Here is a 56,991-nt window from a genome sequence, read left to right as displayed (position 1 = left end):
CGGCTGGACACGATCAACGGGATGGAGCCGGAGGAGGCCCGGCGTCGTCCGGAGTTCTACAAGCTCACCCCGCTCTACCCGCAGGAGCGCCTGCGGCTGGAGACCGAGCCGCACATCCTGACCACCCGGGTCATCGACCTGGTCATGCCGATCGGCAAGGGCCAGCGGGCACTCATCCAGTCTCCGCCCAAGGCGGGTAAGACGATGGTGCTGCAGGCGATCGCGAACGCGATCACCCGCAACAACCCGGAGTGCCACCTGATGGTGGTGCTGGTGGACGAGCGGCCTGAAGAGGTCACCGACATGCAGCGGTCGATCAAGGGCGAGGTCATCGCGGCCACGTTCGACCGTCCGCCGCAGGACCACACCACGGTGGCGGAGTTGGCCATCGAGCGGGCCAAGCGCCTCGTCGAGCTTGGGCACGACGTCGTCGTGCTGCTCGACTCGGTGACCCGGCTCGGTCGGTCGTACAACCTGGCGGCACCGGCCAGCGGCCGGATCATGTCGGGTGGTATCGACTCCACCGCGCTCTACCCGCCGAAGCGCTTCCTCGGCGCGGCCCGCAACATCGAGAACGGCGGGTCGCTGACCATCATCGCCACGGCGCTGGTGGAGACCGGGTCCATGGCGGACACGGTCATCTTCGAGGAGTTCAAGGGCACCGGCAACGCCGAGTTGAAGCTGGACCGGAAGATCGCCGACAAGCGGACCTTCCCGGCCATCGACATCAACCCGTCCGGTACGCGTAAGGAAGAGGTCCTGCTCGCACCGGAAGAGCTGGCCATCATCCACAAGCTCCGGAAGGTGCTGCACTCGCTGGACTCGCAGGCCGCGATGGATCTCCTGCTGGACCGGCTCAAGCAGTCCCGCACGAACATCGAGTTCCTGATGCAGATCGCGAAGTCGACGCCGGGGGAGTAACCATCCCCGGGTGACGACGAAGGGGCACGGCCATCGCGGCCGTGCCCCTTCGTCATGTACCTCGTCGCCTTTGCCCGGGAGGGGGTGGCCGGCCCGGCACCTGCGATCGGTGGGAGCCGCAACGGGCTGGCGACGACGCCAACGGAACCGATGCCCGAGCGGTGAGTTGTTGGAATTTTCCTTCGGTTCAGTCGACAGGTATTGAAACTTCTATTCATATCCGGGTTGACTGTCGTCCATGCGTACCCGCAGACGATCCGCCCGCCGCACCGGCGTCCTGCTGCTGACGCCGCTGCTCGCCCTGGCCCTGTCGCCGCCGGCCACCGCCGCGCCCACCATCGACCTGCCCACCGTGGCCTCATCGTCAGTGGCCTCACCCACCATCGCCGAGGACGCGCCGCCCGCGTCCTCCCGCCCGGCCGGCTCGGTCAGCCTGGCCGCCGCCCCGACAGTCGCGACCGCCCCGACCGCCGACGCTGGCGGTGTGGAGCCGGCCGGCGGGCTGGAGACCACGAAGGCCACCCGGCCGGTCGCGCCGGGGGTCCAGCTGACGTCCTTCGACAGGTACGACGCCGAGGGCTGGCTGCGCGCCGACGCGCTCACCACCGACCTGGCCGGCGGCTCCACCGTCGACTACGTCAACTCCGGCGCGGTCAGCCGAGCCGAGCCGCTGCGAAAGGCGGTGGACCAGTCGCACGCGGTCGCCGCGGTCAACGGTGACTTCTTCGACATCAACAACTCCGGCGCAGCCCAGGGCGTCGGCGTCCGGAACGGCGAGCTGATCCAGTCGGGGGTCAGCGGTCACCGCAACGCGGTGGCGGTCACCACCAACGGGCTCGGACGGGTGATCGAGGTGAACTTCGACGGCAGCGCCACACTGCCCACCGGGGCGGTCCCGCTGACCCAGTTCAACAACATGGTGCAGGCCGACGGCATCGGCGCCTTCACCGAGCTGTGGGGGACGTACTCCCGGCAGCGTGCCGTGGAGGGCGCGGCCCGGGTGGTCGAGGTCACAGTGACCGGCGGTCGGGTGGCCGCGGTGGGAAGCGTGGCCGGTAGCGGCCCGATCGTCGCAGGCAGCACCGTGCTGCTTGGCCGAGACCTCGGCGCGGACGCGCTGGCCGCCCTGCGCCCCGGTGACCCGGTGGCGGTGGCCTGGCGGCCGAAGCCTTCCGACGGCAGCACCCTGCACGCGGCGGTCGGGGGCGGCAACGTCCTGGTCCGCGACGGCGTCGTGCAGAGCATCGCCGACCCGACCCTCGCCCCCCGCACCGCCGTCGGGTTCAGCTCTGACGGTCGAAAGATGATCATGCTGACGGTGGACGGCCGCCAGGTCGACAGCCGCGGGGTGACGCAGACCGAGATGGGCCGGATGATGGCCGAGCTGGGCGCCCACCACGCGCTCAACCTGGATGGTGGCGGATCGTCCACACTGCTGGCCCGGGAGCCGGGCGCACCCGCAGTGCAGCTGGAGAACGGCCCCTCCGACGGCAGCGAGCGGGCCGTGCCCAACGGCCTGGCCATCTATGCCCCGAAGGGGAGCGGGCGACTCACCGGCTACTGGGTCGAGACGGCCAGCGACCCCACCGCCGCCCCCGGCGTATCACCGGTGCGAGGTGGGCGGCCCGACCGGGTCTTCCCGGGGCTGACCCGCACCCTCACCGCATCCGGCTACGACGAGACGTACGGCCCGGCGGCCGGCGCCCCCACCTGGCGGGCGACTCCGGCGGTACGCGGCCGGGTCGGCCGTGACGGCGTGTTCCGCGCCGCCGTACCGGGGGCCAGCACGGTCATCGCCGCACGGGGGCACGTCACCGGCTCGCTGAACCTCACGGTGCTCGGCCCGCTGGTCCGGATCGGCACCACCGCGCCGCGGGTCGGGCTGACCGGCCGGGACGGTAACGCGGTGGTCGGTGTGGTCGGGTACGACGCCGAAGGCAACACCGCACCGATCGAGCCGGCCGACCTCACAGTCGACTACGACCGGGACCTGCTGCGGATCACCCCCACCGGGGACGGCAACCTGTCCATCGCCGCGTTGCGGGACACCGGCTCGGGCCTGGTGACCGTTCACGTCGGACGCACGAGCGCTGTCCTGCCGGTCACCGTCGGGCTGACCGACGTGCCGGTCGCCGGCTTCGACGACGCCGCGACCTGGCGGTTCAGCCAGGCCCGCGCCAGCGGTTCGGTCGCGCCGGCGCCCGGGCACACCGGCACCGGCCTCCGAATGTCGTACGACTTCAGCCAGTCCACCGGCACGCGGGCCGCGTACGCCGACCCGCCCGCCTGGATCGAGGTGCCCGGTCAGCCGCAGGCCTTCGGGATGTGGATCCACGGCAACGGCACCGGGGAGTGGCCCAGCCTGCACCTGCACGACGCCCAGGACACCCAACACGTGCTGCGTGGCCCGCTGATCACCTGGACCGGCTGGCGGTACGTGGAGTTCGCGGTGCCGGCCGGGGTGCAGTACCCGGTGCGGGTACGCCGTTTCTACGTGGCCGAGACGAACGCCGCGGCGCAGTACACCAGCGAGGTGATCATCGACGACCTGGTGGCGAAGGTGCCCCCGACGGTCGACGTGCCGGAGGTGGCCCCGCGTACCGATCGGGTGGTGGTCCGCGACGGCACTGTGGACGGCGCGCCGTGGCGGTTCGCGGTGCTCTCCGACGCCCAGTTCGTCGCCGCCGACCCGGACAGCGACCTGGTCGCCCAGGCCCGGCGGACGTTGCGCGAGGTGCGGGCGGCCCGGCCGGACTTCCTCCTGATCAACGGCGACTTCGTGGACACCGCCTACCCGGCCGACTTCGCGCTGGCCCGGCGGATCCTCGACGAGGAGTTGGGCGACGCGCTGCCCTGGTACTACGTGCCCGGCAACCACGAGATCATGGGCGCCCCGATCAGCAACTTTGCGGCCGTGTTCGGTGCCACCTCCCGGGTGTTCGACCACAACGGCACCCGGTTCGTCACGTTGAACTCGTCCACCGGGACGCTGCGCGGCGGAGGCTTCGACCAGGTACGGATGCTCCGCGAGACGCTGGACGCGGCGGCCACCGACCGGCGCGTGGGTTCGGTCGTCGTCCTGCACCACCACCCGCTGCGCGACCCCAGCCCGGCGCAGGCCAGCCAGCTCGGCGACCGCAAGGAGGCGGCGCTGCTGGAGCAGTGGCTGGCCGACTTCCAGCACCGCACCGGCAAGGGCGCGCTGTTCGTGGGCGGGCACGTCGGCACCTTCCACGCCGACCGGGTGGACGGGGTGCCGTACGTGATCAACGGCAACGCGGGCAAGACGCCGTCCACCCCTGCCGACCAGGGCGGCTTCACCGGCTGGACGGAGTTCGGCGTGGACCCGGTGACCGCGGCCGAGGCCGACCGGGCCCGTCGTAACCCGCTCGCCGAGGGCCCGCGCTGGGTGGACGCGGAGTTCCACGCGCACGCCGACCGCCTCACGGTGGCCGCCCCGGCCAGCGTCACGGTCGGCACCCCCGCGGCGGTCACCGCCACGCTGACCCAGCCCGGCGGGCGTACGGTCCCGGTGGCCGCACCGGTCAGCGCCGACTGGTCGGCCTCGCCGGGAGTGCACGTCGGCTCGGCGGCCGGGGTGCGCCCCTGGCACACCGCCCGATTCGATCCGGCCACCGGCACCCTGACGGCACTGCGGCCCGGCGCGCCGATACGCCTGACGGTCGAGGTCAACGGCGCCCGTGCCGAGGCCACCATCACCGTCACCGGGTGAACTGTCCGGACGGGCCCCCACGCGAGGGGCCCGTCCGGACACCTCAGAAGTCGCCGTCGGCCACCTGAAAGACGGTGAGACCGAGGGATCGCCACATCTGGACCACCTGGACGCGGTCGTCGAAGACACCCGCCACCCGGTAACGGTCCCGGATCTCCCGGTCGTAGATCTCCCGCTTGACGATCGAGTCCTTCCGGGAGTCGCCGACGGCCCGCAGGTGCAGGCCCAGGTAGGGCACTCGTACGTGCCGGGCCAGCCACGCCTCGGTGGCCGCGCGGGCGGAGGCGTCCCGCCCGGAGCAGAAGACCACCGCGTACCCGGCGGCGTGCATCGCCCGGACCGCCGCGATCACCGCCGTGTTCGGCTCGTCCTGGCCCACCCGGGTCATGTCGTACGGGCTGCGGGAGACGGCCAGCGCGACGGTGCCGTCGATGTCCACCAGGACGATCTCCGGTGGCTCGGTCGACGGCGGGTGCACCACGGCGGGGCGTCCGGTACGGGCCTGCGGCACCGGCAACGGCAACTCCCGACCCTCCAGGTACCGCTCGTGCAGCCGGCGGATCGCGTCCGCGCCGACCTGGTCGGCGGCCGGCCGGGCGGCGTCGCGGCGCAGACACTCGTCCAGCGGCACGTCGGTGAAGTCGTGCACCTCGAAGTCCGCGCCGTGGCGGGCGGCCAACTCGGCCCAGTCACGCAGCGTCCGTGAGCGCAGGTTGGTGTCGTCCACGCAGACGTCCGCGCGGGCCCGCAGCAACGCCTCGACCTGGGCCCGTTGGACGACGGTCACCTGGGCCTCGGCCCACTGGGTGAAGAGCCGCTCGCCGTGCAGCATCCGGCGCAGGTCGTCCCGGTTGACCCGGACCACTGAGGGCTGGAGCGTGCGGGCGAACGTCGTCTTGCCCGAGGCGGGCAGTCCCCGGGTGGCGATCAGGCGGGTCAACGACGCACCTCCGGCTCGACGGGCGTACCCCGGCCGGGGTACCTGGCGGCGATCCGCCGGGTGCGCGAATGCCCCGTTGGCCGGCGGGAATGCGGACGGGTAGGCACGTGTTGACGATGCCGGACGAGGTGTGCGGCCCGACTACCGGGTCGGCTCAGGCCCATGGCACACTGGTCAATCGGCCACCGGTTCCGGTTCACGCCCGAGCCCGTCGCGTACGGCGCGACGAGCGATGACGGCGACCCGGCGACCACCAACGAGAGGACCGAGGCGAGATGAAGGCAAACATCCACCCGGAGTACGTGACCACCGAGGTCAGCTGCTCCTGTGGCAACACGTTCACGACCCGCAGCACCGCCAAGGGCGGGGCGATCCACGCCGAGACCTGCAGCGCCTGCCACCCGTTCTACACCGGTAAGCAGCGCGTTCTCGACACCGCCGGCCGGGTCGCGAAGTTCCAGCAGAAGTACGCCAAGGTTCAGGCCAAGAAGGCCAAGTAACTCCTCGTTCGGCGCCCGCGTCCGGTTTTTCGCCGGATGCGGGCGCCGTCCGCATTTTCCTCCGTTTTCGCCCGGCCGCTGGCCCCCCGGCCCCGGCCCGGGTCGTCGCGCACCGTCGAAGGAGCATCCGCAGCATGAGCAGCGAGCGTCTGGCCGGCCTTCTCGACGAGTACGCGGAGCTGGAGAAGCGGTTGGCCGATCCGGCCATCCACGCCGACCAGGCCACCGCGCGCAGGGTCGGCCGCCGGTACGCCGAGCTCGTGCCGCTGCACAAGGCCGCCGACGAGTTGGAGCAGGCCCGCGCCGATCTGGTCGCGGCTCGCGAGCTGGCCGCCGAGGACCCGTCCTTCGCGGCTGAGGCGGACGCCATCGCCGGCTCCCTGCCGGTGCTGGAGGAGCGGCTCGCCGAGCTGCTCATTCCGCGCGACCCGCACGACGCCAAGGACGTGATCGTCGAGATCAAGGCCGGTGAGGGCGGTGAGGAGTCGGCGCTGTTCGCCGGTGACCTGCTGCGGATGTACACCCGGTACGCCGAGCGGCACGGCTGGGTCACCGAGGTGATCGACGCACAGGATTCCGACCTCGGCGGGGTCAAGGACGTCTCCCTGGCGATCAAGACCAAGGGTGTGCCGGACGGCGGCAACGGCGTCTGGTCGCGGCTCAAGTGGGAGGGCGGCGTGCACCGGGTGCAGCGTGTCCCGGTGACCGAGTCGCAGGGCCGGATCCACACCAGCGCCGCCGGGGTCCTGGTGCTGCCGGAGGCCGAGGACGTCGACGTCACGATCGACCAGAACGAACTGCGCATCGACGTGTTCCGCTCGTCCGGTCCGGGTGGCCAGTCGGTGAACACCACCGACTCGGCGGTGCGGATCACCCACCTGCCGACCGGCATCGTCGTCTCCTGCCAGAACGAGAAGTCCCAGTTGCAGAACCGGGAGCAGGCGATGCGGATCCTGCGGGCCCGGCTGCTCGCGGCCGCCCAGGAGCAGGCCGACGCCGCCGCCTCGGACGCGCGCAAGGCGCAGGTGCGCACCGTGGACCGCTCGGAGCGGATCCGCACCTACAACTTCCCGCAGAACCGGATCACCGATCACCGGATCGGCTACACCGCGTACAACCTGGATCTGGCACTCGGCGGCGAGCTGGACGGGGTGCTGGACGCCCTCACCGAGGCCGACCGCGCCGCCCGGCTCGCCGGCGACACCGAACTGACCCGCCGCTGACCGCGGCGTCGAGCCGCAGCGCGTCTCGATGCCAGCCCGGAGGGTCAGCTCGCGCGGGGGCGGGTCTTGGCGCGGAGCATTTCGCGGTCGGCCTGCTCGAACGCGACGCTGAGCGCGTCGCGTAGCCCGCTGCCACCGGAGACCTCGGCGAAGCCGATGCTGACCCCGACCGGGGTGCCGGGGACCAACGACTCCCAGTCCTCCAGGCGGACCGCGGCCTCGATCCGGCGCGCCACCTCGGCGGCCTCGGTCATGCCGGTGTCCGGCAGCACCACCACGAATTCGTCACCGCCGTAGCGGGCCACGAAGTCGCCCCGACGCATCACCCGGTTGATCACACCGGCGATGCGTTGCAGCACCAGGTCGCCCGAGTGGTGCCCGTGCCGGGTGTTGACCGCCTTGAAGCCGTCCAGGTCGCAGACGCCGATCACCACCCGATCGCCGCGGGTGACCACGGCCGTGATGTAGCGCTCCAACCGGCGGCGGTTGGGCAGCCCGGTGAGCGGGTCGGTCAACGCCTCGCCCTCGAAGCGTGCCGCCTCGCGGCGCATCTCCTCGTGGTCGATGCGGGCGGCGATGCCGTCGATGTAGACGTCGCGCAGCCGGTCGTTGCGTTGCGCGGCGAGCCGGAACGCCAATCGGTCGGCCCGGTGCGCCGCCAGGTGGTCCCCGGCGCGGGTCAACGCGATGCTGCGCAGCCGGGCCGGCTCGGCCGCCCCGAGCGTCTCGTTGGAGACCTGGACGGTGTCCAGTCGGGCGACCGCCTCGATCGGCCGACCGTCGGCGACGGCGAGGCACACCTGCCCGAGCTGACGCAGGTCACGGGCGCGGGCGCTGTCCCCGCCGTGGGTGATCAACCGGGCCGGCTCGGGGCCTTCGGTCGCCACCTGGTCGCCGAGCGCGGCCTGTCGGGCCGCCGCGTAGCCGTACGCGGCGAGGCTGCTCGGGCGTAGCTGGCTGGCCCGGCCGGCTCGGACGAAGCGGGTGAGGTCGGCGGCCACGTCCCGGAGCACCCGCAGACAACCGTCGCTGTCGCCGTTGTGGTCCAGGGCCACGGCGTTGCGCAGCCGGATGCCCGGCGCGGCGAACGTCTCCTCCGGGATCCCGGCGGTCAGCCCGAGCTGCCGGGCCCGCTCGATGGCCCCCAGGGCGTACCCGTGGAAGCTGAGGTAGCTGTAGGCCATGGCCAGGTCGTGCCAGCCCCAGGCGGTGTCCCGGTCCGGGTCGGCGACGGCGCCCAGCGCCCGGGCCGCCCGGACGAGGTGCATGACACAGCGGTCCAGTGCGCCCTGGTGGTGCGCGGCGAGCGCGGCCAGCGCATTGAGGTGACCGTGCAGATAGGGCTCGGCGAGGTCGCGGACCGCCGCCGACGCCTCCTCGATGGCCCGGGTGAACTCCGCTGTCCGACCGAGATTGATCAGCGCGGAGAGGCGCTGCACCATCGCGTCCGCTCGCGCTGCCGGGTCGTTGGTGGTGCGGATCACACGCTCCAGCAGGACGTACGCCTCCGCGGAGCGGCTGGCCTCCTGCAACGCCCGGGCGTGCGTCAGGGCGTCAACCTGGTCATCGACCCGGTCGAGCCAGCCCACCCGCCAACCTCCTGTCGTGCGCGCCTGGGCGCACCTGTTCGTCACGCCGCCCGCGACGCTTCATGATTATGTCGTGAGTACTTTGCCGCAACACCCCCCCGAAGGGACAGGCCCCACCCGGCCGTCCGCCGCGGTGACCCGAGCGGCCCGCGCGCTCGCCGCCGCCGGGGTCGGCTCCGCCCGGGTGGAGGCCGAGTTGCTGGCGGCGTACGTGCTCGGGGTTCCCCGGGGTCGGTTGGCTCTCGCCGACGACCTCAACGACGACCAGCTGGTGCGGCTCGACGAGTTGACGCGCCGCCGCGCCGCGCGCGAGCCGTTGCAGCACCTGACCGGTCGGGCCGGGTTCCGGCACCTGGAGCTGTCGGTCGGCCCGGGTGTCTTCGTGCCCCGGCCGGAGACCGAGCTGTTGGCCGGCTGGGGTGTCGAGCAGGCGCAGGGCCGGCCCGACCCGGTGGTGGTGGACCTGTGCAGCGGCTCGGGCGCGATCGCCCTGGCGTTGGCTCAGGAGCTGCCGGGAGCGCGGGTGATCGCGGTGGAGCGGTCCCCGGCGGCGCTGGCCTGGTTGCGGCGCAACGCGGCGGAGCGCGCCGCGGCGGGAGACCGGCCGATCGAGGTCGTCGAGGCCGATGTGACAGCGCCGGACCTGCTGGCCGAGCTGGTGGGCCGGGTGGACGTGCTGCTGTGCAACCCGCCGTACGTGCCGGACGACGTGGTGGTCCCGCCGGAGGTGGCCGGGCACGACCCGGCGGAGGCGGTCTTCGGCGGCGCGGACGGTCTGGTGGTGATCCGGCCGGTCGTCGCCCGGGCGGCGGTGCTGTTGCGCCCGGGGGGCGTGTTCGGCGTCGAGCACGATGACACCCACGGCGCGGCGGTGCCCGAGCTGCTCGCCCGGGACCGCGGCTTCACCGCCGTGGCGGAGCATCTGGACCTCACCGGGCGTCCCCGCTACGCGACCGCGTCCCGACGGGCGGACGGCCAGCACGCCCCGATCGGGGCGGCGTGGCAGACTGACTCCTCGTGATGCTCTACGACTGCCGGTCGCCCGCCGATCGGGACCGCGGCATCGCTGCGGCGATCGAGGCGGTCAAGAACGGCGAGCTGGTCGTTCTTCCGACGGACACCGTGTATGGGATCGGCGCGGACGCGTTCACCCCGTACGCGGTGAAGGCGCTGCTCGATGCCAAGGGCCGGGGCCGGCAGATGCCGCCGCCGGTGCTGATCGGCTCGCGGCACACCCTGGACGGGTTGGTCTTCTCGCTGCCCACTGCCGCACGGGACCTCGTGGAGGCGTTCTGGCCGGGTGCCCTGACGATCGTGGTCGAGCACTCGCCGAGCCTGCAGTGGGACCTGGGCGACAAGACCGGCACGGTGGCGGTGCGGATGCCGCTGCACCCGGTGGCGTTGGAGGTGCTGCGCGAGACCGGCCCGATGGCGGTCTCGTCGGCCAACAAGACCGGCCAGCCGGCCGCGGTCACCGCCGACGAGGCGCGTGACCAGCTCAGCTACTCGGTGCGGGCCTATCTGGAGGCCGGCCCCTGCCCGGACCCGGTGCCCAGCACGATCGTGGATCTGACCGGTGAGGTGCCGCAGCTGCTGCGGGCCGGGGCGATCCCGCTGGAGAAGCTGCGTGACGTGGTTCCGGATCTCGTCGACGGTCGGGCGGTCTGAGTGCCCCCGTTCACTGTTCTGCACGTCTGCATGGGCAACATCTGCCGCTCGCCGATGGCGGAGCGGCTGCTCGCCCTGGCGGTGCGGGAGCGGCTGACCCGGCGTTCGCAGGACCCGGCCCAGGCCGAGGAGTTGGTGCACAGCCACAGCGCCGGCACGGGTGGCTGGCACGCTGGCGAGGAGATGAACCCGCCGGCGGCACGGCAGGTCACCGGCCGTGGTGGGGACGTGGCCGGGTTCGCCGCGCGCAAGCTGCGCTCGGACCACATCGACGCCGCCGACCTGGTCCTGACCGCCACCGCCGACCAGCAGGAGTACGTGGTGGCGCTTCGTCCGGACGCGGCGGCCCGCACGTTCGTGCTGGGCGAGTTCGGCCGGCTGCTGGCCGCGGTGGACGCCGCCGCGCTGCCGCCGGGTGACGCCACCCCGGAGGCCGTGTACGCCCGGGGGGTGGCGCTGGTGGCGGCGGCGCACGACGCGCGGCTGGGCGCCTCGGCGCTGGCCACCGATGATCTGGACGACCCGTGGGGTCGTGGCGACCAGTGCTTCAGCCGGGTCGCCGACGAGATCGAGGAGACGGTCCACCCGCTGGCCGGCGCGCTGCTGCCCTGAGCGTGGTGCGAGTTTCCTCCGGGTTTGGGGAAAACCCAGGGCTAAAGGGGCGTTCCGGGTCATTCTGAACGGGTCCTAGCGTGACCGGCTCCTGCGGGGAGAGCTGATGATCCGGGCCCAACTCGACAAACTGCTGACCGTGGTGATCGCCGGAGTGCTGGCCGGTCTGGTGCTGGCCGCCGCCGCCCTACCCGCGGCCCTGGTCCTCGGGATCGGCTTCAGCGCCCTGTCGACGCCGTACTCGGAGCTGCCGAACACACTCCGGACGCCGCCCACCGCGCAGCGCTCCAACCTCTACGCCAACGACGGCACCACCGTGATCACCTCCTTCTACCAGGAGGACCGCGTGGACGTGCCGCTGCACGAGGTGGCTCCCGTGATGCGCCAGGCGATCGTGGCCGCCGAGGACGTCCGGTTCTACCAGCACAGCGGGGTCGACCTGCGGGGCGTGGTGCGCGCGTTCACAGTCAACAAGCGCGACGGCCGGACCCGGCAGGGCGCCTCCACGCTGACCATGCAGTACGTCCGCAACGTGCTCAGCAACGATCCCCGACTGACAGAGGCGCAGCGGGACGCCGCCACCGAACTAACCACCGTCCGCAAGCTCCAGGAGATGCGGTACGCGCTGGCGTTGGAGCGGGAACTCGACAAGGACGAGATCCTGACCCGCTACCTCAACATCGCCTACTTCGGTGCCGGGGCGTACGGCATCGCGGCGGCCAGCAAGCGGTACTTCTCCCGCTCCCCGGCCGAGCTGACCCTGGCCCAGGCGGCACTGCTCGCCGGTCTGGTGCGTTCGCCGGACAGCGACGATCCGATCAACGGCGACGCCGACAGCGCGGTGGCCCGCCGGTCGTACGTGTTGGAGCGGCTGGTGGAGTCGGGGCAGGTGCCGGCGGACGCGGCGGCGGCGGCGCGCGCCGAACCGCTGCAACTGCGGCCCAGCGAGACCCCGAACGACTGCACGGGCGTGCCCGACGCCCACAACGACTGGGGCTTCTTCTGCGACTGGTTCACCCGCTGGTGGAGCAGCCAGTCCGCGTTCGGGGCGACCGCCGACGAGCGGCAGCGCACGCTGCGCCGGGGCGGCTTCTCCATCGTGTCGTCGCTGGACCCGGGGGTACAGCGGGCCACCACCGAGCAGGTGCGGAAGATCTATCCGACGACCAGGGCCGAGGCGGTGCCCACCGCAGTGGTGCAACCGGGCACCGGGCGGGTGCTGGCGATGTCGGTGAACCGCGCCTACAGCGTGGCGGACAACCCGGTCGGGCAGAAGAACCGCCCGAACACCGTCAACCAGTTGATCGCCGGCGGCGGCGCGATCGAGGGGTACCAGGGCGGCTCGACGTTCAAGCTCTTCACCCTGCTGGCCGCGCTGGAGTCCGGCCTGCCGCTGTCGACCGACTTCGTGGCGCCGACCCAGTTGCTCACCCGCTTCCCGGTGACCGGGGGAGCGAGCTGCGACGGACGGTGGTGCCCGGCGAACTCCAGCCCGTCGTCGATGGACGGGCCCCGCACCATGTGGAGCGCGTTCGGTCGCTCGGTGAACACGTACTTCGCCTGGCTCACCGAGAAGGTCGGCGCCGACCGGGTGGTGGAGATGGCCGAGCGGCTCGGCATCGTGCTGCGGGCCGAGTCCGACGCCAAGCTGGCCCGCTACGGCGCGAAGGACTGGGGCCCGTTCACCCTGGGCGTGGCAGCGACCACCCCGTTGGACCTGGCCAGCGCGTACGCCACGGTGGCGGCCGAGGGGACCTGGTGTGCGCCGCTGCCGGTGGTCTCGATCACCGACTCGGGCGGCCGGCCGGTCGACGCCGCCAAGCCGGACTGCCGACAGGTGCTCGACCCCGACGTGGCGCGGGCGGCCACCGACGCGGCCCGCTGTCCGGTCGGCGACCAGTCGATGTACGGACGCTGCGACGGCGCCACCGCACCCGGGTTGCGGGCGAAGCTCGGCCGTCCGGTGGCGGGCAAGACCGGCAGTTCGGAACGGTACGAGACGGAGACGGTGGTGGCGTTCACGCCGCAGCTCGCTGTCGCCTCGATGGCCGCGAACCCGGACGATCCGCGGGACGCGGTCGGTCAGGCGGTGCAGGCCCAGATGGTGAACGCGGTCGGCGAGGTGCTCGCCTTCGCCCTGCGCGACCAACCGGTCCGCGACTTCGTCCCGCCGAGCGAACGAACCGCCTTCCAAACCCAACCCCAAGCCGGCAACTGACCCACGGCGGTCAGCGGGGTTGTTCGGCGTTGCGGGCTATGTTGCGGGCCATTCCGCCGAAGACCACCGCGTGGAACGGGGCCACCGACTTCCAGTAGGCGTGCCCCGGCAGGCCGCGCGGCAGGAAGACGGCGCGTTGCTGGTAGCGGCTGCGGCCGTCGTCGGCCGGCAGTACCCGCATTTCCAGCCAGGCCCGGCCGGGTAGCCGCATCTCGGCGCGCAGTCGCAGCAACTCGCCCGGGACGATCTCCTCGACCCGCCAGAAGTCCAGCGCCTCGCCGACCTGGAGGCGGTGCGGGTCGCGTCGGCCCCGGCGCAGCCCGACCCCGCCGACCAGCCGGTCCAGCCAGCCGCGGATCGACCAGGCGAGGGGGAACGAGTACCAGCCGTGTTCGCCGCCGACGCCCTCGACGACCCGCCAGAGCGCCGCGGGTGGCGCGTCCACCGTCCGCTCCCGGACGTCGGTGTAGGCGGTGCCACCGGACCACACCGGGTCGGTGGGCAGCGGCTCGGCGGGTGCGTCCGGGCCGCTCGCGGTCGACCAGCGGGTCTCCACCTGGGCGTCGCGCACCTTGGTCAGCGCCAGCGCCACCGCGTCGTCGAAGCCGGTCAGCCCACCCGGCGGGTCCGGGACGTAGCGGGCGATGTCGTGTTCGTCCGCTACCGCCTCCTGGATCAGGCTCTCCACCAGCGGGCGGGCGATCTTGTTCGGCACCGGGGTGATCAGACCGACCCAGTGCGAGGAGAGCGACGGGGTGAGCACCCGGACCGGCACGATGATCCGCCGGCGCAGCCCGGCCACCCGGGCGTAGCGCTGCATCATCTCGCTGAAGGTGAGCACGTCCGGTCCGCCGATGTCGAAGCCCCGGTTGACCTCCTCCGGCAGGGCGGTGCAGCCGACCAGGTAGCTCAGCACGTCGCGGACCGCGATCGGCTGGATCCGGTTGCCTACCCAGCGTGGCGTGATCATGGCCGGTAGCCGCTCGGTCAGGTACCGCAGCATCTCGAACGACGCCGAGCCGGACCCGATGATCACCGCGGCGCGGAGCACCGCCGTTGGCACCCCGCTGCCCAGCAGGATCCGGCCCACCTCGGCCCGGGAGCGCAGGTGCGGCGAGGGGACCGCGTCGGTCGCCGGCAACGGACCGCCCAGGTAGACGATCCGCCGTACGCCGGCCGCGCGCGCCGCCGCCGCGAAGTTGGTCGCCGCCGTTCGGTCGACCGCCTCGAAGTCGGACCGGCCCAACGAGTGCACCAGGAAGTACGCGACGTCCACGTCGGCGAATGCGGCGGCCAGCGTCTCCGGTCGGCTCAGGTCTCCTTCGACGATTTCGGCCGCCGAGGCCCAGGGCACGTCGCGCAGCCGCACCGCCTTGCGGGCGAGGCAACGCACGGTGTGCCCGTCGGCGAGCAGCAGCGGCGTCAGCCGCCCGCCGATGTAGCCGGTCGCTCCGGTGACGAGGCATCTCACAGGTCCCAGTCTGGGGCCACCTAGACTCGTTTGCTGTGGAGACCGAGACGAGCACCTTCTGGGGGCCTGATTTCGCGCAGCTCAGGGCCACCGACCCGGAGATCGCCGGGGTGGTCCTCGGCGAGTTGGACCGGTTGCGCGGCGGGTTGCAGCTCATCGCCAGCGAGAACCTGACCTCGCCGGCGGTGCTGGCCGCGCTCGGTTCGACGCTGACCAACAAGTACGCCGAGGGTTACCCGGGTCGGCGCTACTACGGCGGCTGCGCCGAGGTGGACCGGGCCGAGGAGATCGGCATCGCCCGGGCCAAGGAGCTCTTCGGGGCCGAGCACGCCAACCTCCAGCCGCACTCCGGGGCGAGCGCCAACCTGGCCGCGTACGCCGCGTTGGTGCAGCCGGGGGACACGGTGCTGGCGATGGACCTGCCGCACGGCGGGCACCTCACCCACGGCAGCCGGGTGAACTTCTCCGGCAAGTGGTTCCACCCGGTCGGCTACCCGGTACGGCCGGACACCGAGCAGATCGACTACGACGAGGTACGGGATCTGGCGCGCGCGCACCGACCCAAGATGATCATCTGTGGGGCCACCGCGTACCCGCGCCTGATCGACTTCGCGCGGTTCCGGGAGATCGCCGACGAGGTCGGCGCGTACCTGATGGTGGACGCGGCGCACTTCATCGGCCTGGTCGCCGGTCGGGCCATCCCGTCCCCGGTGCCGTACGCCGATGTCGTCTGCGCCACCACCCACAAGGTGCTGCGCGGGCCGCGCGGCGGCATGATCCTGTGCCGCGAGTCGCTGGCCCAGCGGATCGACAAGGCCGTCTTCCCGTTCACCCAGGGCGGCCCGCTGATGCACGCGGTCGCCGCCAAGGCGGTCGCGCTGCGCGAGGCCGCCCAGCCGGAGTTCCAGACGTACGCCCGGCAGGTGGTCAGCAACGCCCAGGCGCTCGCCGCCGGGCTGGCCGACGAGGGGATGCGCCCGGTCTCCGGTGGCACCGATACCCACCTCGCCCTGATCGACCTGCGGGAGCTGGGGGTGACCGGCGCCGAGGCCGAGCGTCGCTGCGACGCCGCGTCGATCACCCTGAACAAGAACGCCATCCCGTACGACCCGCAGCCGCCGATGGTGGCCTCCGGCATCCGGGTGGGCACGCCGAGTGTCACCACGCAGGGGATGCGCGAGGGGGAGCTGCGCCAGGTGGCGACGCTGATCGCCCGTGCGGTGCGCACCGATCCCGGTGCTCCGGGCGGGGCCGACGAGTTGACCCGGCTCGGTGCCGAGGTGTCCGAGCTGGTCGCGGCGTTCCCGGCGTACCCCCGTGGCTGAGCCCGGGGTGGTCGAGCCGGACACCGACCGGCGGTGGCGGCTGCGGCACCTGCCGGTGCTGTTGGGCGCGTCGGCGGCGCTCGCCGCGGTCGCCGCGGTGGTGGGCGGGGTGACCGGTGGCGTGACGGCCGCGCTCGGCGCGGCGGTCGGCGTGGGCGTCACGGTGCTCAGCTACACCCTCACCACCGTGGTGCTGGCCCGGGCCGACCAGGTCAACCCGCAGTTGCTGCTGCCGCTCGGGGTGGGCCTGTACGTGCTGAAGTTCAGCCTGCTGGGCGTGGTGCTGGTGGCGGTGGCGTCGACCGGTTGGCCCGGTTTGATCCCTCTCTGCCTCGGCATCGTCGCCGGGGTGGCAGTGTGGACAGCGGTGCACCTCTGGTGGCTGAGCACGGTGCACGCTCGCCGGCCGCGCGGCTGACCTGGCGGTCGTCCCAACCAGCGGACGCGCCGCAATGTGTCGGCCTCCGGTCATTTTCCGACGGGCGGAAGGGGAGTAGCGTGCCCACAGACGACGGCGCCCACGAGAAGCCCACACAACGACGGTTGTGCGGGGGGTGAGGCACAGCCTCGTCTTCCCGGCTGATATCGTTCGCCCCGTCATGGCTGGTGACCAAACCCCCCGTCCCGCCGGTGAACCGGACGATTATCCGTCCGGCGCCGGTCAGGGTTGGACCGCGCTCAGCTACCTCATCGGAGGAATGCTCGTGTGGGGTTTCATCGGCTGGCTGGTCGACCAGTGGCTCGATACCGGTGGCGTCGCCACCGGGATCGGCGTCGTGCTCGGCGTGACCGGGGGGATCATCCTCGTCGTCCGTCGGCTCGGCACGCCTACTTAGGAAGGGACACGGTGTTCGGACAGGCGAACGTTCTGGCAGCGGGCCAGGCGGCATTCCCACCCAGTGTGGACGACTTCTACCTGCCCGCGATCGTGCCCTGGGGTGTGGAGAACGCCCCGTGGTTCACCAAGTTCACGCTGATGATCTGGGTCGCGGTCGGCTTTCTGATCATCTTCTTCCTGGCGACCTATCGGAACCCGAAGTTGGTGCCGACCAAGAAGCAGTGGTTCGCCGAGTCGATCTACGGCTTCGTCCGGAACAACATCTCGGTCGACATGATCGGTCACCAGGGCGTGCGTTTCGCTCCCTACTTCACGACGCTGTTCTGCTTCGTGTTGGTGACGAACGCGTTCGCGATCATTCCGCTCTTCCAGATCTCGCCGAACTCGCACATCGCCTTCCCGGCGATCCTCGCGGTGATCAGCTACGTGCTGTTCAACTACATCGGCATCCGGCACCACGGCTTCGGCAAATACTTCAAGCACGCCCTGATCCCGCCGGCACCGTGGTACATCCTGCCGCTGCTGATCCCGATCGAGGCGTTCTCGACCTTCATCATCCGGCCGTTCTCGCTGGCCGTTCGTCTCTTCGCGAACATGTTCGCCGGCCACATGCTCCTGCTGGTCTTCACGCTCGGCGGCTTCGCGATGCTCAACGCCAACGCCTGGCTGGCGCCGATCTCGGTGGTCTCCTGGGTGATGACCGTGGCGCTGACCCTCCTCGAGGCGCTGGTCATCGTCCTGCAGGCATACGTCTTCACCGTGCTGAGCGCCAGCTACATCCAGGGTGCGCTCGCCGAAGAGCACTGATCCACGCACCAACCGTTGTCGTCCCGCGTGAGAGTCACGCGTGATAACCAGGAGGAACCACACCAATGGACGCTAGCGTTCTCGCCGAGGTCACCGGTAGCACCGCTGCCATCGGCTACGGTCTCGCCGCCATCGGCCCGGGCATCGGCGTTGGCCTGGTCTTCGCCGCCTACATCCAGTCGACCGCCCGGCAGCCCGAGTCGTCGCGCATGACCCTGCCGTACGTCTGGATCGGCTTCGCCGTCATCGAGGCGCTCGCGCTGTTCGGCATCGCCTTCGGCTTCATCTGGGCCGGCTGATCCCGCCCCTTCCGACCGGGAGGTCACCCATGTTGTTCCTCCTCGCCGCCGAGGGTGGTGAGTCAGACCACAACCCGATCATTCCGATCTGGCAGGAGATCGTGGTCGGCACGGTCGCCTTCGCCGTGCTCTGCTTCGTGCTGATGAAGTTCGTCTTCCCGCGCATGGAGCAGACGTTCCAGGCTCGGGTCGACGCGATCGAGGGCGGCATCAAGCGCGCCGAGGCCGCCCAGGCCGAGGCGAACCAGCTGCTCGAGCAGTACCGTGCCCAGCTCGCTGAGGCCCGGACCGACGCCGCCAAGATCCGTGACGACGCGCGGGCCGACGCCGAGGGCATCCGCCAGGACATCCTCGCCAAGGCGCGGGAAGAGTCCGACCGGGTCATCCAGGCGGGCAAGGACGCGCTCGCCGCCGAGCGGGCCACCATCGTGCGCGAGCTGCGCGCGGAGGTCGGCACCATCGCGGTGGACCTGGCCAGCAAGATCGTTGGCGAGTCGCTGGCCGACGAGGCGCGGCGTAAGGGCACCGTCGACCGGTTCCTGAGCGGTCTCGAGAGCACGGGGGCCCGCTGATGCAGGCCGCCAGCCGGGAGTCGTACAAGGCCGGGGCCGAGCGCCTCGACGCGTACGTCCGCGGCACCGACGCGGTCACGGTGGCACACACCGCCAACGACCTGCTCGCCGTTGCCGGGCTGCTGCGGCGCGAGCCGCGGCTGCGCCGGGCCCTCTCGGACCCGGCCCGGTCCGGCGCTGACCGCGCCGAACTGCTCGGCGGGATGCTGCGCGGCAAGATCGGTGACGGCGCGCTCGACCTGCTCGCCGCGCTGGTCTCCGGCCGTTGGTCGGCGCCGTCGGAGTTGCTCGACGGCGTCGAGCGGCTCGGCGTGGAGGCGGCACTGGCCAGCACCGAGGCCTCCGGCGATCTCGGCGAGGTCGAGGACGAGTTGTTCCGCTTCGGGCAGGTCGTCGCCGGCCAGCCCGAGCTCTCGGCGGTGCTGTCCAACCCCGCGGTCCCGGTGGACCGGCGGGGGGTCCTGGTCGGCGAGCTGCTCTCCGGCAAGGCCCACCTGGCCACCGTCCGCCTCATCGAGGTGGCGCTTGCCGGCTTCGGGGGGCGTTCCTTCAGCGGATCGCTGACCCGGCTCGTGGAACTCGCCGCCGAACGGCGGGACCGTCAGGTGGCGTACGTCACCGTGGCGGCCCCGTTGAGTGACGAGGAGGAGCGCCGGCTGGGTGTGAGCCTCGCCGCGATATACGGTCGAGAGGTCTCCGTCAAGCAGACGGTCGACCCCCACGTCCTGGGTGGCGTGAGCGTGCGGGTCGGCTCCGACCTGTACGACGGCACCGTCCTGCGCCGCCTCAACGAGACCCGCAACGCGCTCGCGAAGCGCTGATCGGCTTCGCCGCCCCGCGGCTGAGCGGCTCCGCCGCCCAGCGTCGGGGTGGCTGGACCGCTCAGCGCCCGGATTGACAGACGCCATTCGGACCGGTCGGTACTAGGTATCCCGGGCCCCTGAATTTTAAGGAAGCAGAGGATGGCCGAGCTGACCATCTCGACGGAGGAGATCCGCGGCGCCCTGGAGCGCTACGTCTCTTCCTACTCGTCCGACGTCTCCCGCGAGGAGGTCGGCACCGTCGCCGACACCGGTGACGGTATCGCCCACGTCGAGGGCCTGCCCTCGACCATGACCAACGAGCTCCTGGAGTTCGAGGACGGCACGCTCGGCGTGGCGTTGAACCTCGACGTACGGGAGATCGGTGTCGTCGTTCTCGGTGACTCCGCCAAGCTGGAGGAGGGGCAGCGCGTCAAGCGCACCGAGCGGGTTCTCTCCGTTCCGGTCGGCGACGCCTTCCTCGGCCGCGTGGTGAACGCGCTCGGTGAGCCGATCGACGCGCTCGGCGACATCGCCAACGAGGGCTTCCGCGAGCTGGAGCTGCAGGCTCCGAACGTGATGTCCCGGCAGTCCGTCGACGAGCCGCTGCAGACCGGCATCAAGGCCATCGACGCGATGACCCCGATCGGTCGGGGTCAGCGGCAGCTGATCATCGGTGACCGGAAGACCGGTAAGACGACCGTCGCCCTGGACGCCATCCTCAACCAGCGGGACAACTGGCGCACCGGCGACCCGAAGAAGCAGGTTCGCTGCATCTACGTCGCCATCGGCCAGAAGGCCTCCACGATCGCCTCCATCAAGGGGCAGCTCGAGGAGGCGGGCGCGATGGAGTACACCACCATCGTCGCCTCGCCGGCCTCCGACCCGGCTGGCTTCAAGTACCTCGCCCCGTACACCGGCTCGTCCATCGGGCAGCACTGGATGTACGGCGGCAAGCACGTCCTGATCGTCTTCGACGACCTGAGCAAGCAGGCCGAGGCGTACCGCGCCGTGTCGCTGCTGCTGCGTCGCCCGCCGGGCCGTGAGGCGTACCCGGGTGACGTCTTCTACCTGCACTCCCGCCTGCTGGAGCGCTGCGCGAAGCTCTCCGACGAGCTGGGTGGCGGCTCGATGACCGGTCTGCCGATCATCGAGACGAAGGCCAACGACATCTCGGCCTTCATCCCGACCAACGTCATCTCGATCACCGACGGCCAGATCTTCCTGGAGACCGACCTGTTCAACCAGGGCGTCCGTCCGGCGATCAACGTTGGTACCTCGGTCTCCCGGGTCGGTGGCGCCGCGCAGGTGAAGCCGATGAAGAAGGTCGCCGGTTCGCTGCGGCTCAACCTGGCCCAGTACCGCGAGCTGGAGGCGTTCGCCGCCTTCGCCTCCGACCTGGACCGGGCCTCCCGGGCTCAGCTGGACCGCGGTTCGCGCCTGGTGGAGCTGCTCAAGCAGCCGAACTACTCGCCGTTCCCGGTGCAGGAGCAGGTCGTCTCGGTCTGGGCCGGCACCGAGGGCAAGCTGGACGACATTCCGGTGGGCGAGGTCCGGCGCTTCGAGTCGGAGTTCCTCCAGTACCTGCGGCACAAGCACCAGGGTGTGCTGGCCGGCATCGCCGACAACCAGTGGAACGATGACATCATCGGCTCGCTGGACAGCGCGATCGCCGAGTTCAAGCAGGTCTTCCTCGGCAAGGAGGACGAGCGCAAGGTCAACGACGCGCCGGCCGCGCCGCTTGAGGGCGACGAGAACCGCGAGACGGTGACCCGCTTCCGCGACGGCGCGACCGACCGCCCGGCCGAGAGCTGATCCCGTGGCGGCCCAGGTACGCGTTCTTCGTCAACGGATCCGCTCGGCGAAGTCGATGAAGAAGATCACCAAGGCGATGGAGCTCGTGGCGACGAGCCGGATCGCCAAGGCTCAGGCCCGGGTGCAGGCGTCCCTGCCGTACGCCCAGGCCATCACCGGTGTGCTCACGGCGCTGGCGTCCAACGCGCGGATCGACCACCCGCTGCTCACCCCGCGTGAGCGGGTGCGGCGGGCCGGCGTCCTGTTGGTCACCAGCGACCGTGGCCTGGCCGGCGGTTACAGCTCCAACGCGATCAGGATGGCGGAGTCGCTGATCGCGCGGCTCAAGGCGGACGGCAAGGAGCCGGTGCTCTACGTCATCGGGCGTAAGGGCGTCGGGTTCTACCGGTTCCGCGAGCGGCCGATCGAGGCGAACTGGACCGGCTTCAGCGAGCAGCCGTCGTTCGAGGACGCCCGTACCGTTGGTGAGACGCTGATCAAGGCGTTCACCGCCGGTGCGGACGACGTCGACGGCGGTGCCGGAGCGGACGGGGTGCTCGGCGTCGACGAGTTGCACATCGTCTACACCGAGTTCCACTCGCTCATGACGCAGAGCCCGGTCACCAAGGTCATCGGTCCGATGCAGGTGGAGGACCGGCCGCGCTCCGAGGGGTTGCTGCCGGCGTACGAGTTCGAGCCGGAGGCGGAGGCGCTGCTCGACGCGCTCCTGCCGAGGTACATCAACACGCGGATCTACGCGGCGTTGATCGAGTCGGCGGCGAGTGAGTCGGCGTCGCGTCGGCGGGCGATGAAGAGCGCCACCGACAACGCCGAAGAGATGATCGAGAAGTACACGCGCGAGATGAACTCGGCTCGCCAGGCCGGGATCACCCAGGAGATCAGCGAGATCGTCGGCGGCGCCAACGCGCTGGCCGCGTCGGGAAGTGAAGTGTGATGACTGCACCAGTAGAGACCAAGACGGCCACGGGTCGCGTGGTCCGGGTCATCGGCCCGGTCGTCGACGCCGAATTCCCGCGCGACGCCATGCCGCCCCTGTTCAACGCCTTGAACGTGAAGGTGAACCTGTCCGGCGGTGAGAAGACGCTGACCCTGGAGGTTGCCCAGCACCTGGGTGACAACCTGGTCCGTGCCATCTCGATGCAGCCGACCGACGGCCTGGTCCGTGGCGCCGAGGTGCGCGACCGCGGCGAGCCGATCACGGTGCCGGTGGGCGACGCGGTCAAGGGCAAGGTGTTCAACGCGATCGGCGAGGTGCTCAACCTCGCCGAGGGCGAGACGTTCGAGGCCGACGACCGGTGGGGCATCCACCGCAAGGCCCCGGCCTTCGCGGACCTTGAGCCGAAGACCGAGATGCTGGAGACCGGCATCAAGGTCATCGACCTGCTCGCCCCGTACGTCAAGGGCGGCAAGATCGGCCTGTTCGGCGGCGCGGGCGTGGGCAAGACGGTGCTCATCCAGGAGATGATCACGCGGGTCGCCCGCAACTTCGGTGGTACCTCGGTCTTCGCCGGCGTGGGTGAGCGCACCCGTGAGGGCAACGACCTCATCGCCGAGATGACCGAGTCCGGCGTCATCGACAAGACCGCGCTGGTCTACGGCCAGATGGACGAGCCGCCGGGCACCCGGCTGCGGGTGGCGCTCTCCGCGCTGACCATGGCCGAGTACTTCCGGGACGTGAAGAAGCAGGAGGTGCTGCTCTTCATCGACAACATCTTCCGCTTCACGCAGGCCGGTTCGGAGGTGTCCACCCTGCTCGGCCGTATGCCGAGCGCCGTGGGTTACCAGCCGACCCTGGCCGACGAGATGGGCGAGCTCCAGGAGCGGATCACCTCCGTCCGGGGCCAGGCCATCACGTCCATGCAGGCGATCTACGTGCCGGCGGACGACTACACCGACCCCGCCCCGGCCACCACGTTCGCCCACCTGGACGCGACCACCAACCTGGAGCGGTCGATCTCCGACAAGGGCATCTACCCGGCCGTGGACCCGCTGGCGTCCTCGTCCCGGATCCTCGCCCCGGAGTTCGTCGGCAACGAGCACTTCCAGGTTGCCACCGAGGTGAAGCGGATCCTGCAGCGTTACCGCGACCTGCAGGACATCATCGCCATCCTCGGCATCGAGGAGCTCTCCGAGGAAGACAAGATCACCGTGCAGCGCGCGCGGCGGATCGAGCGCTTCCTCTCGCAGAACACCTACGCGGCGGAGCAGTTCACCGGCGTGCCGGGCTCGACGGTCCCGATCAAGGAGACCATCGAGGCGTTCCGCAAGATCAGCGAGGGTGAGTACGATCACTTCCCCGAGCAGGCGTTCTTCATGTGCGGCGGTCTCGAGGACCTGGAGCGCAAGGCTGAGGAGCTGATGAAGAGCTGACCCAGCTCTCGTCCGACCCGTAGCAAAAAGACTGCCCCGGCAATGCCGGGGCAGTCTTTTGTTCATGTTCGCGTCCTACCATCGTCGCGGTCCGTTACTCGTGGTCGTCACTCCGGAGGGTCCCGAGCTACGGTTCGTTCCGCGCTCACGTGAACGAGCGTTGATCTTTGCAACCTTTCGACGACGTGCGCCCGTCTTCTTCGTCGTGGGCGTAACGAACGGAGCTGCTCGTGGGTAAGGCCGGCAAGAGTGGCCGCAAGCCGTCCATCTGGCGAGGCGTGCCGCGGTGGGCCAGGATCTGCACGGTGTTCGGCACCGTGCTGACCGTGCTCAGCGGCGCCGTGCTGGTCGGCACCGAGGTGCTCATGGCCCGCTACGAGGGGTCCGTCGGCAAGGCCGACCTCTTCGGCGACCAGGCGGCGGGCGCCCAGGTGAAGAAGAGTGACATCAAGGGTCCGCTCAACATCCTGCTCGTCGGCATCGACCCGCGTACGCCGACGGCCGCGCCGCTGGCCGACTCGATCATGGTGCTGCACGTGCCGGCCTCGATGGACCGGGCCTACCTGTTCTCGCTGCCCCGCGACCTCTACGTGCGGATCCCGGCGTTCAAGCGGGCCGACTTCCCGGGCGAGACCACGAAGATCAACGCCGCGATGTCGTTCGGCAGCAAGGTGCCGGGGGCCAACCCGGACGCGGCACGGGGCTTCGAGCTGTTGGCCACCACGGTGCAGAACGTGACCGGCATCAAGCGCTTCGACGCCGGCGCGATCATCAACTTCACCGGCTTCCAGAAGATCGTCGACGCCATGGGCGGTGTCGACATGTACATCGAGCGCGACGTGAAGTCCGAGCACAAGCAGCCGGACGGCAAGGCGCGGCCGGGCAACACCCGTGGTGAGGGCTACGTCGGCCCGCAGGCGCTCTACAAGAAGGGCAACCGGCACCTGAGTGGGTGGCAGGCGCTGGACTACGTCCGGCAGCGCTACCCGAAGAACGGCGTTCCGGATTCCGACTACGGCCGGCAGCGCCACCAGCAGCAGTTCGTCAAGGCCATGGTCGGTCAGGCGTTCAGCGCCGACGTGGTGTCCAACCCGATCAAGCTGGACAAGGTGCTCCGCGCCGCCGGCCAGTCGTTGATCTTCAGCGGCCGGGGCAACAGCGTTGTGGACTTCGGGCTCGCCCTGAAGGACATCCGCCCGAACACCATCGAGATGATCAAGCTGCCCGGTGGCGGGGTTTTCGAGGGTAGTAAGTACCTGGGCGAGCAGTTCCAGGAGGGTGTTCCGGACTTCTTCACCGCTCTGCACAACGAGCAACTGGACCCGTTCCTGCTGGAGCACCCGGAATTCGTCAACAAGGCCAAGTAGTCAGGTCGGCGTTGTCCCCACCCGCGTTGGGCGCGCCGCGTCGTCAGGCTAGACTTTCGGCAATCCGTAGCCGCAGCAAGGAGACAGCGTGGCACAGCAGCTTCACGTCGAGCTCGTCGCCGTCGAGGAGAAGGTCTGGTCCGGTGACGCCGAGATGGTCGTCGCCCGGACGACCGAAGGCGAGCTCGGTGTCCTGCCGGGGCACGCGCCGCTACTCGGCCAGCTCGCCGAGCCCGGCCAGGTACGCATCAAGCTCGCCGGCGGCGAGCAGGTCGCCTACGACGTGGCCGGCGGCTTCCTCTCGGTGAGCGCCGACGGTGTCACCGTGCTGGCCGAGAGCGCAACCCCGGTCTCCGCGCAGAGCCGCTGAGCCACACCGGGGATGGAGATCGTCGAAGGATTCGGAATCGGCGTTGTCGTCATCCTCGGCGCGCTTCTGACACTCTTCGTCCGGCGAGCTCTGGTCACCCGCAGCGGTGGCATCATCCGACTCAGCGTCCGGGTCTCCACCATGCTCGACGGCCGCGGCTGGTCGCCCGGCTTCGGCCGGTTCGCCGGTGACGAGCTGCGCTGGTACCGGATGTTCAGCTTCGCGATCCGGCCCAAGCGGGTGCTCTCCCGCAAGGGGCTGGCCGTGGAGCGCCGCCGGTTGCCCGAAGGTCAGGAACGGTTCTCCATGCCGGCCGACTGGGTGATCCTCCGCTGTACCAGTAACCACGCACCGGTGGAGATCGCCATGGCGCGATCGACAGTGACCGGTTTTCTCTCCTGGCTCGAGGCCGCCCCTCCGGGGGCGGTCTCGCCGCGTATGGCCTCCCAGGACTGGCCGGCTGCCTGATCGGCTCTTCTGTGGTTGCTCTTGGCTTCTGTGGTCGCTCTTGGGGTTTCCGGGGGAGCCCGCCCGGCTCCGGGCGGTCAGGCTTGATCCCTGCGCCGGGCGGGCTCCCCCGGAAACCCTTCGTTGGGCACTGTCCGCCGGCTCGCGGCGGGCTTTGATCACCTGCCGTTACCGATGCGGCTGAGTCCTGCCTCCTCGGTTCGCGCATCGCGCCGGCCTCCGCGCATCGCGCCGGCCTCCGCGCATCGCGCCGGCCTCCGCGCATCGCGCCGGCCTCCGCGCATCGCGCCGGCCTCCGCGCATCGCGCCGGCCTCCGCGCATCGCGCCGGCCTCCGCGCATCGCGCCGGCCTCCGCGCATCGCGCCGGCCTCCGCGCATCGCGCCGGCCTCCGCGCATCGCGCCGGCCTCCGCGCATCGCGCCGGCCTCCGCGCATCGCGCCGGCCTCCGCGCATCGCGCCGGCCTCCGCGCATCGCGCCGGGCTGCGCGGCTAGCGCGTCGGGCTGGTGATCGACTCGGTTTTCTTGATGCCGGGGTGTTCTGGTGGCTGGGATGGCCCGACATCAAGGAACCGGAGTTGATCTAGGCGCTGGTCGGCCGGGCTCGCCGAGGAGTCAGGGTGCTGATCGGCCTGGCTCGTGGAGGAGGCGGCCCTGGCTACGCGTGGTGGCGGGCAGAGTGGGAAACCAGACCTCGACGTGGTGCGGAGCGCCGACGTTCAGCGCTTGCCGCCCGGCACCCATAGCACGTCTCCTGCCGGATTTGCCGTTCTTGACAGGATAAAGAGCAGATCGGAGAGCCGGTTGAGATACTTTGCCGGGAGCGTGCTGGTTCGTTCCGGATCGTGGCTGACCAGCGCCCACGCTGCCCGTTCGGCACGCCGGGCGACGGTCCGCGCCACGTGCAGCAGCGCCGCACCTGCGGTGCCGCCGGGGAGGATGAAGGAGTCGAGCTTGCTCAGGCGTGCGTTGTACTCGTCGCACCAGCCCTCCAGGCGCTCGACGTACTCCTCGGTCACCCGCAGCGGCGGGTACTTCGGCTCCGGCTCGACCGGGGTTGACAGGTCGGCGCCGACGTCGAACAGGTCGTTCTGCACCGACCCCAGCACGCCGCGAAGCTCCTCGTCGAGGTTCCCCAGCGCGAGCGCGACGCCGATCGCCGCGTTGCACTCGTCGACATCCGCGTACGCGGCGATCCGTGGATCGGTCTTCGGCACCTGCTCGTTGTTGCTCAGCCTGGTCATGCCGGCGTCGCCGGCCTTGGTGTAGATGCGCGTGAGGTGGACGGCCATGACGCACAGCCTACGGATTCCCGACCTGACGATCCCGGCGCGGCCGGACAGCACCGCCGGCTGGCCGGTGGTGGTGGGCCCCGGCGACGCCGGCGATTCGGCGGTCAACGATGTCGACGTCATCCGGGTACGCGGTGACGCCCGACTGTCCGGCACCGTGCACGTGGTCGGTGCCAAGAACTCGGCGTTGAAGCTGATGGCCGCTGCGCTGCTCGCGCCCGGCCGCAGTGTGATCACCAACGTCCCCCGGATCACCGACATCGCGATCATGGGAGAGGTGCTGCGTCGGCTGGGCTGCGACGTCCAGTTCGACGCGGACGACCCGGTCGACCCGATGGTCGCCCGTGGCGGCGTGGCCCGGTCCCGGTCGGTGACGATCGACGTACCCGAGCAGCCGGGCGCGGAGGCCGACTACGACCTGGTCCGACGGTTGCGCGCGTCGATCTGCGTGCTCGGCCCGTTGCTGGCCCGTCGGGGGTACGTGCGGGTGGCCCATCCCGGCGGCGACGCGATCGGGTCGCGGGGGTTGGACATGCACATCTCCGGGCTGACCCGGATGGGCGCGGAGATCTCCGGTGAGCACGGGTTCGTCATCGCCTCCGCCCCGCACGGGCTGCGTGGCGCGGACATCGTGCTGGATTTCCCCAGCGTCGGCGCGACCGAGAACCTGGTGATGGCGGCGGTGCTGGCCCAGGGCACCACGATGATCGACAACGCGGCCCGGGAGCCGGAGATCGTCGACATCTGCACGATGCTCAACCAGATGGGCGCGCGCATCGTCGGCGCGGGCACGTCGACGTTGCGCATCACCGGTGTGCCCGGACTGCGTCCGGTGCGCCACGCCACGGTGGGGGACCGGATCGTCGCAGGCACCTGGGCGTTCGGCGCGGCGATGACCCGGGGCGACGTGACGGTGACCGGGCTGGACCCGGCCTTCCTGGAGATCGCCCTGGACAAGGTGGTGGCCGCCGGCGCGCTGGTGGAAACCCGGGGAGATGGCTTCCGCGTACGTATGGACGAGCGGCCCCGGGCGGTGGACGTGGTGACGCTGCCGTACCCCGGCTTCGCCACCGATCTGCTGCCGATGGCGATCGGGCTGGCGGCCGTCAGCGACGGCGCCTCCCTGATCACCGAGAACATCTTCGACGGCCGGTTCATGTTCGCCAACGAGATGATGCGGCTCGGCGCGGACATCAAGACCGACGGGCATCACGCTGTGGTCCGGGGCCGGCATCGGCTCTCCGGTGCCCCGGTGCGGGCCACCGACATCCGGGCCGGAGCGGGGTTGATCATCGCTGGGCTCTGCGCGGAGGGGGTCACCGAGGTCTCCCACGTGCATCATGTCGACCGGGGCTACCCGGACTTCGTGGCCGACCTGCGTGCGCTCGGGGTGGCGGTCGAGCGGGGCACCACGCCGGAGGAGCCGGCACTGGAGATCTGAGGGCCCACGACCCGGCCCGACCGCCACTTAGCCATCGTTCAGGCTCGCCGACTAGGGTGCAGGCAGGCACTCAATCGCAGCGAGGGAGAAGCAGATGGCGGGTCGACTCGCGGTCGTCGGGGCCGGGTTGATGGGTTCCGGCATCGCCCAGGTGGCGGCGCAGGCGGGCTGGCAGGTGACGCTGCGCGACCTGGACGACGCGGCCACCACCCGGGGTCTGGGCGGCATTCGGAAGTCACTGGAGAAGTTCGCCGAGAAGGGCAAGATCGAGGCGTCCGAGGTCGAGGCGACGCTGGCTCGGATCACGCCGACCACCGACCTGGAGGCGGCGGCGGACGCGGACATCGTGGTCGAGGCGGTCTTCGAGCGGCTGGAGATCAAGCACGAGGTGTTCCGCGCCCTGGACAAGATCTGCAAGTCGGACGCGGTGCTCGCCACCAACACCTCGGCGATCCCGGTCACCCAGATCGCCGCGGTGACCGAGCGGCCCGAGGCGGTGGTCGGCACCCATTTCTTCTCCCCGGTGCCGATGATGCAGCTCTGCGAGCTGGTGCGCGGTTACAAGACCAGCGACGCCACGCTGGACACCGCGCGGGCCTTCGCCGAGGAGATCGGTAAGACGGTCGTCGTGGTCAACCGGGACATCGCCGGCTTCGTCACCACCCGGCTGATCTCCGCCCTGGTGATGGAGGCGGTCAAGCTGGTCGAGTCCGGGGTGGTGTCCGCGGAGGACCTGGACACCGCCTGCCGGCTGGGCTTCGGGCACGCGATGGGTCCGCTGGCCACCACCGATCTGACCGGCGTGGACGTGCTGCTGCACGCCTCGAAGAACATCTACACCGACACCGCCGACGAGAAGTTCTTCCCGCCGGAGCTGCTCCAGCGCATGGTCACCGCCGGCGACCTGGGCCGCAAGACCGGTAAGGGCTTCTACACCTACTGAGACCGGCAGCTGCGGGGGCCCGTTCGCGGGCCCCCGCGGTCAGCTCAGTTCGGGCCAGGCGGCGCGGCCAGCGCCGCCGCGACGAAGTCGAGGGCAGCGGGTATGACCGAGCCCCAGTACCGGAAGTCGTGCCCGCCGTCGGCGTACTCGGCTCGGGCGGCCGGCTCGGGAAGGGCTCGCTCCAGCGCCTGCACGTCGGCGAGGAAGTCGTCCTGGCGGCCGCACCAGAGGCCCAGCGGAGTGCCGCGCAGCCGGTCGACACCGGCGAAGACGGCATCACCGGACGCGACGGCGGGGGAGAGGGCCGCCACCGCCCGGAGCAGCCCCGGCCAGGTGGCGGCGAGCAACAGCGAGCCGAAGCCCCCCATGGACCAGCCCCAGGCCGCCAGTCGGGTGGCGTCGAAGCCCCGCTCGGAGCACCAGGCCGGCAACTCCTCACGCACCATCCGCTGCGGGTCGTCCCGGCCGGTGGGGCGCCAGGAGAGGCGGTCGCCGGTCGCTCCGGCGAGCACGAACGGCGGCGCGCCCCGACGCACCGCGTCGGTGAGAAAGCGCCCCAGGCCGAGCCCGGGAAAGTCCCGTGCGGTGGTGGACGCGCCGTGCAGCACCAGGCAGACCGGCAACCCCTGACCGTCGCCGTGCCCGTCCGGGACGGCGGTGTAGAAGTCGACCGAGCGGCCACGTGCGGTGGACGGGCGGCTGACCACTCGCTCGTCGCCGGCTGGCGCGTCCGGGGGGACGGGTCGCGTCGGCGACGGGCGGATCAGGTCGCGGGCCGTCCAGCCGACCCCGACCGCCAGCGCCGTCGCCGCTGCCCCTGTGAGCAGGAGCCCGCGCCGGGTCGTTCGAGCGGCCATCGTCAGAGTCTGGCAGCCCCGAGGCGGATCGGGGGCCCCGGAAAGGGGTCAGCCGTCGCGCTTGGTGGTCCAGCGGAAGGTGGTCAGGCAGAGCACCACACCGATCACGCACCACAGGGCCAGCACCACCGCCACCCGGCCCAGCTCGAACGAGCCGCCCGGCTCCTGGGCGCCGAAGCTCTCCGGCAGGAACACCGACCGCAGCCCCTGGCACATCCACTTGAGCGGGAACAGCGCCGCCACCTGCTGCATCCAGGTGGGCAGGTCGGTGAAGACGAAGAACACCCCGGAGATGAACTGGAGCACCAGGGCCACCGGGGTGACCACCGCCGAGCCGCTGCGGGCGGTGCGGGCCAGCGACGAGATCGCGATGCCGCACAGGGTGCACGCGGTCACTCCGAGCACGGCGACCCAGCCGAAGGTGAACCACTTCGCGGCGGTGCCCGGCAGGTCGAGGTCGAACAGCGCCACCGCGACGGCCAGCAGCAGGACCGTCTCGGCGATCCCGATCGCCACCACCATGATCACTTTGCCGGCGAACCAGACCCACTTCGGCATCGGAGTGCCCCGGTAGCGCTTGAGCACGCCCCGGTCCCGTTCGATCGGGATCCAGATGCCGAGGTTCTGGAAGCTCACCGTCATCAGGCCGGTCGCGATCATGCCGGTGATGAAGTACTGGGTGAACTTGACCCCGCCGCCGATCGTGCCGTCGAAGATCGACGCGAAGATCAGGATCATGATGATGGGGAAGCCCATCGTGAAGACCACCGACTCCCGGCTGCGCAGGAACTGGGTGATCTCCAGTCGGCCCTGGCGCAGGGCGAGCGCGCCGGCACCCGGCCGCCGGCCGCGGGTCGCGGTGACCGGCGTCGCCGGCTTCGTCGTGGTCGTCATCGCGCGTGTCCGATCATGGTGAGGTAGACGTCCTCCAGGGTCGGCCGGGTCACCGTGAGCCCGGGGACCTCGCCGCCGTAGCGCGCGGCGAGGTCGGCCACGAAGGCCGTCGGCGTCGCGCTCTGCGCGCTTTCCAGCGTCCCTTCCGGGGTACGCCAGGAGACCGTCGCGAGGGCCTCCTGCCGATTGCCCAGCCGATTGGGCGCGGCGACCTCGACCAGCCGGCCGCCGGCGATCACGCCGACCCGGTCGGCGAGGGCCTCGGCCTCGTCCAGGTAGTGGGTGGTGAGCACGATGGTGGTGCCGGCCGCGGCGAGATCGCGGATCAGCTCCCAGAACTCACGGCGGGCCTCCGGGTCGAAACCGGTGGTCGGCTCGTCGAGGAAGAGCAGCTCGGGACGGCCGATGATGCCCAGGGCCACGTCCAGGCGGCGCTTCTGCCCGCCGGAGAGGGTGTGCGTCCGGGCCTTCGCCTTGTCGGCCAGCCCGACCCGCTCGATCACCTTGTCCGGGTCGTCCGCGTCGGGGTAGAAGCCGGAGAAGTGCCGGATCACCTCGGCCACGGTCAGCTCGTCGAACTCGCCGGTGCCCTGGAGCACGATGCCGACCCGGGACCGCCAGTCAGCGTCCGGGTGGGCGGGGTCCGTGCCGAGCACGGAGACCTCGCCGGCGTCCCGGCGGCGGTAACCCTCCAGGATCTCCACCGTGGTGGTCTTGCCGGCGCCGTTCGGGCCGAGCAACGCGAACACCTCGCCGCGGTGGACGTCCAGATCCACGCCCGCCACCGCCACGTTGTCGCCGTACGCCTTGCGCAGCCCCCGAACGGAGATGGCCAGCTCGTCATCCATGGCGTCAAGTGTGCGCCCTGGCCACAAGGCCTGTTGCCCGGGGTGTGGTGGTCCGCGCCACTGCGCGTACGTGACACCCGGACGTCCCCGACATGGACCTGTGTGGTTTTCCACAGCTCCTTTTACTGAACGGTAACTTAGACTCCGGCCATGGATGAGACGGCATTCCCGGGGCGACTGCCCGAGCGGGACCGCCCGTGGGTGATGCGCACCTACGCCGGCCACTCGTCGGCCGCTGCGACCAACGCCCTCTTCCGCCGCAATCTGGCGAAGGGGCAGACCGGCCTGTCGGTCGCCTTCGACCTGCCCACCCAGACCGGGTACGACCCGGACCACGAACTCGCCTCCGGCGAGGTCGGGCGGGTCGGCGTGCCGGTGGCTCACCTCGGCGACATGCGGGCGCTCTTCGACTGTCTCCCGCTCGCCGACACGAACACCTCGATGACCATCAACGCCCCGGCGATGTGGCTGCTCGCCCTCTACGGCACCGTCGGGCTGGAGCAGGGCGCCGACCTGGCCCGCTGCGCCGGCACCACCCAGAACGACATCATCAAGGAGTACCTGTCCCGGGGTACCTACATCTTTCCGCCGGCGGCGTCGCTGCGGCTCACCGCCGACGTGGTGGCGTACACGCTGCGCGAGATGCCCCGGTGGAACCCGGTCAACATCTGCTCGTACCACCTCCAGGAGGCCGGCGCCACGCCCGTGCAGGAGGTCGGCTTCGCGCTGGCCACCGCGGTCGCCGTGCTCGACGCGGTCCGGGACTCCGGCCAGGTGCCGGCCGAGCGGATGGGTGACGTGGTCCAGCGGATCTCGTTCTTCGTCAACGCCGGGGTGCGCTTCGTCGAGGAGATCGCCAAGATGCGCGCGTTCGGCGTGCTCTGGGACGAGATCACCCGGGACCGGTACGGGGTCACCGACGCCAGACAACGGCGGTTCCGCTACGGGGTGCAGGTCAACTCGCTCGGCCTCACCGAGGCGCAGCCGGAGAACAACATCCAGCGCATCGTGCTGGAGATGCTCGGCGTGACGATGTCCCGCGACGCCCGGGCCCGCGCTGTCCAACTGCCCGCCTGGAACGAGGCGCTCGGCCTGCCCCGCCCGTGGGACCAGCAGTGGTCGCTGCGGATGCAGCAGGTCCTGGCGTACGAGTCGGATCTGCTCGAATATCCCGACCTCTTCGCCGGCTCGCACGTGATGACCGCGCTGGTCGACGAGGTCGTCGCCGGGGCGCGGGTCGAGCTGGACAAGGTGCTGGAGCTGGGCGGCGTCGTTGCCGCCGTGGAGACCGGCTACCTCAAGAGCGCGTTGGTCGCGTCGCTGGCCGAGCGCCGTCGGCGGATGGAGTCCGGTGCCGACGTGGTGGTCGGGGTCAACCGGTACACCGAGACCGAACCCTCCCCGCTGACCGCCGCCGGCGCGGACGCCGTCGAGCAGGTCGATCCCGCGGTCGAGGCGGCCGCCGTGGACGGCGTACGCCGGTGGCGGGCCGACCGGGACGCGACGGTCGTCGACGCGGCGCTGGCCCGGCTGCGCGCGGATGCCGCGACCACCACCAACCTGATGCCGGCCACAGTGGAGTGCGTGCGGGCCGGAGTGACCACCGGCGAGTGGGCCGGCGCGCTGCGCCAGGTCTTCGGCGAGTACCGGGCGCCGACCGGCCTGGCCGGCGCCACCGGCGGCGGTGGGGAGCCGGGCCTCGTGGCGGTCCGCGAGCGGGTCACCGCCACCGCGCGGGAGCTGGGCAGCGGCCGGCTGCGGCTGCTGGTCGGCAAGCCGGGCCTGGACGGGCACTCCAACGGCGCGGAGCAGATCGCGGTACGCGCCCGCGACGCTGGCTTCGAGGTCGTCTACCAGGGCATCCGGTTGACCGCAGGGCAGATCGTCGCCGCCGCCGTCGAGGAGGACGTCGACCTGGTCGGGCTCTCCGTGCTCTCCGGGTCGCACCTGGCCGCCGTGCCCGCGGTGCTCGACGGGCTACGCGCCGCCGGCCGGCCGGACCTGCCGGTGGTGGTGGGCGGCATCATCCCGGCCAGTGACGCGGACACCCTCCGGGCGGCCGGGGTCGCCCGGGTCTTCACCCCGAAGGACTTCGCCCTCACCGGCATCATCGACGACCTGGTGACGGTCATCCGTCACGCCAACGACCTGCCCTGATCGCACGCTGTCCCGGCCGGTCGCCGGCCGACATGGGTCAGCGCCCGGCGTGGGTGGTCGGCCGGCGTGGGTCAGCGGCCGGAGTAGGTCATGCAGTCGGCCATGTCGTTGTCCGGGCCGACCCTGATCGACGCCGCGTGGCACTCCAGCTGCTCGTTGTGCCGGCAGTCGGCGCGCTGGCAGGCGCCCACCTGCGCGATCAGGCTCTCCACGCCGCCACGGACGGGCGACTCGACGAAGGTGTGGCAGTGGGCGTGATCCATGCTGCCGATGGTGATCGCGAAGGCGTGGCAGTCACCCGACTGGTTGTACGCGCACGCGGCGACCACACATTCCTGGACTCGGGGCATCTCCAACGCTGCGGTCATGCCGACCTCCTCTAGGTTCTTGCCCCGATCCTAGGCTTTTGTCGACCCCCGAAGCCGAGGTATGGCGGGCCGCCGATCCGCCGCGTCAGACGCGGAAGCCGGCGGCGCGGGCGGCCTCTCGTTCGCGGCGTCGTTCGGATCGACGACGGAAGAACCAGAAGGTGAAGAACACCAGGCCGACCAGGACGACGAGCACCAGCACCGGCAGGATGATCGCCACCAGGGAGACCACCACGCTGGTGGCGTCCTCGGCGGTGCTGGCGACCGGGGCGCCGATCCCGGCGGTGGTCGCGTTGATCACCGGGCGGGCCGCGGACTTGAGCAGGTGCACGCCCAACGCCAGCAGTACGCCGGTGACGACCGGCACCCACTGGTGGGAGGAGAAGAAGCTCCCCGGGTCGCTGACCGTCACCGTCTCCGACGAGGAGCCGGCGCCGAAGGCCAGGCCACCGGCGGTGGGTCGGACCACGGTCTGCACCACGTCGTTGATGTGGTCGACCACTGGCACCTTGTCCGCGACCATCTCCACGGCGAGAAGCACGGCCATGATGGCGATGACCCAGCCGTTGCCGAGCCAGGTCCAGCCGCTGGGCAGGTCGATCAGGTCGGTGTAACGGCCGAGTAGACCGAGGATGAGCAGGGGTATGTAGGCGTTCAGCCCCGCCGAGGCGGCGAGACCGGTGCCGGTGAGGACTTCGAACACGGTCTCAGCATCGCATCGACGCGCCAGTGCCGCTCGCTGGCGACCGGGGGGTGCTCGGCTACCCTCGTCGGGTGCGGTTGGTCATTGCGAAGTGCTCGGTGGACTATGTCGGACGGCTCTCGGCTCACCTGCCGCTGGCCACCCGGTTGCTGATGGTGAAGGCGGACGGGTCGGTGTCCATTCATGCCGACGACCGTGCGTACAAGCCGTTGAACTGGATGAGCCCGCCGTGTCGGTTGGAGGAGGCCCCCGGTGTGTGGCGGGTCGTCAACAAGGCTGGCGAGGAGCTGCGGATCACCCTGGAGGAGATCTTCCAGGACACCTCGTACGAGCTGGGTGTGGATCCGGGCCTGCGCAAGGACGGGGTGGAGGCGCACCTGCAGGAGTTGCTGGCCGCCAACCCGGGTGCCCTTGGTGAGGGGTTCACGCTGGTCCGCCGCGAGTACATGACGGCCATCGGCCCGGTCGACCTGCTGTGCCGGGATGCCAACTCGGGCTCGGTCGCCGTCGAGGTCAAACGGCGTGGCGACATCGACGGGGTGGAGCAGTTGACCCGTTATCTCGAACTGATGAACCGTGACCCGCTGCTCAGCCCCGTCGTCGGGGTCTTCGCCGCCCAGGAGATCAAGCCGCAGGCCCGGGTGCTCGCCACCGACCGGGGCATCCGGTGTGTGGTCGTGGACTACGACAAGCTGCGCGGCATCGTGAAGGACGAGCTGACCCTCTTCTGAGGGCGTCCTACCCGTTGCGCACCGCGATCAGTGACTTCGGCAGACCGAACACCCGCTCCACCAGCATTGTCGAGTCCGGGAAGTAGTGGCGCATCTGCGAGCGGTCCAACAACTCGGTCCAGAGCACCTGGTGGATGGCGGCGTCGTGGCTGCGCGTCGGCTTGTGCCCCAACGGCCAACGTCGGGCGAACGCGGTGCGCAGTCGTACCGGCAGGAACTGCATGCCGGGCGCGATCCAGTGTGGCTCGATGGGGAAGTAGCGGTAGGGCGTCTGCACCCAGTGCCGGTCGGCCAGTGAGCGGGCGGCGGCGGCGAAGCGGATCCGGCGTTCGTGCCCGCCCACATGCTCCAGCACCGAGTTCGAGAAGACCAGGTCGTAGCTGCCCTTGGTGAGGTGCGGGGGCAGGTCGCAGGCGTCGGCCTGCTCGACGTGGGCCCATTCCGGGACGACGGCGGGCGGCTGCTCCAGGTTGACGACTGTCACCCGGGCCGGTCGGACGGTGGCGCGGTGCCAGGTGCCGAGCCGACCACCGAGGTCGACCACGTGCATGTCGCCGATGTCGGGAAAGGTGCGCGCCAGCCAGTCCGAGCGGTGCCGACGCCGTCGGGCGCTCCACGACTGGTCACTGTCGACAAGGCGGTAGCGCAATCGATTGGGGCCCATTTAACGCAATGTACCGCCGTGACCACGGTGTATAAACATGTGGATACACCGATCCTTGTTGATGATCGGTTATCCGACACTTACCTTCCGTACATGACCTTGATGGCCTTGACGAGTCGGGCCACGTCGGCCGGGGTGCGCTCGAAGGTCATCGACGGCAGCAGTGACCGGGCACGACGTCGGGTGATCGCCTTGGCCCGACCGAACTCACGCAGGCCGTCCTCCCCGTGGATCCGCCCGAAGCCGGAGTCACCCACACCGCCGAACGGCAGGGTGGACATGCCGGCGAAGGTCAGCGTGGAGTTGATCGACGCCATCCCGGAGCGCAGTCGCCGGGCGGTGGCCACCGCACGCCGCCGGCCGAAGACCGAACCCCCGAGGCCGTACGACAGGGCGTTGGCGCGGGTGACGGCCTCGTCGGCGTCGCGGACCCGGCTGATGGTCAGCGTGGGACCGAAGGTCTCCTCGCGGACGGCGGCCGACTCCTCCGGTACGTCCACCAGCACTGTGGGGTGGACGTACGGCGGCTGTACGGCGCTCGGGCCGCCGAGTACGGCGCGCCCGCCGGACGTGATCGCGGCGTCGATGTGCCGGCGGATCACGTCGATCTGCCTGGGCATGGTGATCGGGCCGATGTCGGTGCCCTCCGGCCCGACCGTCAGCCGACCGGCGCGGGTCACCACCTTGTCGACGAAGGCGTCGAAGACGGCGTCGACCGCGTACACCCGCTCGATGCCGATGCAGGTCTGGCCGGCGTTGGTCATGCCGCCCCAGACGCACGCCTCGGCGGCCGCGTCCAGGTCGGCGTCGCTGTCCACGATCATGGCGTCCTTGCCGCCGCCCTCGATGAGCACCGGGGTCAGCGTCTCGGCGCAGGCGGCCATCACCTTTCGGGCGGTGGCGGTGGAGCCGGTGAACGCCAGCTTGTTGACGCCGGAGCGGCACAGTGCCGCACCCACGTCGCCCAGCCCGTGCACTGCGGTGAACACCGGCTGCTCGGGCACCACCTCGGCGAAGCTGTCCACCAGCCACTGGCCGACGGCGGGCGTGTACTCGCTCGGCTTGAGCACGACGGCGTTGCCGGCGGCGAGGGCGTACGCGGCGGAGCCGATCGGCGTGAAGACCGGATAGTTCCACGGCCCGATCACGCCGACCACCCCGTGCGGCTGGTATTCGAGGTGCCCGGAGAACTCGGCGAGGATGAGCCGGGACCGCACCCGACGTGGACCGAGCACACGGCCGGCGTTGCGGGCGGCCCAGTCGATGTGCTCGATCGCGGTGACGATCTCGACGATGGCGTCGGCGGTCGGCTTCCCGCCCTCGACGTGCACCAACTCGGCCAACTGCTCGATGCGCTTGGCGAGCAGGGCACGCCACCGCAGCATCCGCTGGCGGCGGCCGGTGAAGCCGAGACCCGCCCACCAGTCGCCGGCGGCACGGGCGCGGTCGACGGCCTGCCGCACGTCGGCGTCGGTGGCGACCGGGAGGCGCCCGGCCTCAGCGCCGGTCGCCGGGCTGGTGGAAACCAACTGACCCGCGTCGATGACCGGAACGCCCGGGATATGCACTGCCGTCATGGCGGAAGTCTAGACCCGAGGATTACTCACCGGTAGGGTCCCCGATTCGGGGCCGGGGGGCCGGCGTCGCATCAGCCCGGCCGATCGTTGATCAGTGCAGGTCAGGGCGTTGATGACGGATGGGGCCCGCCCGAATCGTCGAACGGCAGGTGGCCGGGAGGTGACGAGAGGCTGACCGGCCGGTCGGTATTGACGACTACCGTCTGATGGCAAGCTGACGCGCGGAGTGACGGTGTGGGGTGGAGGGCTGACTGTCCATGGAGGAACATCCGGAACTGATGCCGCTGTTGACGGTCGCGGGTGGACCGATGCGCGGCGCGAGCTTTCGTATGCGAGCCGAGATACAGGTGATCGGCCGAGCGCCGACAGGTCAGGTGGTCATCAACGACCCACACCTGAGCCGTCGCCACGCCGAGGTGTGGCTGGCACCGGAGGGCCCGTCCCTGCGGGACCTGGGTTCCACGAACGGCACCTGGCTCAACGACCGGCGGATCAGTGAGGTGGAACGACTCTCCGACGGCGACGTGATCCGGCTGGGCCGCACCGAACTGCGCCTGTTCGACCCCGGGGTGGCGCTCACCGACCCGGTGGGGCTCAGCTTCGGCTCGTCCCGGCGCGACGTCCGACCGACGCTGCCGCTGCCGCTGGCCGCGCCACCCGGCTCGCGTCGCTGATCTGGCGGCCTGCCACACCGGGTAGCTCCGTTGGGTGGCGGCCCGACACCTGGACCGGTGGGGACACCCGTGGCACCATGCCGCGGATGGAGACCGAGCAGCGGACCGTGACGGCGAACGGCATCACTCAGGCGGTACGGGTGGCCGGCCCGCCGGACGGCATACCCGTGCTGCTGATCCACGGCAACTGCTCGTCCGCGCTGTTCTGGGAGCCGCTGGTCCGCCGTCTGCCACCGACGCTGCGGGTGGTCGCCCCCGACCTGCGGGGATACGGCGACTCCGCGACCGCCCCGGTGGACGCCACCCGGGGCCTGCGGGACTTCGCCGACGACGTGGCGGCCCTGCTGGACGACCCGACGCTCTTCGACGCCGACGCGCGCCCGGTGGTGGTCGGGCACTCCCTCGGCGGCGGGGTGGCGATGCGCCTGCTGGTCGACCATCCGCAGCGCGTGGGGGCGCTGCTGCTCGCCGCACCGGTCTCCCCGTACGGCTTCGGTGGCACCCGTGACCTGACCGGCACGCCGACCACCCCCGACTTCGCCGGCACCGGCGCCGGCACGGCGAACCCGGACTTCGTCGCCCGCCTCGCGGCCGGTGACCGGAGCTCGGACGCGCCGGCCAGCCCGCGCGCCGTGCTGCGAGCCACCTATGTGGCCGATCCCGCCTCTCTGGTCGAGGACGAGGAACTGCTGCTGGACACCGTGCTCTCCACCGCCACCGGTGACGACAACTACCCGGGCACGGCGGTGCCGTCGGAGAACTGGCCGGGCACCGCTCCGGGGGAGCGCGGGGTGCTCAACGCGCTCGCGCCCACCTGGTTCCGGCTCGCTGACGAGCTGGTGGCCGTCGCCGAGAAACCGCCGGTCACCTGGGTACGCGGAGACGCCGACGTCATCGTCTCGGACACCTCGCTCTTCGACCTGGCGTACCTGGGTTCGCTGGATCTCGTGCCCGGCTGGCCCGGCGCTGACGCCTGCCCACCGCAGCCGATGGTCGGCCAGACCCGGGCGGTGCTCGACCGGTACGCGGCGGCCGGCGGCGCGTACCACGAGGTGGTGTTGCCCGGTTGCGGGCACAGCCCGCACCTGGAGCGCCCGGCGGAGTTCGTCGCGGAGTTGTTGGCCCTGACCAGCGTGTCGGCCGGGTAGCGGCGCTGCTGGGCCGTGGGTGAAATATGCCACGGCGTCTCGACAACTCACCGTCACGTGGCAGACTCGCGCGCATAACCTTAGCGGCCGTTCAGTGGCCGTGCGGAGTCTCTGGGGAGGCCGGTCGTGGCGCGCGAGTTCAGCACCGTGGGTGTGGTGGGGCTGGGCACCATGGGTGCCGGCATCGTCGAGGTCTTCGCCCGCAACGGCATCGACGTGGTGGCAGTGGAAATCTCCGCGCCGGCGCTGGAGCGCGGTCGGGCCACCCTGAAGGGCTCCACCGACCGGGCTGTCGCCAAGGGCAAGCTCGCCGAGGCGGACCGCGACGCCCTGCACGAGCGGGTGCACTTCGCGGTCGGGCTGGAGGCGCTGCACTCCGTCGACCTGGTCATCGAGGCGGTGCCCGAGCACCTGGACCTCAAGCAGCGGATCTTCGCGGAACTGGACCGGGTCTGCCGCCCGGAGACGATCCTCGCCACCAACACCTCGTCGTTGAGCGTCACCGAGATCTCCGTCGCCACCAGCCGACCCAACCAGGTGATCGGCATCCACTTCTTCAACCCGGCCCCGGTCATGAAGCTGGTCGAGGTGGTCCGCACTGTCGTCACCGCACCCGAGGTGGTCGCCGACGTGGAGGCGCTCTGCGCCCGGCTCGGCAAGGTCGACGTCACCATCAACGACCGGGCCGGCTTCATCGCCAACGCGCTGCTCTTCGGCTACCTCAACCACGCGGTCGGCATGTTCGAGTCGCACTACGCGACCCGGGAGGACATCGACGCCGCCATGAAGCTCGGCTGCGGCCTGCCGATGGGCCCGCTGGCGTTGATGGACCTGATCGGCCTGGACACCGCGTACGAGATCCTGGACACCATGTACCGGCGCGGCGGGCGGGACCGCCGCCACGCCCCGGTGCCGCTGCTCAAGCAGATGGTGACGGCAGGGCTGCTCGGCCGGAAGTCGGGCCGGGGCTTCTACACCTACGAACGGCCCGGCTCCCCGGTGGTCGTACCGGATGAGGCGACGCCGCTGGCCACGGACGGCGCGCTCGCCGACGGCGCGCGCGCCATCGCGAAGGTCGGCGTGGTCGGCTCCGGAACGATGGCCACCGGGATCATCGAGGTCTTCGCGAAGGCCGGCTACGAGGTCGTCTCGGTGACCCGTGGCATGGAGAAGTCCGCGAAGGTCTGCGAGGCGGTGAAGACCTCGCTGAACAAGGGCGTGGTGCGCGGCAAGCTCGCCGAGGCCGACCGGGACGCCGCCCTGGGCCGGATCAGCTGGTCCGCCACGCTCGACCATCTCGCCGACGTCGACCTGGTGGTCGAGGCGGTCGTCGAGGAGTTGAGCGTCAAGAAGGCACTCTTCGCCAGCCTCGACGAGATCTGCAAGCCGGGCGTGGTGCTGGCCACCACCACCTCGTCGCTGCCGGTGATCGACGTGGCGATGGCCACCCAGCGGCCGGCCGACGTGGTGGGGCTGCACTTCTTCAACCCGGCCCCGGTCATGCCGCTGGTCGAGGTCGTCCGCACCATCCGCACCTCCCCGGAGGCCACCGCCACCGCCCGCGCCGTCTGCGCCGCACTAGGCAAGACCGGTGTGGTCTGCGGCGACCGGTCCGGCTTCATCGTCAACGCGCTCCTCTTCCCGTACCTGAACGACGCGGTGAAGATGCTGGAGGCCAGCTACTCGACGGCCGACGACATCGACCACGCCATGAAGTTGGGCTGCGGCTACCCGATGGGCCCGTTCGAGCTGCTCGACGTGGTCGGGCTGGACGTCTCCCTGGCCATCCAGCGCGAGCTGTACCTGGAACTGCGCGAGCCGGGCTTCGCGCCCGCGCCGCTGCTGGAGCACCTGGTCACCGCCGGCTACCTGGGCCGCAAGACCCGCCGCGGCTTCCGCGACCACTCGCACCGCTGACCGGTGTCAACAGTGGGCGCCGGTGACGGCGTCTGAGTGGTGTGACCTTCGAGGAATACGTCAGCACGCGCGGGCCGGCGCTCGTCCGGCTGGCCCGGCTGCTGACCGGTGACGAACACCGCGCCGAGGACCTCACCCAGGACGTGTTGGCGCGCGCCTACGTGCACTGGCGGAAAATCGCCCGCGCCGACCACCCGGACGTCTACGTGCGCCGGATGTTGGTCAACGCCAACACCTCCTGGTGGCGCCGCCGATCCAGCAGGGAGTTGGCCACTGCCGAGTTCGCCGACCGGCCGGGGCGCGGGGACCTGGGCGGCGATGCGGCCGACCGGGACGAGATGTGGCGGCTGATCCTCGGCCTGCCCGACCGGCAGCGCGCGGTGCTCGTGTTGCGCTACTACGAGGACCTCGCCGACCCGACGATCGCCCAGATTCTCGGCTGTTCCCCGGTCACCGTCCGCACCCACGCGATGCGGGCGCTCAGCCAGCTGCGGGAGCGCCACGGCGTTCCCACGACGAACGGGAGCCGGCCGTGACCGACCTCGACGAGCGGATCGCCAGGGCACTCCGGGAGCAGGCCGACGGGCCCGTGGACACCAACAGCCTGCTGACGGCAGCGGTGAACGGGGGACGGGCCCGTCGGCGGCGGCGACGTGCCGTCATCGGGGCAGCCCTCGGTGTCGCGGTGCTGCTCGGGGCCGGTGTGGCAGTGCGTACGCCGTCGGCCGCGCCGCCGCAGCCGGCCGTCACGCCCAGCCCGGTAGTGGTCACACCGCCTCGGGCACCGGGGGTTCCGGGGGCAGCGGAGCGCCCCGCCCTGATCGGCACGGACCCACGGTTGCTGCACTTCGGGGTCGATCCGACAGCGGCGAAGCCGGTCGCCTGGCGCTCCGCGGCCCAGGTCGAGAGCATGCGACTGGACCTGGGTGACGGCGTGCAGGCGATGGTGATCGTTGCCGCGGACCCACGGACCGCCGAGATCGGTGATCCGAGCCAGCTTCGTGACATCGGCCCCGACAAAGCGGGCGCCGTCACCAGCGACAAGGACCTTGCCTCGCCCGGCCAGGGCCTCGACGCCGCATCGAGGTACAACGGGGTGATCCGTCAGCTCGACAGGGTCACGAAGGGTTGGGTGCTGCGCTGGCAGCCCGTCCCGGGCCTGTACGTCCGGGTCGCGGCTCTCGGGGAGACCGGCGCCGAGGTCCGCCGGGCGGCGGCGGCGCTCCGGTTCGACGAAGCCCGCCGCTGTGTCGCGCCGATCCAACTGACCGCTCTGCCCCCGGGTGCCCGGATCAGCGCGTGCGAGGTGGCGGTGCGGCAACTGTCCTGGCCCCGCATCGTGAACGTGGGGGGAATGACGACGCCGACCCAGATGGCCGTTGCGGCTTCGGACCACACCGAAGCGGCGTTGACTGTCGCTCTCCAGGGCGCCGCCACCTTGCCGGTGCGGCTCACCTACTTACCCCGCCCATCCTCGCCCGACCGGGCCAAGGCCAATCGTAGGATCGCCGGCAGGCCGGTGTTCGACATGGGCGACTTCTGGCACGTGCTCGGCATTCCGAACACCCTGCTGTCCATGGGGCACGAGAACCGCTGGGAGCGGTCGCCCACGGACGCGGAGGTCAGCACGGTTATCGGCGGGCTCCGGGTCGCCGACGACCGTGGCGAGCCGGCGAGCTGGGAGTGACCGTAACCTTGGTGACTGTGAGCCCCCGTCGCAACCGCCCTCGCCGGGACGAGAACGCCAACCTGGACGCCGACCGGGTCCGGCAGGGCGTCGCCTCGGTCCAGCAGTGGACCGACGGTGCCTGGCAGGTACGCGGCATCGGCGCGGGCGCGTCGGTCAAGACGTACCGCTGCCCCGGCTGTAACCAGGAGATCCGGCCCGGGGTGGCGCACCTGGTGGCCTGGCCGGCGGACGGCCTGGGTGACCTGACCGACCGGCGGCACTGGCACAGCGGCTGCTGGCAGGCCCGGGAACGGCGCGGCCCGGCGGTGCAGCGCGGCCGGGGCTCCCCGCGCTACTGAGCGACCAGGCCCGGAGCGCTGCCGCGTAAGGGGCTTGGCGACCTGCCCGGTAGCGACCTGGGTCACCCTGTTCGTGCCTGGGCGGGCGGCGGCGGCGACTTCACGACAGACTTGGGCGGTGAGCACAGCGATCCGCGCGTCGTCGATCCTGCCCGGCCGCCGGGAGGACATCGAGCTGCACACCGCCGACGGTCTGCGACTGGTCGGTGAGCTGGCCCTGCCGGCCGACCGGCCGCCGGTGGCCACCCTGGTCTGCCTGCACCCGCTACCGACCCACGGCGGAATGATGGACAGCCACGTGTTCCGCAAGGCAGCCTGGCGGCTGCCCGCGCTGGCCGACCTGGCGGTGCTGCGGTTCAACACCCGGGGCACCAGCAGCGTGCGCGGCACCAGCGAGGGAGCCTTCGACGGCGCGGTGGGCGAGCGGTACGACGTGGCCGCCGCCATCGAGTACGCGGAGTTCGCCGAGCTGCCCAACATCTGGCTCGTCGGCTGGTCGTTCGGCACCGACCTGGCGCTGAAGTACGGCTGCGACCCGGCGATCGCCGGGGCGATCCTGCTCTCGCCGCCGCTGCGCTTCTCCGCCCCCGAGGACCTGGCCACCTGGGCCGACTCGGGTCGACCGCTGGTGGCGCTGGTGCCGGAGTTCGACGACTACCTGCGCCCCACCGAGGCGCGGGAGCGGTTCGCCGCGGTGCCGCAGGCCGAGGTGGTCGGGGTTCCGGGTGCCAAGCACCTGTGGGTGGGCGACGCGGAGACGGTGCTCGACGAGATCGTCCGGCGGGTCAACCCGGTCGTCGAGGTGCCGCTGCCGACAACCTGGGACGGCCCGATGGAGGCCGGCGACGTCAGCGCGTACGCCGACCGGACGGTGGCCGCCTTCGCCGACACCCCCGTCCCCGGCCCGGCCGCCACCAAGGCGGACTGACCCGCCCGTCCGTCGGCGCCTGGCCGCCGGTCAGGCGGGCTGACGCTCAGCGGCGCTCCTGGCGGGGCAGCACCACCTCGCGCAGGATCAGTTGCAGCGCGGCCACCGTGGGGATGGCGATCAGCGCGCCCACCACACCCAGCAGCGCCACCCCGAGCAGTGCGGCCAGCAGGGCGGCCACCTCGTTGACCTCCACCGAACGCCGCATCACCTTCGGGTAGATGAGGTAGTTCTCCACCTGCTGGTAGATGAGGAAGAAGACCGCGCAGGCGATGCCGGTGGGCAGGTCGGCGGCGAAGCCGACCAGACTCACGATCACCGCGCCCAGGGTGGCGCCGATCTGCGGGATCAGGTCGGTCACCGCGACCACCACGGCCAGCGCGAACGGGTACGGCAGGTCGACGATCAGCGCGAAGACGAAGGTGGTCGCGCCGGCCAGCACCGCGATGCTCAGCGCGCCGACCATGTAGGCGCCAACCTTGGCCAATATCTCGTCACCGATCAGCTGCACCCGCTGCCGCCGCGACCGGGGCACCAACGAGTAGCCCAGCGAGCGCAGCTTGTCGAAGTAGGCCAGGAAGTAGATGGTCAGCACCAGCACGGTCAGCGTCCGGAACACCGTGCCGAAGATCAGTTGTGCGCCGCCCAGCACGCCGCCGAGCGCCCGTCCGACCGTCTCCGCGTTGGCCGCGCCCTGCACCCGCTCCACCACGTCGTACCGCTCCACCAGGTCATTGACCGTCGGGTTGCGGCGCAACTCGTCGAGCAGGCTCGGGATCTGGTCGATGAACTGCCCCGACTGGGTGACGATCGGCGGGACCAGCGCCACGATGCCGCCGCAGAGCAGCAGCACCACCGTCAGGGCGACCCCCGCCACCGCCAGGCCGTGCGGCACACCCCACCGGCCCAGTCGGACCACCGCCGGGTTGAGGCCGACCGCGAGGAAGAGCGCGATCACCACCAGCACGAGGATGCCGCCGGCATTGCGAATCCCCAGATAGAGGGTGTACGCCAGCAGCACGCCCAGCGCACCGGTGAAGCCGAGCAGGAAGCTGCTGCGGCGCAGTGGCCGCCCCGGTGTGCCGAACTTTCCGGACGGGACCGCCGGCGGCTCATCCGGGTCGACCCCCGGGACGGGGACCGGCACCGGGGGTGGCGTTGCCGCTGACGGCTGCGCCTCCGTCGGCTGCGCTTTCGTCGGCTGCGCTTCCGTCGGCTGCGCTTCCGCCGACGGTGGCGTCTCCGCCGGCTGTGGGGTTTCCGCTGGCGGGGGACCGGGGGTCACGTCCGGCTCGTCGCCGGACGGGTCGTGCTGTGGCACCAGGGACCTCCCGGCTCAGGCCGTCGGACGACGGGCGACGGCCACGAACGCCCGCCACGCGGCGGGCGCGAACACCAGCACCGGACCGGCCGGGTCCTTGCTGTCCCGCACCCCCACGACCCCGGGCAGATTGTCCGCCACCTCGACACACTCTCCGTTGCCGCTACGGCTGGACGTGCGCCAGAGCGCGCCGGTCAGGTCCATCAGGTCACAACTTCCTTCATCAGCTTGATCGACTGGCGGCGAGACAACGCACCGTTTCTGATCATCTCCCAATGCGCCAGCAGCGTAGCCACCTCATGGTCGCCATCGACCACGAGACCGTCAATCTGGTGCTCCATGTGCCCCACCCAACCACTGTCGGCATCTCGGGCCGGATTGAACGGTCCGGAAAGGTCTCCGGTGGGGGCGGTCGTGGAGCAACGGCTCGCCGACGGCAGCCCGGTGGTGGCATCGAGACGACCATCGGCCGATCTGCTCGACCATCAATGCGCGACTCGGGCCGTACCCCGTGTTGCCCGACCCGGCGGCGCGCGGACGCCGCACATCCCGCTGCAACCTGCGCGGTGCTGCCGGGCCAACGGCCGGCAGTGGCCCTGCGCGGAAGCCCGGCTGCTGCTCAAGGCGGAGTTCGACGAGGACCACACCCACCCCGGACGCCGCCAAATCCGTGCAGATCTTGGACAGTTTCCGTTAGGCCGTAACGGAAACTGTCCAAGATCTGGTGGTGGGGCGGCGCGTAACGGCGAAAGCTGTCCGGATGCTGCCCGCCGATGACGCCGACGCACTCGACTGGCTCGCCTTCGAGCAGGCGGGCGTGCTGACGACCGCGCAGGTCGCCGGGTTGCCCAGCGAGGGGCGGGTGCGGGGCCGGATTCGCTCCGGTCGGTGGCGGTCGATCTGCCGCGGGATCCTGCTGGCCGGCAACGGCCGACTCACCCGCGACCAACAACTCTGGGTGGCGGTGCTGGCGGCCGGGCCGGGGGCGGTGCTGGCCGGGGTGTCCGCCGCCGCCGAGGCCGGGGTACGAGGACTGCGACGCGAGCCGCTGCACGTGCTGGTGCCGGCAGCCCGCCGTGCCGCGCGGGCCACCCTGCGTCGACTTCCGATCGACATGCCCGCCGTCCTGGTCCACCGCACGACGGTTCTCCCCGAGGCCCATCTCCAACGTGCCCGCCCACCGCGCACCACGACGGCGCGGGCCCTGGTGGACGCGGCGGGCTGGGCGGCCGGCGTGGACGAGGCGCAGTCGGTTCTGGCCGCCGGTTGCCAGCAACGCCGGGTGCTGCCCGAGGAGTTGCAGGCGGTGCTCGACGTCCTCCCTCGAGCCCTCCGTCGGCGGCTGATCGGGCTGACCATCAGCGACATCGCGGGCGGCGCACAGGCGCTCTCGGAGATCGACTTCCTGCGGCTGTGCCGCCGGCACCGGCTGCCCGCCCCGGACCTGCAGGAGCACCGGGTCGACGCGGCCGGCCGGAACCGCTGGCTGGACGCGTACTGGCGGGAGTGGCGGGTGCAGGTGGAGATCGACGGCGCGCACCACATGGACGTCAAGCAGTGGGCGGCCGACATGCGTCCACAGAACGACGTCTGGAACAGCGGCGACCGCATTCTGCGCTTCCCGGCCTGGCTGGTCCGCGCCCGCCCGGACGAGGTCGCCGACACCGTCCGACGCGCCCTCATCGCAGCCGGCTGGACCCCCGCCCCGCCCCTACGCCACCCGACGCAGAAATGAATCTTGGACACTTTCCGTCGGCGGTTGACGGAAAGTGTCCAAGATTTCGAAGCTTCGGCGGGCGGGTGCCCGTCACTCCTTGTCGATGGTGACCTTGCTGGGCTTGGCGCTGCGCTCGTCGGTGGTCGGCTTGCTGGGTCGCTTGCCGTTCTCACCAGTGCTAGTGATCTTGGTGGGCTTGGCGCCCCGGCCACCCTCGCCCGGAACGGCGGCCACGGTCGGCTCCCCGTCCACCCCGGCGCTCGCCGTCCCGCCATCCACGGTGGTCACCGGCTCGGCCACCGGCCGGGTCGTGGACTGCCCGGACTCTTCCGCGCCTGCGTTCACCGGCTGCCTGGTGTCGGCGGGCTCCGTCTTCAGCCCGGTGCCCGTACCCGAACCCCCGGTGCCCGTACCCGAACCCGCGGCCGCGCCGGCGGAAACGCTCACGCCGTCGTCCCCACCACCGGGCACGTCTCCGTTCGCGCTGGCGTCTCCGGCCGGCGCGGTCGGCCCGTCGATCGGACCGGCGACACTCTGCAACCGCAGCTCGGACATCTGACGCTGGAGCTCGTCGGACTCCTGCCGCGCCTTCCAGGTCTCCTGCCGCAGATCCGCCAACTGCTGCTGGGCCTGGGCGATCTCCAACATCACCTGGGCCAACTGCTGACGGCCCGCCGCCGACTCCTGCTGGGTCGCCGCCAGGTGCTGCTGAGTGGTGGCAAGGTGCTGCTGCGTGGTGGCCGCGTACTCCTCGAACTGCCGCCGCGACGCAGCGACATGCTCGTCGGCCTTGCGGCGCTTGTCGCTGGCCTCGGTCTCGGCCCGGCTCAGCAGCTCGGCGGCCTCCGCCTCGGACCGCTGGCGCAGCGCCGCCGCGTCCTGCTCGGCCGCCTGACGGACGCCGGCCGCGCCCTGCTCGATCTCGTTCTTGCGAGCCGTGTACTCGGTCTCCAGCTCGTTCTTCCGGGTGGAGTATTCGTTTTCCAGCTCGTCCCGACGGGTGGTGAACCCGTTCTCCAGCTCCTGCTGACGGCTGGCGAGCCCAGCCTCCAGCTCCTGCTGGCGCGCCGCGTGTTGCTTGTCCAGCTCGTCGCGGCGCTTGGCGAACTCCTGCTCGGCCGCGGACCGTCGCTGCGCCAACTCCCGGTCGGCCGCCTCCCGACGGGAGTTGACCTCCTGCTCCACCCCGGCCCGCCACGCGCCCAGCTCCTGCTGGGTCTGTGCCCGGGTGTGCTGCACGTACGCCTCGGTCTCGGTGCGCATTCGCTGCACGTACGCCTCGGTCTCGGCGCGGCTGCGCTTCGCCGACTCGGTGGCCTGCGTCGTCAGCCGCTCCGCCTCCTGCTGCGCCTTCGCGCGGGTGGCCCGACCCGCCATCGACGCGTCGTCGATGATCTGCTTGGCCTCCTGCTGCGCCTTGGCATGGGTGGCCCGACCGGCCTCGGTCGCCGTGTCGGTGAGCCGCTTGGCCTCCTGAAGCGCCTTGGCGTGCACCTCCTTGGCGGCATCGCGCAGATCGCTGGCCTCCTGCCGGGCGTTGGCCAGCGTCTCGCGGGCCGTCTCGCGCAGCTTGGTGGCCTCCTGCTGGGCCCGGGTGTGGATCTCCTTGGCGGAATCCCGCAGCTGGGTGGCCTCCTGCTGGGCCTTCGCCAGCGCGTCCTGCGCCGCCTTGCGCAACTGCGCCGACTCGTCCTTGGCCGCCCGCAGGGTCGCGTCCGCCTCGGCCCGCTGGGCGGCGCTGTGCCGCTCCTCCTCCGCGCGTCGGGCGGCGAGGGCGATCTCGAAGTCCTTCAGAGCCCGCGCGGCCTGCTCGCGGGCCTCCTCGATGATGTGCTCGGCCGCGGCACGACGCGCCTCGATCTCCCCGTTCGCGTCGGCGAGGATCTGCTCGGCCTGCTCCTCAGCGAGAGTCAGGATCGACTCGACCCGCGGGCCGAGGTGCCGGAACGACGCCCGGTCGACCACGTTCATCTGCTTGCGCACCTGGGTCAGGTCGCGCTGGAGAACCTCGACCTGGCCGGCGAGCTTGTGGATCTGTGTGTACGCCTGTTCCCGTTCGGAGGCGAGGGTCGCGATCTCGTGCTCAGCACGTGCGACATAACGGTCGACCTGTTTCTTCTCATACCCCCGCAGAGCGGACTCGAAGCTGGGCTCCGTCGTCACGTCCCCGCCGAGAGCGAACAGTTCCTCGCCGTGCGACATGCCCCCATCCTCACACGCAACGGGCCCTGCTGGGGCGATACGGACGGGCCTTGTGGGAGCTACTTCACTCCGTTGCGGTCAGCGAATACCAGGGGTTAGGAAACGCATACGGCGCGAGGTGGCACCGGTTACCCGGTGTCACCTCGCGCCGTCGATGCCCCGACCTGACGCCCTCGCGTCAGCCGGCGGTCTCCGCGGGCACCCGCTCCTGACCGCCATCGGTCTTCTTTGCTGCTTCCGGCTTGGCAGCCGGAGCGGCCTGCGCCGGCATTCCCGGAACGATGCCGGCGAGGCCGGAGAGCATCTGACCCAGCTGCGACGTGACAGCGTCCTTCTGCCGGGTGAGGTCCTCGACCTCGCGGCGGGCGGCCTGCGTGGTCAGCTCCGCCTCGGTGCGGGCCTCGGTGAGCAGGCGCTGCGACTCGGCCTTCGCCTCGTTGAGGGTCTTCTCCGAGTGGGCCTTGGCCTTGTCGACAGTCTCGGCGGCGTTGCGCTCCGACTCGACCCGCCGCGCCTCGGCGCGCTGCTCGATCTCCTTGGCCCGCTCCTGCGCGGCCCGGGCACGCTGCTCGGCCTCGCTGACCATCTTCTGGGTCTGCGCGACCTGCGCGGCGTGCCGCTCGGACTCCTCGCGCTCGGCCTTCTCCCGCCGCTCGGCCAGCTGGAGCTCCAGGGCCTGCAGGTCCTTGTCGCGCTTGTCGCGCGCATCGGTGAGCAGCTTGGTCGCCTCGGCGCGCTTCTCCTCAGCCTCGCGGGCGGCCTTCGCCCGCTGCTGGGTGATCTCCCGCTCGGCGGTGGCCCGCAGGGTGGCGACCTCCCGCTCGACTGTCGACTTCAGCTCGGCCACCTCGTGCGCGGTGACCGTACGCAGCTGCTTGGTCTCCCGGTCGGCGTCGGCGCGCAGCGTGTCGGCCTCGCGGCGTGCCTGCACCCGGACCTCGGCGGCCTCGCGCTCGGCGGCCGTACGCAGGTTGCCCGCCTCGCGCTCGGCGCTCGCCTTCATGGCGGCGGCCTCGGCGCGGGCCTTGTCGGTGATCTCGCGGGCCTCGAGGCGGGCGGCGGAGAGGATGCCCTCCGACTCGCGCTTGGCCTCGTTGCGGTGGTCGTTGGCCTGCTCCTCGGCGAGCCGGAGGATCTGCTCAACGCGCGTGCCGAGCCCGGAGAGGGTGGGTCGGCTGTTCTCTTCGAGCTGCTTGTTCGTGTCGGTGAGCTTCTGCTCCAGCGCACTCATGCGCTGCTCGGCCTGGCGGAGCCGACGCTGGGCGTCGTTCATCCGCTGCTCGGCCTCGGCACGGGCCTGCTCGGACTGGGTCAGCGCGGCGGTCATCCGGCCGAGGAAGTCGTCGACCTGATGAGTGTTGTATCCGCGCAGGCCAACGGTGAAATCTGGCTGCGAGTTCGCGTTATCGAAGAACGCGAGAGGGGAGGACTGCTGCTGGGGCATTGGGACATACTGGCAGACGCCCCAGGGTGCTTCGCAAGAGCGGTGCGAAGCTTTCGTGCCCTCTTTACATGGTCAACTCCCGCGATCGGCCAGGTTGGACCAATCGGCGATCTTGGCAGGTCCCGGCGGGTCGGACGCCACGCAGCGTGACGCGGAAAAGGGCCCCGGGGTTACCCCGAGGCCCTTTGTTCGATCCGGGTGGCTTATCCGCTAATGGGGGCGGAAGAACAATGAGCGATCAGCGCAATGGTCATCCAGCGTTCCACCGTCCGGCCGGGACCCGCCCCGGCTCCGGATGCCGGTCGGTGCCCCTGGGACCGGCGGTGCCGCTCAGTGCCCCCGGAACCGGTTGATCGCGTCCTCGTGCCGGGCCCGCAACTCCCCGTCGCGCACGCCCAGCCCGTCAGTCGGTGCGAGGCAGCGCACGCCGACCTTGCCCTGGTGGGCGTTGCGGTGCACCTCGTACGCGGCCTGGCCGGTCTGCTCCAGCGGGTAGGTGCGGGAGACCGTGGGGTGCACCTTGCCGAGCGCGACCAGGCGATTGGCCTGCCACGCCTCGTGGTAGTTGGCGAAGTGGCTGCCCACGATCCGCTTGAGGTGCATCCACAGGTAGCGGTTGTCGTACTGGTGCAGGAAGCCGCTGGTGGAGGCGCAGGTGACGATGGTCCCACCGCGCCGGGCCACGTAGACGCTGGCGCCGAACGTCTCCCGACCCGGGTGCTCGAACACGATGTCCGGGTCCTCGCCGCTGGTCAGCTCGCGAATCCGTTCGCCGAAGCGCCGCCACTCGTCCGGGTCCTGGGTCTCCTCGTCCTTCCAGAAGCGGAAGCCCTCCGCGGCCCGGTCGATGACCAGCTCCGCGCCCATCTTGCGGCACAGCTCGGCCTTCTCCGGCGAGGACACCACGCAGACCGGAATCGCGCCGCCGTTGAGCGCCATCTGGGTGGCGTAACCGCCGAGGCCGCCAGAGGCGCCCCAGATCAGCACGACGTCGCCCTGCTTCATGTTCGCGCCGTGGTGCGAGACGAGCTGCCGGTACGCGGTGGAGTTGACCAGCCCCGGGCTGGCCGCCTCCTCCCAGCTCAGGTGCCGCGGCTTCGGCATCAGCTGGTTGGCCTTGACGATGGCCAGCTCGGCCAGCCCGCCGAAGTTCGTCTCGAAGCCCCAGATCCGCTGTTGCGGGTCGAGCATGGTGTCGTCGTGCCCGGCCGCGTCCTCCAGCTCCACGGAGAGGCAGTGCGCGACCACCTCGTCGCCAGCGGCCCACCGGGTCACCCCCGGGCCGGTGCGCAGCACCACGCCGGCCGCGTCCGAGCCGACCACGTGGTACGGCAGGTCGTGCCGACGGGTCAGCTCGGAGACCCGGCCGTAGCGCTGGAGGAACTTGAAGGTGGACACCGGCTCGAAGATGCTGGTCCACACCGTGTTGTAGTTGATCGCGCTGGCCATCACCGCGACCAGCGCCTCGCCCGGCGCCAGCTCCGGCGTCGGCACCTCCTGCACGTGCAGGGCCTTGCGCGGGTCCTTGTCCCGGGTGGCCATGCCGTCGAACATCCGGGCCTCCTCGGCGCGGACCACCACGCCCCGGTAGCTCTCCGGTACGGGCAGCCCGGCGAGGCCGGCGAGTTCGCGGTCCGGATCGTTCGATTCCTCCGCCGCCATGATCGCTTCGAGGATGTCCTGCACGGTGACCTCCGGTTCATCCGCACCCGCACGGGCCTGGGTGCTGCCATCGTCGGCGCCGGTGGGCACGACCGCCATGTCGGCATTCGACACATCCGGCACCGGTCGCGCTCCTGTGGGGCCGGACGTTACTGAACGGTAGCTAGGCCGGGAAGTCCTCTGTGAAAAACTGCATCCGCCGATGCGTGAAGGTGTCCAACCACCCCGCCAACCGCGCACTGACGTGCGCGCACCGGACGCCGCCTCTCGTTGATCAAGAGCTTTCGGTCATCTCTGCGGCGCGGGATGACGCAAACCTCTTGATCAACGAGGGGTGGGGGTGGGGCCGGAGGGTCAGTGGGGGGTGGGGGCGGGTTGGACCAGTTCGACGAGGACGCCACCGGCATCCTTGGGGTGCACGAAGTTGATCCGGCTGTCCGCGGTGCCACGCCTCGGAGCGTCGTAGAGCAGGCGCATGCCGCGCTCACGTAGCGCCGCGCAGGCCACGTCGATGTCCACCACGGTGTACGCGACCTGCTGCACGCCCGGCCCGTTGCGGTCCAGGAACTTCGCGATCGTCGACTCCGGGGTGAGCGGGGCGAGCAGCTGCACGCAGCCACCCTCGGTGGTCGGCCCGACGGCCAGCATCGCTTCCCGAACGCCCTGCTCGGTGTTGGTCTCCACGTGGACGCAGCGCATCCCGAACGTCCGCTGGTAGAAGTCGATCGCGGCGTCGAGGTCGGCCACGGCGATCCCGACGTGGTCAATCTTGCGAAGCCCGATGTCTGTGACGTAGTCCGCACCGGGCTCGACGGGGGAGTTCTCTGCCATGGCGCTAGTCTGGCCGAACAATCGTTAAGGCGTACAGCTCGGCACCCCTTCGGAGGCAGGCATGGCTTCGGTGATCGTCAGCGGCGCGCGGACCCCGATGGGCCGGCTGCTGGGCAACCTCAAGGACCTCCCGGCCACGAAGCTCGGCGGGATCGCCATCAAGGCGGCGCTGGAGCGTGCCGGCGTCAGCCCGGACCAGGTCCAGTACGTGATCATGGGGCAGGTGTTGCAGGCCGGCACCGGTCAGATCCCGGCTCGGCAGGCGGCGGTCGAGGCCGGCGTGCCGATGTCCGTGCCGGCGCTGACCATCAACAAGGTCTGCCTCTCCGGCCTGGACGCGATCGCCCTTGCCGACCAGTTGATCCGGGCCGGCGAGTTCGACATCGTGGTGGCCGGTGGCATGGAGTCGATGACCAACGCCCCGCACCTGCTGATGGGCCAGCGCACCGGCTACAAGTACGGCGACGTGGTGGTCAAGGACCACATGGCACACGACGGGCTCAGCGACGCCTGGGACTGCTGCTCGATGGGCGAGTCGACCGAGCGGCTCGGTGCCAGGCACGGCATCTCCCGCGCGGAGCAGGACGCCTTCGCCGCCGCCAGCCACCAGCGGGCCGCCGCAGCGCAGAAGAACGGCCACTTCGCCGACGAGATCGCCCCGGTGGTCATCCCGCAGCGCAAGGGTGACCCGCTGGTGATCAGCGAGGACGAGGGCATCCGCCCGGACACCACGGTCGAGTCGCTGGCCAAGCTGCGCCCCGCCTTCGCCAAGGACGGCACCATCACCGCCGGCAGTTCGTCGCCGATCTCCGACGGCGCCGCCGCGGTGCTCGTGATGAGCAAGGCCAAGGCGAAGGAGCTGGGGCTGACCTGGCTGGCCGAGATCGGTGCGCACGGCAACGTGGCGGGCCCGGACAACTCCCTGCACTCGCAGCCGTCCAACGCCATCAACCACGCCCTGAAGAAGGGTGGCCTGAGCGTTGCGGACCTGGACCTCATCGAGATCAATGAGGCGTTCGCGCAGGTCGGTGTCCAGTCCACCCGGGACCTCGGGATCAGCCCGGACAAGGTCAACGTCAACGGCGGCGCGATCGCGCTGGGGCACCCGATCGGCATGTCCGGCGCGCGTCTCGTGCTCACCCTCGCTCTGGAGCTGAAGCGGCGCGGCGGTGGCACCGGCGCGGCCGCGCTGTGTGGCGGCGGTGGCCAGGGCGACGCGCTGATCATCCACGTGCCGGGCAAGGCCGAGACCAGCCAGTGAGCGCGAGGAGTGAGCCGGTCCTGCGAGCCCCGCAGTCGCGAACAGGGATGACGCAGTGAGCGAGGCTGAGCACATCCCGGCAGCGGGCACCACGTCGGTGCGCCGCAGCCGGGACGTACCGCTGCTGGTTGAGCGGGCCCGCGCGGGCGACCCCCGCGCGGTGGCTCGCCTGATCACGCTGGTGGAGAACGGTGACGCGCTGTTGCCGGAGATCGCCGCAGCGCTGGCGCCGTACGCCGGGCAGGCCCAGGTGGTCGGGCTGACCGGTTCACCCGGGGTGGGCAAGTCGACCACCACGAACGAGCTGGTCCGAGCGCTGCGGGCGCGCGGGCACCGGGTGGGCGTGCTCGCGGTCGACCCGTCCAGCCCGTTCACCGGCGGAGCGATCCTCGGTGACCGGGTGCGGATGCAGGACCACGCCACCGATCCGGGCGTATACATCCGGTCGATGTCCAGCCGGGGGCACCTCGGCGGGCTGGCCGCGGCCACGCCGCAGGCGGTCCGGGTGCTGGAGGGCGCGGGCTGCGACGTGGTGCTTGTCGAGACGGTCGGCGTCGGGCAGGCCGAGGTGGAGGTCGCCTCGCTCGCCGACACGACGCTGGTGCTGCTCGCACCCGGGATGGGCGACGCGATCCAGGCGGTCAAGGCCGGCATCCTGGAGATCGCCGACGTGTTCGTGGTCAACAAGGCGGACCGGGACGGTGTCGACGCCACCGTCCGTGACATCCAGGGCATGATCGCGCTCGGTGAGCGCGGGCCGGGGCAGTGGCGGCCCCAGGTGGTCCGGTCGGTCGCCGCCCGGGGCGAGGGCATCGACGACATCGCCGCCGCCATCGACAAGCACCGGGGCTGGCTGGTCGAGCACGGCGAGCTGCGCCGCCGCCAGGAGGCGCGGGCCGCCGCCGAGATCGAGGCGATCGCGCTCGGCACCCTCCGCGCCCGGATCGGCTCACTGCGCGACGGTACGGAGTTGGCGACGCTCGCCACCAAGGTTGCCGAGGGCGCGACCGACCCGTACACGGCGGCTGACGAGTTGCTCGCCCAGCTCGCGCGCTGACCCGGCGAGCCGCCGGCCGGCGCGGCCACCTGGAGGACCCGCTCGGCACTGTCCGGTGCGGACCGTCGCCGTCGCCCGTGCGCGCCGCACGCCCGCAAGCGAAGGTCGCTCTGGTTTTAGTAGGCTCGCCGCGCGTGGCCGCAAGCGGGGCTTCCGCGAAGCGGGCTGACGAGCCGGTCGGTCCACAGTGCACGGGGACCAGGGGAGATGTGATCATGACGGACGCGGTGGAGAACGCCGGCGCAGTGCAGCCCGCGACGGGCGCGGCCCGGGGTGTCACGTCGGTTTCCGACGAGGTCGTGGAGAAGATCGCCGGTACGGCCGCTCGTGCCGTGCCCGGTGTCGCCGACCTCGGCGGTGATGTTTCCCGGTTCTTCAACAGCGTGCTGGACAAGATCGGCCTGGACGAGGTGGGCGACG

The 56,991-nt window shown here is 71.1% G+C and carries 54 protein-coding genes (2 of these 54 only partly in view); 36 read left to right on the top strand and 18 right to left on the bottom strand.

Going from position 1 to position 56,991, the window contains the following annotated elements:
- Together rho and GUI43_RS04015 are read left to right on the top strand one after the other, a co-directional pair.
- Window positions 1–921: the end of a transcription termination factor Rho gene (gene rho / locus GUI43_RS04020; protein WP_112698001.1), read on the top strand. It extends 1,302 nt beyond the left edge of the window; the window shows 921 of its 2,223 coding nt (coding positions 1,303–2,223); the start codon falls outside the window, past its left edge; the stop codon is at window positions 919–921.
- A 238-nt stretch (window positions 922–1,159) separates the two neighbouring features.
- Window positions 1,160–4,654, top strand: coding sequence for a phosphodiester glycosidase family protein (locus GUI43_RS04015; protein ID WP_112698000.1), 3,495 nt, complete (start codon window positions 1,160–1,162; stop codon window positions 4,652–4,654).
- Between the two features lie 43 nt (window positions 4,655–4,697).
- Here the strand turns inward: GUI43_RS04015 and GUI43_RS04010 are convergent, their stop codons facing one another.
- Entirely contained in the window at window positions 4,698–5,594 is an 897-nt protein-coding gene (locus GUI43_RS04010) for a phosphatase domain-containing protein (protein ID WP_112697999.1), read from the bottom strand.
- Window positions 5,595–5,869: 275 nt separating this feature from the next.
- Between GUI43_RS04010 and rpmE the strand changes: the two genes are divergently transcribed.
- On the top strand, window positions 5,870–6,094 hold the full coding sequence (gene rpmE / locus GUI43_RS04005; RefSeq protein WP_030333150.1) for a 50S ribosomal protein L31: 225 nt from the start codon (window positions 5,870–5,872) through the stop codon (window positions 6,092–6,094).
- 134 nt (window positions 6,095–6,228) lie between these two features.
- On the top strand, window positions 6,229–7,317 hold the full coding sequence (gene prfA / locus GUI43_RS04000) for a peptide chain release factor 1 (protein WP_112583595.1): 1,089 nt from the start codon (window positions 6,229–6,231) through the stop codon (window positions 7,315–7,317).
- Between the two features lie 44 nt (window positions 7,318–7,361).
- Here prfA and GUI43_RS03995 read toward each other — a convergent pair whose 3' ends face one another.
- On the bottom strand, window positions 7,362–8,906 hold the full coding sequence (locus GUI43_RS03995; RefSeq protein ID WP_112583594.1) for a GGDEF domain-containing protein: 1,545 nt from the start codon (window positions 8,904–8,906) through the stop codon (window positions 7,362–7,364).
- 73 nt (window positions 8,907–8,979) lie between these two features.
- Here GUI43_RS03995 and prmC point away from each other — a divergent pair, with 73 nt between their 5' ends.
- The 4 genes from prmC (at window position 8,980) to GUI43_RS03975 (ending at window position 13,404) form a co-directional block, all read left to right on the top strand.
- A complete protein-coding gene (gene prmC / locus GUI43_RS03990) occupies window positions 8,980–9,927 on the top strand; it encodes a peptide chain release factor N(5)-glutamine methyltransferase (RefSeq protein ID WP_112698032.1) in 948 nt (315 codons plus the stop codon).
- On the top strand, window positions 9,927–10,574 hold the full coding sequence (locus tag GUI43_RS03985) for an L-threonylcarbamoyladenylate synthase (protein WP_091406475.1): 648 nt from the start codon (window positions 9,927–9,929) through the stop codon (window positions 10,572–10,574). The genes prmC and GUI43_RS03985 overlap by 1 nt, the downstream gene beginning before the upstream one ends.
- Window positions 10,575–11,186, top strand: a complete 612-nt coding sequence (locus GUI43_RS03980; RefSeq protein ID WP_112583592.1) for an arsenate reductase/protein-tyrosine-phosphatase family protein — start codon at window positions 10,575–10,577, stop codon at window positions 11,184–11,186. It begins immediately after the preceding gene.
- Between the two features lie 106 nt (window positions 11,187–11,292).
- Window positions 11,293–13,404, top strand: a complete 2,112-nt coding sequence (locus tag GUI43_RS03975; RefSeq protein ID WP_112697998.1) for a transglycosylase domain-containing protein — start codon at window positions 11,293–11,295, stop codon at window positions 13,402–13,404.
- 10 nt (window positions 13,405–13,414) lie between these two features.
- On the opposite strand, the gene GUI43_RS03970 is transcribed toward GUI43_RS03975, so the two are convergent.
- Window positions 13,415–14,875, bottom strand: a complete 1,461-nt coding sequence (locus tag GUI43_RS03970) for an SDR family oxidoreductase (RefSeq protein WP_112697997.1) — start codon at window positions 14,873–14,875, stop codon at window positions 13,415–13,417.
- Between the two features lie 35 nt (window positions 14,876–14,910).
- On the opposite strand from GUI43_RS03970, the gene glyA reads away from it, so the two are divergent.
- The 13 genes from glyA (at window position 14,911) to GUI43_RS03905 (ending at window position 25,906) form a co-directional block, all read left to right on the top strand.
- Window positions 14,911–16,200, top strand: a complete 1,290-nt coding sequence (gene glyA / locus GUI43_RS03965; RefSeq protein WP_112584019.1) for a serine hydroxymethyltransferase — start codon at window positions 14,911–14,913, stop codon at window positions 16,198–16,200.
- Entirely contained in the window at window positions 16,193–16,618 is a 426-nt protein-coding gene (locus GUI43_RS03960; protein ID WP_181518390.1) for an ATP synthase subunit I, read from the top strand. The genes glyA and GUI43_RS03960 overlap by 8 nt, the downstream gene beginning before the upstream one ends.
- 181 nt (window positions 16,619–16,799) lie before the next feature.
- The gene (locus GUI43_RS03955; RefSeq protein ID WP_091405894.1) at window positions 16,800–17,036 is read left to right on the top strand and encodes an AtpZ/AtpI family protein; all 237 of its coding nucleotides are present in this window, start codon (window positions 16,800–16,802) and stop codon (window positions 17,034–17,036) included.
- Window positions 17,037–17,047: 11 nt separating this feature from the next.
- Window positions 17,048–17,845, top strand: a complete 798-nt coding sequence (gene atpB, locus GUI43_RS03950) for a F0F1 ATP synthase subunit A (RefSeq protein WP_112584020.1) — start codon at window positions 17,048–17,050, stop codon at window positions 17,843–17,845.
- Window positions 17,846–17,910: 65 nt separating this feature from the next.
- Window positions 17,911–18,144: an ATP synthase F0 subunit C gene (locus GUI43_RS03945; RefSeq protein WP_091405890.1), complete on the top strand. Its 234-nt coding sequence runs from the start codon at window positions 17,911–17,913 to the stop codon at window positions 18,142–18,144.
- 32 nt (window positions 18,145–18,176) lie between these two features.
- Entirely contained in the window at window positions 18,177–18,716 is a 540-nt protein-coding gene (locus GUI43_RS03940; protein ID WP_112584053.1) for a F0F1 ATP synthase subunit B, read from the top strand.
- Window positions 18,716–19,537 (top strand): F0F1 ATP synthase subunit delta, encoded by an 822-nt coding sequence (locus GUI43_RS03935; RefSeq protein WP_112601149.1) that lies wholly within the window; start codon window positions 18,716–18,718, stop codon window positions 19,535–19,537. Before GUI43_RS03940 ends, GUI43_RS03935 begins: the two co-directional genes overlap by 1 nt.
- A gap of 141 nt (window positions 19,538–19,678) precedes the next feature.
- Entirely contained in the window at window positions 19,679–21,331 is a 1,653-nt protein-coding gene (gene atpA / locus GUI43_RS03930) for a F0F1 ATP synthase subunit alpha (protein WP_091405887.1), read from the top strand.
- A 4-nt stretch (window positions 21,332–21,335) separates the two neighbouring features.
- Entirely contained in the window at window positions 21,336–22,265 is a 930-nt protein-coding gene (locus GUI43_RS03925) for a F0F1 ATP synthase subunit gamma (protein WP_112584022.1), read from the top strand.
- Window positions 22,265–23,701: a F0F1 ATP synthase subunit beta gene (atpD, locus tag GUI43_RS03920; RefSeq protein ID WP_112584023.1), complete on the top strand. Its 1,437-nt coding sequence runs from the start codon at window positions 22,265–22,267 to the stop codon at window positions 23,699–23,701. The genes GUI43_RS03925 and atpD overlap by 1 nt, the downstream gene beginning before the upstream one ends.
- Before the next feature lie 224 nt (window positions 23,702–23,925).
- Window positions 23,926–25,068, top strand: a complete 1,143-nt coding sequence (locus GUI43_RS03915; protein WP_112601150.1) for an LCP family protein — start codon at window positions 23,926–23,928, stop codon at window positions 25,066–25,068.
- An 88-nt stretch (window positions 25,069–25,156) separates the two neighbouring features.
- Window positions 25,157–25,438, top strand: coding sequence for a F0F1 ATP synthase subunit epsilon (locus tag GUI43_RS03910; RefSeq protein ID WP_112584025.1), 282 nt, complete (start codon window positions 25,157–25,159; stop codon window positions 25,436–25,438).
- Between the two features lie 12 nt (window positions 25,439–25,450).
- The gene (locus GUI43_RS03905) at window positions 25,451–25,906 is read left to right on the top strand and encodes a DUF2550 domain-containing protein (RefSeq protein WP_112584026.1); all 456 of its coding nucleotides are present in this window, start codon (window positions 25,451–25,453) and stop codon (window positions 25,904–25,906) included.
- A 719-nt stretch (window positions 25,907–26,625) separates the two neighbouring features.
- Here GUI43_RS03905 and GUI43_RS03900 read toward each other — a convergent pair.
- Window positions 26,626–27,198 carry a cob(I)yrinic acid a,c-diamide adenosyltransferase gene (locus GUI43_RS03900; RefSeq protein WP_091405871.1) on the bottom strand — a complete coding sequence of 191 codons (573 nt, stop codon included), beginning with the start codon at window positions 27,196–27,198 and terminating at the stop codon, window positions 26,626–26,628.
- Here GUI43_RS03900 and murA point away from each other — a divergent pair.
- Both murA and GUI43_RS03890 read left to right on the top strand, forming a co-directional pair.
- Window positions 27,197–28,639, top strand: coding sequence for a UDP-N-acetylglucosamine 1-carboxyvinyltransferase (gene murA / locus GUI43_RS03895; RefSeq protein WP_112584027.1), 1,443 nt, complete (start codon window positions 27,197–27,199; stop codon window positions 28,637–28,639). The two genes, GUI43_RS03900 and murA, sit on opposite strands and share 2 nt — an antisense overlap.
- A 94-nt stretch (window positions 28,640–28,733) precedes the next feature.
- A complete protein-coding gene (locus GUI43_RS03890; protein ID WP_110561611.1) occupies window positions 28,734–29,582 on the top strand; it encodes a 3-hydroxyacyl-CoA dehydrogenase family protein in 849 nt (282 codons plus the stop codon).
- A gap of 44 nt (window positions 29,583–29,626) precedes the next feature.
- Here GUI43_RS03890 and GUI43_RS03885 read toward each other — a convergent pair whose 3' ends face one another.
- From GUI43_RS03885 to GUI43_RS03875, 3 genes are read right to left on the bottom strand one after another with little or no spacing between them, the layout of a single operon-like run.
- Window positions 29,627–30,439 carry an alpha/beta hydrolase gene (locus GUI43_RS03885; RefSeq protein ID WP_112697996.1) on the bottom strand — a complete coding sequence of 271 codons (813 nt, stop codon included), beginning with the start codon at window positions 30,437–30,439 and terminating at the stop codon, window positions 29,627–29,629.
- A gap of 48 nt (window positions 30,440–30,487) precedes the next feature.
- Window positions 30,488–31,333 carry an ABC transporter permease gene (locus GUI43_RS03880; protein ID WP_112584029.1) on the bottom strand — a complete coding sequence of 282 codons (846 nt, stop codon included), beginning with the start codon at window positions 31,331–31,333 and terminating at the stop codon, window positions 30,488–30,490.
- Window positions 31,330–32,181, bottom strand: a complete 852-nt coding sequence (locus GUI43_RS03875; protein ID WP_112697995.1) for an ABC transporter ATP-binding protein — start codon at window positions 32,179–32,181, stop codon at window positions 31,330–31,332. Before GUI43_RS03875 ends, GUI43_RS03880 begins: the two co-directional genes overlap by 4 nt.
- 150 nt (window positions 32,182–32,331) lie before the next feature.
- Between GUI43_RS03875 and GUI43_RS03870 the strand changes: the two genes are divergently transcribed.
- Complete coding sequence (locus tag GUI43_RS03870; RefSeq protein ID WP_112697994.1) at window positions 32,332–34,338, top strand: ethylmalonyl-CoA mutase; 2,007 nt, start codon at window positions 32,332–32,334, stop codon at window positions 34,336–34,338.
- A gap of 71 nt (window positions 34,339–34,409) precedes the next feature.
- Here the strand turns inward: GUI43_RS03870 and GUI43_RS03865 are convergent, their stop codons facing one another.
- Complete coding sequence (locus GUI43_RS03865) at window positions 34,410–34,706, bottom strand: DUF1540 domain-containing protein (protein ID WP_112584032.1); 297 nt, start codon at window positions 34,704–34,706, stop codon at window positions 34,410–34,412.
- Window positions 34,707–34,791: 85 nt separating this feature from the next.
- Entirely contained in the window at window positions 34,792–35,409 is a 618-nt protein-coding gene (locus GUI43_RS03860; protein ID WP_112584033.1) for a DUF4126 domain-containing protein, read from the bottom strand.
- 71 nt (window positions 35,410–35,480) lie between these two features.
- Here GUI43_RS03860 and nucS point away from each other — a divergent pair, with 71 nt between their 5' ends.
- Window positions 35,481–36,140 (top strand): endonuclease NucS, encoded by a 660-nt coding sequence (gene nucS, locus GUI43_RS03855; RefSeq protein ID WP_112584054.1) that lies wholly within the window; start codon window positions 35,481–35,483, stop codon window positions 36,138–36,140.
- A 7-nt stretch (window positions 36,141–36,147) separates the two neighbouring features.
- Here nucS and GUI43_RS03850 read toward each other — a convergent pair whose 3' ends face one another.
- Together GUI43_RS03850 and GUI43_RS03845 are read right to left on the bottom strand one after the other, a co-directional pair.
- Window positions 36,148–36,804: a methyltransferase domain-containing protein gene (locus GUI43_RS03850; RefSeq protein ID WP_112584034.1), complete on the bottom strand. Its 657-nt coding sequence runs from the start codon at window positions 36,802–36,804 to the stop codon at window positions 36,148–36,150.
- Window positions 36,805–36,884: 80 nt separating this feature from the next.
- On the bottom strand, window positions 36,885–38,381 hold the full coding sequence (locus GUI43_RS03845) for an aldehyde dehydrogenase family protein (RefSeq protein ID WP_112601156.1): 1,497 nt from the start codon (window positions 38,379–38,381) through the stop codon (window positions 36,885–36,887).
- Between the two features lie 257 nt (window positions 38,382–38,638).
- On the opposite strand from GUI43_RS03845, the gene GUI43_RS03840 reads away from it, so the two are divergent.
- From GUI43_RS03840 to GUI43_RS03810, 7 genes are all read left to right on the top strand, one after another.
- Complete coding sequence (locus GUI43_RS03840) at window positions 38,639–39,055, top strand: FHA domain-containing protein (RefSeq protein ID WP_112584036.1); 417 nt, start codon at window positions 38,639–38,641, stop codon at window positions 39,053–39,055.
- 77 nt (window positions 39,056–39,132) lie between these two features.
- Window positions 39,133–40,203 carry an alpha/beta hydrolase gene (locus tag GUI43_RS03835; protein ID WP_373861177.1) on the top strand — a complete coding sequence of 357 codons (1,071 nt, stop codon included), beginning with the start codon at window positions 39,133–39,135 and terminating at the stop codon, window positions 40,201–40,203.
- Between the two features lie 126 nt (window positions 40,204–40,329).
- Complete coding sequence (locus tag GUI43_RS03830) at window positions 40,330–42,120, top strand: 3-hydroxyacyl-CoA dehydrogenase family protein (protein ID WP_112697992.1); 1,791 nt, start codon at window positions 40,330–40,332, stop codon at window positions 42,118–42,120.
- Window positions 42,121–42,161: 41 nt separating this feature from the next.
- Window positions 42,162–42,656 carry a SigE family RNA polymerase sigma factor gene (locus GUI43_RS03825; protein ID WP_112697991.1) on the top strand — a complete coding sequence of 165 codons (495 nt, stop codon included), beginning with the start codon at window positions 42,162–42,164 and terminating at the stop codon, window positions 42,654–42,656.
- The gene (locus GUI43_RS03820; protein WP_112601159.1) at window positions 42,653–43,807 is read left to right on the top strand and encodes a hypothetical protein; all 1,155 of its coding nucleotides are present in this window, start codon (window positions 42,653–42,655) and stop codon (window positions 43,805–43,807) included. Before GUI43_RS03825 ends, GUI43_RS03820 begins: the two co-directional genes overlap by 4 nt.
- A 17-nt stretch (window positions 43,808–43,824) precedes the next feature.
- Window positions 43,825–44,148, top strand: coding sequence for an Rv1322 family protein (locus tag GUI43_RS03815; RefSeq protein WP_502322459.1), 324 nt, complete (start codon window positions 43,825–43,827; stop codon window positions 44,146–44,148).
- 118 nt (window positions 44,149–44,266) lie between these two features.
- Window positions 44,267–45,076 (top strand): alpha/beta hydrolase, encoded by an 810-nt coding sequence (locus GUI43_RS03810; protein ID WP_112601160.1) that lies wholly within the window; start codon window positions 44,267–44,269, stop codon window positions 45,074–45,076.
- Window positions 45,077–45,122: 46 nt separating this feature from the next.
- Here the strand turns inward: GUI43_RS03810 and GUI43_RS03805 are convergent, their stop codons facing one another.
- From GUI43_RS03805 to GUI43_RS03795, 3 genes are read right to left on the bottom strand one after another with little or no spacing between them, the layout of a single operon-like run.
- Entirely contained in the window at window positions 45,123–46,361 is a 1,239-nt protein-coding gene (locus GUI43_RS03805) for an AI-2E family transporter (protein ID WP_428842200.1), read from the bottom strand.
- A 51-nt stretch (window positions 46,362–46,412) separates the two neighbouring features.
- On the bottom strand, window positions 46,413–46,601 hold the full coding sequence (locus tag GUI43_RS03800; RefSeq protein WP_112584043.1) for a DUF397 domain-containing protein: 189 nt from the start codon (window positions 46,599–46,601) through the stop codon (window positions 46,413–46,415).
- The gene (locus GUI43_RS03795) at window positions 46,601–46,738 is read right to left on the bottom strand and encodes a hypothetical protein (protein WP_181518391.1); all 138 of its coding nucleotides are present in this window, start codon (window positions 46,736–46,738) and stop codon (window positions 46,601–46,603) included. The genes GUI43_RS03800 and GUI43_RS03795 overlap by 1 nt, the downstream gene beginning before the upstream one ends.
- A gap of 419 nt (window positions 46,739–47,157) precedes the next feature.
- Between GUI43_RS03795 and GUI43_RS03785 the strand changes: the two genes are divergently transcribed.
- Entirely contained in the window at window positions 47,158–48,132 is a 975-nt protein-coding gene (locus GUI43_RS03785; protein ID WP_112697989.1) for a PDDEXK family nuclease, read from the top strand.
- Window positions 48,133–48,204: 72 nt separating this feature from the next.
- On the opposite strand, the gene GUI43_RS03780 is transcribed toward GUI43_RS03785, so the two are convergent.
- The 4 genes from GUI43_RS03780 to mce all read right to left on the bottom strand — a co-directional run bounded on the left by GUI43_RS03780 (window position 48,205) and on the right by mce (window position 54,253).
- Window positions 48,205–50,316, bottom strand: a complete 2,112-nt coding sequence (locus GUI43_RS03780) for a coiled-coil domain-containing protein (protein ID WP_112697988.1) — start codon at window positions 50,314–50,316, stop codon at window positions 48,205–48,207.
- 178 nt (window positions 50,317–50,494) lie between these two features.
- On the bottom strand, window positions 50,495–51,760 hold the full coding sequence (locus tag GUI43_RS03775; RefSeq protein ID WP_091405818.1) for a DivIVA domain-containing protein: 1,266 nt from the start codon (window positions 51,758–51,760) through the stop codon (window positions 50,495–50,497).
- Between the two features lie 330 nt (window positions 51,761–52,090).
- Window positions 52,091–53,446: a crotonyl-CoA carboxylase/reductase gene (gene ccrA, locus GUI43_RS03770; protein ID WP_112584057.1), complete on the bottom strand. Its 1,356-nt coding sequence runs from the start codon at window positions 53,444–53,446 to the stop codon at window positions 52,091–52,093.
- Window positions 53,447–53,776: 330 nt separating this feature from the next.
- Window positions 53,777–54,253 (bottom strand): methylmalonyl-CoA epimerase, encoded by a 477-nt coding sequence (mce, locus tag GUI43_RS03765; protein ID WP_091405814.1) that lies wholly within the window; start codon window positions 54,251–54,253, stop codon window positions 53,777–53,779.
- Between the two features lie 61 nt (window positions 54,254–54,314).
- Here mce and GUI43_RS03760 point away from each other — a divergent pair, with 61 nt between their 5' ends.
- From GUI43_RS03760 to GUI43_RS03750, 3 genes are all read left to right on the top strand, one after another.
- The gene (locus GUI43_RS03760; RefSeq protein WP_112584045.1) at window positions 54,315–55,514 is read left to right on the top strand and encodes an acetyl-CoA C-acetyltransferase; all 1,200 of its coding nucleotides are present in this window, start codon (window positions 54,315–54,317) and stop codon (window positions 55,512–55,514) included.
- 55 nt (window positions 55,515–55,569) lie between these two features.
- Complete coding sequence (meaB, locus tag GUI43_RS03755; RefSeq protein WP_112601165.1) at window positions 55,570–56,571, top strand: methylmalonyl Co-A mutase-associated GTPase MeaB; 1,002 nt, start codon at window positions 55,570–55,572, stop codon at window positions 56,569–56,571.
- 215 nt (window positions 56,572–56,786) lie between these two features.
- Window positions 56,787–56,991: the 5' end (the start) of an Asp23/Gls24 family envelope stress response protein gene (locus tag GUI43_RS03750; protein ID WP_112584058.1), read on the top strand. The gene runs 215 nt beyond the window's last position; the window shows 205 of its 420 coding nt (coding positions 1–205); the start codon lies at window positions 56,787–56,789; the stop codon falls past the right edge of the window.

The organism is Micromonospora noduli (genome assembly GCF_003264365.1).
Lineage (GTDB): Bacteria > Actinomycetota > Actinomycetes > Mycobacteriales > Micromonosporaceae > Micromonospora > Micromonospora noduli.
This window is presented reverse-complemented; position numbering and strand designations above follow the sequence as displayed.

What these genes read in the sequence shown, in the direction of transcription:
- GUI43_RS03900 (WP_091405871.1), bottom strand. Translation starts at nt 27,198, where the DNA reads ATGGCCGTCCACCTCACGCGCATCTACACCAAGGCCGGCGACGCCGGC.
- GUI43_RS03785 (WP_112697989.1), top strand. Translation starts at nt 47,158, where the DNA reads ATGCTGCCCGCCGATGACGCCGACGCACTCGACTGGCTCGCCTTCGAG.
- GUI43_RS03935 (WP_112601149.1), top strand. Translation starts at nt 18,716, where the DNA reads ATGCAGGCCGCCAGCCGGGAGTCGTACAAGGCCGGGGCCGAGCGCCTC.
- GUI43_RS03775 (WP_091405818.1), bottom strand. Translation starts at nt 51,760, where the DNA reads ATGCCCCAGCAGCAGTCCTCCCCTCTCGCGTTCTTCGATAACGCGAAC.
- GUI43_RS04015 (WP_112698000.1), top strand. Translation starts at nt 1,160, where the DNA reads ATGCGTACCCGCAGACGATCCGCCCGCCGCACCGGCGTCCTGCTGCTG.
- GUI43_RS03905 (WP_112584026.1), top strand. Translation starts at nt 25,451, where the DNA reads ATGGAGATCGTCGAAGGATTCGGAATCGGCGTTGTCGTCATCCTCGGC.
- GUI43_RS03865 (WP_112584032.1), bottom strand. Translation starts at nt 34,706, where the DNA reads ATGACCGCAGCGTTGGAGATGCCCCGAGTCCAGGAATGTGTGGTCGCC.
- GUI43_RS03985 (WP_091406475.1), top strand. Translation starts at nt 9,927, where the DNA reads ATGCTCTACGACTGCCGGTCGCCCGCCGATCGGGACCGCGGCATCGCT.
- GUI43_RS03800 (WP_112584043.1), bottom strand. Translation starts at nt 46,601, where the DNA reads ATGGACCTGACCGGCGCGCTCTGGCGCACGTCCAGCCGTAGCGGCAAC.
- GUI43_RS03845 (WP_112601156.1), bottom strand. Translation starts at nt 38,381, where the DNA reads ATGACGGCAGTGCATATCCCGGGCGTTCCGGTCATCGACGCGGGTCAG.
- mce (WP_091405814.1), bottom strand. Translation starts at nt 54,253, where the DNA reads ATGGCAGAGAACTCCCCCGTCGAGCCCGGTGCGGACTACGTCACAGAC.
- GUI43_RS03795 (WP_181518391.1), bottom strand. Translation starts at nt 46,738, where the DNA reads ATGGAGCACCAGATTGACGGTCTCGTGGTCGATGGCGACCATGAGGTG.
- GUI43_RS03875 (WP_112697995.1), bottom strand. Translation starts at nt 32,181, where the DNA reads ATGGATGACGAGCTGGCCATCTCCGTTCGGGGGCTGCGCAAGGCGTAC.
- prfA (WP_112583595.1), top strand. Translation starts at nt 6,229, where the DNA reads ATGAGCAGCGAGCGTCTGGCCGGCCTTCTCGACGAGTACGCGGAGCTG.
- GUI43_RS03780 (WP_112697988.1), bottom strand. Translation starts at nt 50,316, where the DNA reads ATGTCGCACGGCGAGGAACTGTTCGCTCTCGGCGGGGACGTGACGACG.
- GUI43_RS03835 (WP_373861177.1), top strand. Translation starts at nt 39,133, where the DNA reads ATGCCGCGGATGGAGACCGAGCAGCGGACCGTGACGGCGAACGGCATC.
- GUI43_RS03840 (WP_112584036.1), top strand. Translation starts at nt 38,639, where the DNA reads ATGGAGGAACATCCGGAACTGATGCCGCTGTTGACGGTCGCGGGTGGA.
- GUI43_RS03975 (WP_112697998.1), top strand. Translation starts at nt 11,293, where the DNA reads ATGATCCGGGCCCAACTCGACAAACTGCTGACCGTGGTGATCGCCGGA.
- GUI43_RS03850 (WP_112584034.1), bottom strand. Translation starts at nt 36,804, where the DNA reads ATGGGCCCCAATCGATTGCGCTACCGCCTTGTCGACAGTGACCAGTCG.
- murA (WP_112584027.1), top strand. Translation starts at nt 27,197, where the DNA reads ATGACGCACAGCCTACGGATTCCCGACCTGACGATCCCGGCGCGGCCG.
- atpA (WP_091405887.1), top strand. Translation starts at nt 19,679, where the DNA reads ATGGCCGAGCTGACCATCTCGACGGAGGAGATCCGCGGCGCCCTGGAG.
- GUI43_RS03870 (WP_112697994.1), top strand. Translation starts at nt 32,332, where the DNA reads ATGGATGAGACGGCATTCCCGGGGCGACTGCCCGAGCGGGACCGCCCG.
- atpD (WP_112584023.1), top strand. Translation starts at nt 22,265, where the DNA reads ATGACTGCACCAGTAGAGACCAAGACGGCCACGGGTCGCGTGGTCCGG.
- GUI43_RS03945 (WP_091405890.1), top strand. Translation starts at nt 17,911, where the DNA reads ATGGACGCTAGCGTTCTCGCCGAGGTCACCGGTAGCACCGCTGCCATC.
- GUI43_RS03885 (WP_112697996.1), bottom strand. Translation starts at nt 30,439, where the DNA reads ATGGCCGCTCGAACGACCCGGCGCGGGCTCCTGCTCACAGGGGCAGCG.
- GUI43_RS03880 (WP_112584029.1), bottom strand. Translation starts at nt 31,333, where the DNA reads ATGACGACCACGACGAAGCCGGCGACGCCGGTCACCGCGACCCGCGGC.
- GUI43_RS03760 (WP_112584045.1), top strand. Translation starts at nt 54,315, where the DNA reads ATGGCTTCGGTGATCGTCAGCGGCGCGCGGACCCCGATGGGCCGGCTG.
- rpmE (WP_030333150.1), top strand. Translation starts at nt 5,870, where the DNA reads ATGAAGGCAAACATCCACCCGGAGTACGTGACCACCGAGGTCAGCTGC.
- GUI43_RS03890 (WP_110561611.1), top strand. Translation starts at nt 28,734, where the DNA reads ATGGCGGGTCGACTCGCGGTCGTCGGGGCCGGGTTGATGGGTTCCGGC.
- GUI43_RS03955 (WP_091405894.1), top strand. Translation starts at nt 16,800, where the DNA reads ATGGCTGGTGACCAAACCCCCCGTCCCGCCGGTGAACCGGACGATTAT.